Here is a 42,387-nt window from a genome sequence, read left to right as displayed (position 1 = left end):
TAACTCAAATCAATTATTTTCTTTGACTTTAATGAGTTATAAATTTCAACATTACCTTTAGAATTACTTGTGTTTAATATTTTTCTTGAAGACAATATTCTTTTTAACTGTTTTGAAGTTCCTAAACTTCCATCAATTACTGGAATTTCACTTCCTATAACCTTTATGATTTCTTCTTTTATTAAAGGATAATGAGTACATCCTAAAACAATAGAACTTATTTTCATATTTTCTATATTTTTTAATTTATTTACAAGATAATTATGAATTTCTTCTCCCGTTATTTTTCCTTCATCAATAATTTCTGCTAACCCTGCACAAGGAAGCGGTTCAATATTAGCTATTTCCTTATACTTTGATTGAAGTTTAGCAAATTTATTTTCTGCTAATGTCATAGGCGTTGCCATAATGACTATACTCCCTTCTCTATTTAGCTCTACTGCTGGTTTAAGCGCTGGTTCTATTCCAATTATAGGTATATGAGCATATTGCATTCTCAATTCCTCTATAGCTGCACTAGTTGCAGTATTGCATGCTATGACTATAGCTTTTACATTTTTGCTCAATAAAAAATTTACTGCATTAAAGGTTAATTTTTTAACCTCACTAACATTTTTTATTCCATAAGGAGCATTTATTGAATCTCCAAAATATATGTAATTCTCATTAGGTAATACTTTTATTGTTTCTTTTAATACGCTTAGTCCTCCTATACCTGAATCAAAAAATCCAATACTACTTTCGCTATCGAAATTCAATATTGTCACCACCCTATAATAAGCCTGTGTAGTAAGTTGTATATAATTTATTATATTTTAAAATATATCACAATAATAAAAACTAATAAAGAATAACAATATGAATATTCTATATAAAAACTTAAAGTATACCTTTTAAAATAAAATTTATTTAAAAAAGCTCCAAATGCTTTGCCAATGGAGTTTTAACCATAATTCTTAATTCAAGAAAAAGATTTTTGTTATGGAAATTAAAATAATGTATAAGCTATATTTTCATTGTAAAACACTACATGACATAGCCAACACATATAGTAGCTGTTGGAGCTATGGTGCAAGATGGAAAGGGAAATGTTTTACTGGTTAAATCAAACCACAGAAAATCATGGGAGTTTCTAGGTGGTCAAGTGGAATTAGGGGAAAATCTTGAAGAAGCAGTAATAAGAGAAATTAAAGAAGAGAGCGGAGTAGATGTTACAGTGAGATCTTTAGCAGCATTATATTCAAGCCTTCAGCAAACCATTTGGTATAATGGCGTTACCAAAGTTCCACCTAAATTGAACCTTGATTTTATTTGTGACTATATAGATGGTGAATTAACAACATCAGATGAGACAAGTGAAGTAATTTGGTGCCCTCGTGAAAAGGCTTTAGATATGATAACTCATCCCATATTTAAAATGAGGCTGGAAAATTTACTTAACTTTTCAGGTGAAATATGCTATAGTGCATATTCATCAAAACCATATCAACAACACTATAATAGATGTTTCTAAAATTCTTGAAGCACAGATGTAGATAAACTACTTTAAAATTAATGTATAGCTGAATATAGCTACACCTTTGAGCATTTCAATTCATAACTTAAAATAATTCAAAATTCACAATTAAGATTAAAATTAGCTTTAATCAAACTAATTTCTTTAATAGATTTTTTACTAGTAATGCAATTGCTAGTTTTCCACCTCTGGGGAACAGTTTAATCAATGGAGAATTGAGAATGGACAATGCACAATTATGGTTGAAATTAATTTTATAAATTAATTTCTTTAAATAGATTTTTAATAAAAGTGACTTAAAAGATAAATCAATCTAAAACTTCTTCTATAAAGAAGAAGTATCAATAATTCTCCATCCTCAATAGTCAATTCTCAATTGGTAAGGTTGAGCTTTAACATAGAATGTATTTAACACCTCTGTGATGCAGTAATTTTATCAACGTAACGTCTAAATTTCCTGCTTTTTAATTATCTTAATATCAAATTTTATATAAAGTTTTACCAATCTCAAAGGAAATAAAACATCTCATAACTCATTGAAAACTCAATGGTTATGAGGAGTTTTTTATCAATTTTTTTAAAAACATAAAATGGTTGGGAAAATTTTTAATAAATCCTTTATTTTCAATAAGTTGGAGGGTATAATGAAAATAGAGAATGCCTTAAACACAGTAGTTGAACCTTAACATAAGATGTATTTAAATTAACATTGATAATTTTCATATCTTCCATATTGTTCGTTGAACCTTAACATAAGATGTATTTAAATCAATATTCCTAATTCTCTTTTGCCAATACGTGCTAGTTGAACCTTAACATAAGATGTATTTAAATGTGAATACAAATAACTTTTCTATTAGTTCATCCATGTTGAACCTTAACATAAGATGTATTTAAATTTAGTTATATCTTTCATGAGCCTTATATATAGTTCTGTTGAACCTTAACATAAGATGTATTTAAATTCAAAACTAATACCTTTTATATCAAAATTATTTTGTTGAACCTTAACATAAGATGTATTTAAATGGAAGAATAGGTAAAAAGCTTTATCCTGATGCAGGTTGAACCTTAACATAAGATGTATTTAAATAATTGAGTATGTCCTATTATTACTGCATCATAATCACGTTGAACCTTAATATAAGATGTATTTAAATTTAAGCAAGTGCCATTTCGCGCCTGTCTTTTTACCGCGTTGAACCTTAACATAAGATGTATTTAAATTTTGTATATATTTTAGATTCTACAGGCTTCTGTAAGTTGAACCTTAACATAAGATGTATTTAAATTAACTTCATTAATAACTATTCCTTTATTATTGCATGGGTTGAACCTTAACATGAGATGCATTTAAATATTTTTGAAGAAAAAGATAGAATCCACGAAAAATATTTTAGAAAAGAATTACAATTATCTATATAAAAAGGAAAACAGGATGAGGTTGGATTTACAAAACACAATATGAATATTTCAAAAGAAGCATTTAATAATGCAAATAAATCTTTAGCAGAATCTAAAGAAGCGTTATTAATAATTCAAAATATATCATCTATATCACAAGAGTCAGCAGTACCAACAGAAGAATTATCGACATCTATGGAGATAATTTCTAATAATACAGATAAACTGGCAGAAGTAATAGAAGTTTTAAATGAACTAGTTAATAGATTTAATGTATAGATTATATAAAAAATGTCTACAGAATTCATATGTAGACATTTTTTATTCTATTTTAATATAATTAATGAGATAAGAATAAAGAAGTTTGATATAATATATTTTTTAGAATATTTATGAAGGAGTTATTAAATGAAATATTATTTAGCACCAATGGAAGGAATTACAGGGTACATATATAGAAATTCTTATGAGAAATTTTTTCATAATATTGATAAGTATTTTACACCTTTTATTATTCCAAATAAAAGTATAAGTCTTAAAACTAAAGAACTAAGGGATATTTTACCGGAAAATAATAAAGGAATGAACATAGTTCCACAAATACTTACTAATGATTCAGAAGGTTTTATTATTACTGCTAGAAAGTTACAACAATTAGGTTATAATGAGATTAATTTGAATTTAGGCTGCCCTTCTGGAACTGTTGTTTCAAAAAATAGGGGGTCAGGGTTTTTAGCTAAAAGAGAAGAGCTTGATATATTTTTAGATGAAATATTTAAAATAAATGATATGAAAATTTCCATAAAAACTAGAATAGGAAAGAACAGCCCAGAAGAATTTTATGAGTTAATAAAAATTTATAATAAATATCCTATAGAAGAGTTGATTATACATCCTAGAACACAAAAAGATTTTTATGGAAATAAACCTAATTTGGAGGTATTTAAGGATGCTCTATCTTTAAGTATTAATCCTATATGTTATAATAGTGATATTTTTACTAATAGTGATTATAATAGATTAATAAAAGCTTTTCCAGAAATAAAAACCGTAATGATAGGAAGGGGAATACTAGCCAATCCAGGATTAGTTGGTGAGATAAAAAATAATACTAATATAGATAAAGAAGTATTAAAAGAATTTCATGATGAAATTTTAAATAAATATATAGAATTATATAATGAAGAGAGAAATACACTATTTAGAATGAAAGAACTCTGGGGATATATGATTTACATATTTTCAGATAATAAAAAATATGCTAAGAAAATAAAGAAGGCACAAAGGGTAGACCATTATAATGAAGCTGTTTTAAGTTTATTTAGAGAGCAGGAAATTATAAAAGGGACTGGACTATTTAGTAACTAATATTAAAATTTAAGAGAGCACAACTTAAGGTTTTGATACCGAAGTTATGACCTAGTATATTATAATATCTCATTGGCATTTTGCTATATATTATGTAATATTAGCACAACATATCTTAGGAGGTTTATATGTAAATGAAAAATATATTAACACAAGAAAATATGGATAAATTAAAAGAAGAATTAGAATATAGAATGACTAAAAAAAGAGCTGAAATAGCAAAGGAAAAATTAGAAGCAGCTGCACATGGTGATAGGTCAGAAAATGCAGAATACAAAGAAGCTTGTGCAAACTATAGAGAAAATGATAATAGAATTCAATATTTGTTAACTATGATTTCAACTGCAAGTGTAATAGATGACCAAAATCAAGACAAGTCAGTATTAGGAGTTAATAGTAAAGCTAAAATTAAATTTATAGAAGACGAATTTGAAACAAATATATCACTAGTAACTACTATGGATGCAGACCCAGAAAAGATGCTTATAAGCGTAGAATCAGATTTAGGAAAAGCATTAATGGGCAAAAAAGTTGGAGATGTAGCTGAAATTGATGCTCCAGGTGAAAAATATACAGTAGAAGTATTAGAAATTATATAATTATTTTTTAACTTATCAGTTTTATATTCTTTCTGATTTAGATAATAGACAATAATAACTAATAATGTAAAATAGAGGGACTGTTCTTAGATTTAAATAAAATTAAGAACAGTCCCTCTATTTTAGAATAATATATAAAGTAGAAGTATTTTTTAGAGGAGACAGTTATGTTTTATTGTCCTTATTATTTTTTTAGAAAAAATGTGGATAACAATAAAGTGTATATAATAGATAGAAAAAAAGGTGATGTAAATGGAGATAAAATAGAAGATACTATACTTTTGATAGGAAATAAACCTTCAGGTACAGACAGTCCTTTTGTAAGTAACATAAGGCTTGTAATAAAGGATGGAAAAACAGGTAAAGAAATTGCGGTACCTATTAAAGAAAATTCAGGTTATAATCCAACTATATTTTTGGGAGACTTTACAGGAGATAAAATTAAGGATATATTAGTAAGCATAGACTCTGGAGGAAGTGGGGGATTTGCATTCTACTATATTTACTCTTTTGCAAATAATCAATTAAAATTAATTTTTGATTTTGAGAAATTTGGAGAGCAGTATACTTATGAGGTTAATTACAAAGATAATTATAGGGTTGAAGTTATAAGTAAAAATTTGAAAATAAAATATATAATTGATATTACTTATAAAGGTGAGGAATACTTAAATGAAATATATGATTTAAATGGAAAACTTAAAGAACCTATTTCAGGATTTGTTATTCCCTTGAGTAATTTGTATCCTATTGATTTTGAAAGAGATGGAACTTATGAACTATATACATTTCAGAGAATAGCAGGCAGGTATAATGCAGATGGGTTAGGATATGTTCAAACTGCCCTTAATTGGGAAAAAGATAAATTCATTACATTATTCCAGAATGTTGGCATTCAAGGAAAATATATAGGAGGATAATCCAGTGATGTAAACAAATTGCAATTTTAATTTGTTTTTTATTTATGGTAGTAAGAAAAATTTAGTAATATAAAAAAAGAACCTATATAAATTGATGATAATTAGGGAATTCAAGCTTTGTGAAAAATCATGGAAAACATAAAAGAATAAGGTTATAAAATAATTGCATTGGGATAAGCTAATGCAATTATTTTTTTACATATAAATAAGAAAAAATTATTAAAATAAAAAACGAGATTATATTATAACAATATAACTAATATTGCAGGAAATATAATGAGTTGAACCTTAACATAGGATGTATTTAAATGCAGTTCTTCTCTTATGTTTAGCTTCCTCTAGTTTTCCACTTCTGTGGAAAATATTTCACCTGAGGTGTAGCAAATTTATCAACCTAACTTCTAAATTTTCTATTTATCTTAATAGCGAATTTCGTATAAAGTTTTACCAACCTTAAAGAAAATAAAGTTCCTCATAATCCATTGAAAATTCAATGTTTATGAGGAATTTTTCTATTATTTTTTAAAAACACAAAACGGTTGGTAAAATTTTAAGAAAAGTCTTTAATCTCAATGGATTAAGGGGTATAATGAAAATAGAGAATGGCTTAATTTCAATGGTTGAACCATAACATAGGATGTATTTAAATCACTCTTCCGTTGCTCTATTAATCACTCTACATGTTGTTGAACCATAACATAAGATATATTTAAATGGAAAAAACCATAATAGATAGGTGTTGTAAAAAAACGTTGAACCATAACATAGGATGTATTTAAATGTTAGTTATTTCAGAATAGGGGTGAGAATTTGAGTGGTTAAACCTTAACATTGGATGTATTTAAATAATTTAGTTCTAAAGGTTTTTTCTGCATCCTTATTTGTTAAACCTTAACATTTGATGTATTTAAATCCTTTATAGTATCTTTCTCCATCTAGCATTAATTGTCGTTAAACCTTAACATTTGATGTATTTAAATGTGATTATAAAATCACTTATGAATTGCTTTATATGGGTTGAACCTTAACATATGATGTATTTAAATATGAAGTTATTTAAAATGCGAGTTGCTTCCTGCTCGTTGAACCATAACATAAGATGTATTTAAATTATAAAATATAGAGGTGATTAATATGGGGAGAGTAAGTTGAACCTTAACATAGGATATATTTAAATTTAACAACGCGGTTTAGTTTTTTTACTCTTTTAACTGTTGAACCTTAACATAGGATGTATTTAAATTCAATTTTATCCGTATCTATTATTGTTAAAGTAGCTATTGAACCATAACATAGTATGTATTTTAATATAGAATTCGTGCATGGTTTAGTGATGCGGCAAGTATTGAACCATAACATAGTATGTATTTAAATGCCATTTGTGACTCAACAGATTGTATCTTGTCACTATTGAACCTTAACATAGGATGTATTTAAATGCTAAAGCCACAATTGCAGCAGTAATGCTGTAAGCATTGAACCTTAACATGAGATCTACTTATTTCAGTGGCAAGTTACAGAGTGTCAAGTGATAAATTAGTTGAAAGTGCTATTAAATGTTAAAATTACATTATGCCTTAAGATTAATTTTACCAACCTCAAACAAAATAAAGCTCCTCATAACCTATTGGAAATTCAAGGTTTATGAGGAGTTTCTCTATTATTTTTTTAAAAATACAAAACGGTTGGTAAAATTTTAAGAAAAGCCTTTATTTTCAAGGATTTAAAGAGTATAATGAAAATGGAAAATGGCTTAAACACAGAGATTGAACCTTAACATAATATGTATTTAAATTACTTTTTAACTGCTTTATCTAAAGCTTCTATACATTGAACCTTAACATAATATGTATTTAAATTGGTTCAAAGATAGTTTTAGACCAAGGCGACGATTCATTGAACCTTAACATAAGATGTATTTAAATAAATAAACTAATTCTCCGTCGGTTTTCTCAAATAAGAGTTGAACCTTAACATAGGATGTGTCTAATGCTTTTTTAGAAAAATTTTTACTTGGGTTTAATGATTTTATAAATTTAAATATGAATTAGTTGCTTTTAAAACAAATTGATTTAAAATTTCTCTTATCTTATAAGAGAGAAATATCAATAATTGTCCATTGTCAATAGTCAGTTCTCAATTGATGAAGTTGAACCTTAACATAGGATGTATGTAAATCCTAATTTTTTTTACCATATTTATTATATGCTATTAGTTGAACTATAACATAAGATGTATTTAAATCTATATAAAGTTCTTGTTTTTAATATAGTGTCTAAGTTGAACCTTAACATAAGATGTATTTAAATATACTAAGAATTGGATTATAGTTTTTATTTGTATTAGTTGAACCTTAACATGAGATGTATTTAAATTTTACTCCCATCTCGTTCATCTTAGAACTAATATCGTTGAACCTTAACATGAGATGTATTTAAATAGAGAGATAAGGTATACCATAGAGCTGTTAAACAAATGTTGAACCTTAACATAGGATGTATTTAAATCAAGATAAACTTTTCAAACAATGCAGGGCTGCTGCGTTGAACCTTAACATGAGATGGATTTAAATGTAGATTTATACCCCATTATTTTTCCTATTTCTCGTTGAACCATAACATAAGATGTATTTAAATAAATTTTTAGCCTTATGGCCTATAATGTTTTTTAAAGTTGAACCTTAACATAATATGTATTTAAATCTTGAACCATGCTTAGGCATTGATATATTAATTAGTTGAACCTCAACGCAAGATATATTTAAATATGTGTCCAGTTTTTCAAATCATATTCCCTTGTTTTGTTGAGCATTAACATAGAATAATTTGTTGAAGAATACTGTTTCCTATTTTATGTAAACAACCAAACCGATGATTAGCGGTGATTAATACTGTTTGCTTATAGAATTATTATTTTAAAATTAAATTTATATGCTTAAACATATATTTAGAACAGCTAAATACCTATTTTGTATTATTAACCTTTCTATTATCATTAGTATATACTACTAAATTTAGTAATGGTAACAGCTAAAGTTCCAGTGAATGTAATTATCAATAAGCATTGTAGCTAATCATACTCTGTAGAATAGAAATTAATTGCATTATGTGATATACTAATGCTGGATATTATTTATAATAAAATTGTATAAAAAGTTGGTGAGAGTATGAATGTTTTAGAAGAGTTAGAAATTCCTAATATAGATACGTTGATAGGAATAGCTTTATTTGGTAGCTTCAACACAGAATATTGGCATAAAGGACGAAGTGATATTGATATTTTAGTTTTATTAGAATATAGAAAAACTATAAGCTTTGAGTTTGAGGTTGAGGATATTTTAGAATCTGTATTTAGAAAGTATTTTTCTTATGATAATATTCATATCACTTTTTTATATATGAAGGAATTTGATTCAACATTAGCAACGGAATTTATCAAAAGTGAGAACAAATTAATTATAGATAGTTTAAAGTATATGGATTTTAGACTATACGTTAATAAGTATAGAAGAAATAATCAATGGCTAGAGAATTTAGTGGAGCAAGACAAAGAAATTCTAAGGAGAAAAAGAAATGAGTCCATATTATAAATATAAAAAAAAACGATTAGAATTAAAATTTAAAATAGCTCAAGATACCTTAGCTTTAATGCAAGGTGCAATTATGGAGTATACTAATACTAAATCTGTATATATTAGAAGAGCAATATTAGGATATTTTCAAGATTTTACAGAGTATATCATAGATATGTGTGAAACTTATCTTGTTATGATTGATAATTATATTGATGGAGTATCAGGAACAGAGCTAATTAAGAGAGCCAGGATTCATGGTTTTTTAGATGATACCCTATGTGAATTTTTGATTACTATAGTTAGATTAAGAAATAGATATACTCATGATTACTACAAAAGAGAAGGTGTAGAAGAGGATATACTAACCTGTTGCTTTTCAGAAATTATGTATCTTCAGATATTTTTAGAAATAACAGAAAATGAAATACATTTAGTAAAAACAAATAAAAAGAATAGATAATATTTTGTATTTAATAAAGCAGCTAGGAATTGAATTTGTAGGTTTAACTTCTAGCTGCTTTATTTGTATATTTAGTTTTACTTAGAGCTATTTACTATGATAGATAGAAAAAATGTGGGAAAAATGAAATATAACTATTCATTTTTATTTTATGATGTTGATGAAAAAAGAGTGGGAAGAATATTTAGAATATGTAAAAAAATATTTGTCTCATTTTCAAAAGTCAGTTTTCAGGGGAGAAATATTAGGAGTTCTCAAAATGACACAGGGGAAGATCCTATAATATAATTTTACCAACCTCAAAAGAATTAAAACTCCTCATAACCTATTGAAAATTCAAGGTTTATGAGGAGTTTTTCTATTATTTTTTAAAAAACACAAAATGGTTGGTAAAATTTTAAGAAAAGCCTTTATTTTTAGTGGGTTAAAGGATATAATGGAAATGTAGAATGGCTTAAGCACAGTGGTTGAACCTTAACATGAGATGTATTTAAATTCATCTTGTTTTAACTTGATATATCTAAACCCTCTTAGTTGAACCTTAACATTGGATGTATTTAAATAACTTTTCCATTTTCCAAAACTCCTTTCGATTATACGTTGAACCTTAACATAAGATGTATTTAAATTAGCAAAGTATTGAGTAAAATCATCAAGTTGTTTATTGAACCTTAACATGGGATGTATTTAAATCCTTTACTAAAGTTTTGTATTAATGTAGCTGGTAATTGAACTTTAACATAAGATGTATTTAAATAACTCTTTGCAAATTTCACACTCTGCGCCATTTCTCGTTGAACCATAACATAGGATGTATTTAGATTCTTCTCTTAAAGTTTTTATGATTGGATCTTATTTTGTTGACCCTTAACATGAGAGGTATTTAAATTTTTATTTAATGTTGTTTTTATATAAAATATACCTAAAAGATAAAAAATTATCATTAGATATAATCATAAGCAATATTAATTATCTTAATATAATATAAAATATGAGAATGAAGATAAAAAATAAGGATTAAATTTGCAAATTATGCGAATTTAATCCTTATTAATTTATATATTGACAATTATTTTACATATAAAGAAGGTGTTTACAAAATCACATAGAATGTATATATCTATATACTTAGTAAATAATTTGAAATATAAGATTTAACTGTGGAGGGAGAGGGAAGTTTGAAGAAATATGAAAGTCTAATTTATGGTTTTAAACAATATATAAAAAATGTAAATAGTGAAAAATACAGCAAAATAATTTTTGAAGAAGTAGAAGATGAATTATTAAAGCGGGCATATGATATAGCAATAGGCAATATTCACTGCAAACAAGGAAATAAGTCAGTTATATATAGTTTAAAGAATATTTTTAAAGATAAGGATAGTTATATACCATTACAGGAGTTATCATTTGATGAAAAATTATTAGTGAGAACAAAGGATGTCACCATAGATAAGGAATTATGGAATGAATACATTGATAAAACTATAGAAGAAGTAAATAAAAAAAAATTAGATTATGAGAGTTTATATTATCTGCTAATGAAAAGGTTATCTACCTTGCCTGCTATAAATAAACCTAATTGTAATGTTTCATTGTTTGATGTTTGTAAAGTGACCTCTGCTATTTATTATTGTTTAAAAATAAATGAAAAAGAACTTTTACTTATAAAAGGTGATTTTTCAGGTATACAAAATTTTATATTTAGAACTAAGAAAGAAGATGCATTAAAAACTCTCAAAGGAAGATCTTTTTATTTAACATTATTACAGGATTTATGCTCAAAATATATAGTTAGAGAATTAAATTTAAATATATCAAATGTGCTTTATAGTGGAGGAGGAAACTTCTATATATTAGCTAGTAAAGCTGATATAGAAAGGTTAGATAAAATTAAAAAGGACTTAAGCAATATTATTTTAAAAGCACATAAAGGTGAACTATATATGTCACTAGCTTATGTAGGCTTTAAGGTTGAAGATTTTGAGTTCTTTTCAGAAATATGGAAAAGCGTAGGAGAAGAATCAGGAAAGGCTAAAACAAGAAAATGGAGCGAAATAGGGCTTAAAGAGAACTTTGTAGATATATTTGGACCAATTGATAGTGGAGGAACATTAGATAATACCTGCAGTGTATGCGGAAGTATTTATAAAAACTTAGATAGTGAGAATAGATGTAGCTTGTGTACATCCTATATACAGTTAGTTGAGGACGCAAGTAATAAGAAAATTTATGTGGAAAAAAACATAAAAGATCATGATATAAAAACAGAAAGTTATAGAAATGTAAAAGAAATATTTAAAGCCTTAGGATATGAAATATTCTTTTTAGATAAAATGGAAAATTTAAATAGAGAGATACAAACTAGTTATGCTATAAATAATTTCCAATATGAAGAAGCTGAAGGATATACATTTAAAAGTATAAGGTTTATTAAAAAATCCCTTGACGATATTTCTAAAAGCCAATGGAATCTAGGGGATAACAAAATTGGAGTTTTAAAGCTAGATGTAGATAATTTAGGAAGTTTATTTATACAAGCTAAAAGTATTGGACAAGTTATGACATTAAGCAGAAGCTTGAGTATGTTTTTTGAGGGATTTGTGCAAGAAGCAATAGTTAATGAGTATATTCCAAAGGCATATAAAGAAGGTTTAAAGACAAAGAACTGGAAGGAAAAAATAACAATAATATATGCTGGAGGCGATGATACCTTTATTGTAGGGCGATATGATGAAGTTTTTGAGTTTGCATATATTTTAAGAAAATTGTTTGAAGTATATACACAGGATAAAGGAAAGACATTTTCTGCTGGAGTAGGAATGTTTGACTCTAACTTCCCAATTTTACAAACAGCTAATATTACAGAAGGGTTTCTAGAAAAGGGAAAATCTAGTGTTGGAAAAGATAAAATCTGTTTTATGGGGGAAGTATTTAGTTGGAATGAGTACTTTGAGATAATGAAATTAAAAAATAAGATAGAAAGTTTATACAACTTAACTGAGAATAATGCTTTGTTTGAAAAAATAGATAAAAGTACAAAAGGATTTAAGTCGGTATTTAAAAGAGATGGTAAAGGTATTAATTATTTAAAGATATACAGATTATCTTATTATTTAAGAGAATTAAATAAAGGTGATGCTAAAGAGAAAGTTGAGGATCTAATAAATCAATATGAAGAATTATGCTTAAATAGCATTAAGAAATCGACACCAGAAGTAGGTGCAATGATAATACCATATGCAAATAAGTGGGCTAGGTGTAATTGCAGAAAATTATAAAGGGAGGAATTTTGTATGGGTGATTTTGGACACGATAGGCAAAAAAAATTTAATAATAAATCTAATAAAGGTAATTATGGAAAGTCAAATAAAGGGTTTAGAAATGGAGAAGACATTAGACCTTTAGAGAATTACTTTAAATCAAATATATTAAAAATATCTTCACTAAATGAGGGGTATGATCAATTCATATTAAATGCGAAAAAATATGCAGAATTTTTAAAAGATAATAAAATGAGTACATCACAAATTAGAAAAATTTATTCTGAGATTATGAGTGCAGATACAGTTATGGAACTCAAGAGATTAAGACCCAAACTTGCTTATGTACATGGGAAGAATATAAAAAATATTGCCATAACAAGCTTACTAGCAATAATTGATGAAGGGTTAGAAAAGTTAAGTTTAGAAAATAAAGATATGGAAAAAGAATCTATAAAAGAATTTATGGAAACCATTGTTGCCTACAGAAAATACTATGGTGATAATAATTAAGGAGGGACTTTTATGAGCGAAATATTAGGAAGATTAATAATAGATGGAGAATTAGTAATTAAAACAGGGATTCATATAGGAGGGGGAAATAGTAGTTTAGAAATTGGGGGCATTGATAGTAGTGTAATTAAAAATCATAAGGGAGAGCCTTATATACCAGGGTCTTCAATAAAGGGAAAGATGAGAAGTTTAACTGAATTAGCTTATGGCAAAAGTAGTGGAGAACCATGTAAATGTGGCGTATGCCATGTTTGTAAGATATTTGGTATATCTGCAGGGAAAAATGATGATAAAAAAGAAACACTTCCAACTAGGATTATAGTGAGAGATGCTTTTCTAAGTGAAGATATATTAAAGTCTATGAAAAATAAAACTGGAGATTTTAAGGACTTAGAATTTGCTTACACAGAATCAAAGTGGGAAAATACCATTAATAGATTAAGTTCATTTGCAAATCCTAGAGTACTAGAAAGAGTGCCAGAAGGGGCAATTTTTAATTTTGAGATGATATATACTATTTACAATGAAGAAGACATTGAAAATATTAAGTATTTAGTAGAAGGATTAGAATTTTTACAGGATGATTATTTAGGTGGAAATGGAACTAGAGGATATGGACAAGTTTCCTTTAAGAATATTAAGATGTATAAAAAATTAATTAAAAATTATAAAAAGGAATTAATTAAGGAAGCAAGCAGTTTAGAGGAGATATCTAAAGATTATATTGAGAAATTCAAAAAAGACTTTCAGTTATAGCAGGTGGTGGCGATGAAGAAGGTTATATTGAAATTTAAAGATAAGTGCAAGATTCATATTGGAGAAGAGCTTTATGATTACATTCCATCAGATAAGTTATATTCTATGCTTATTAACTCTTTATCTTTTATCTATTCTAAAGAAGAGATGAAAAAGATAGTTGATGCTATAAATGAAAAAGTTAAAATATCTTCAGCTTTTTTAGGACTTAATATAAGCAGAGGAGATATAAACGAAAAGATAGAGTTTTTACCAAAGCCCTTCTTATTAATAAGAAAGAAAGAAAATACTTTAGAAGATGAAGAAAAAAACATCTTAAACAGAAAGAAATACAAAGGAATTTCTTATGTATCGAAAAATACCATGAGTAAGTTAAGTAGAAACTATGATAAGAGCCTTGATTATATTGATTATAGCTTTGATAAGGGCATGCTTATTGGTAGAAAATATTATTTTGAAAAGGAAGAACTTTTACTTCCTATAGATAAAGTTTTAGAAGGTTATTCACCAATAGAAGAGGAAACTATACAAAGAAATGCTATTGACAGATTGTCTAAATCATCAGTGAATACTTATTATAATTCCTACAAAATTATAAATTATAAAGAGGAAAAGGATATTAAAGTAATTCCTTATTTCTATTTTTATATACAAGATGAGGAAGATATATTAAAGCAAGAAATGGTAAAAACTTTAGAGTTGGTATCTTTAGGCGGAAAAAGATCATTAGGAGCGGGAGTGGTAGAAGAAGTCTATATTGAGGAAGAAAATCTTTTAGTTAACGAAGGTGACCTTTTTATAAATTTATCTATGATTTTTCCAAAAGTAGAGGAAGTAGATAAAATAGGTAAATACATATTAGAAAATAGAAATGGTTTTATTTTTTCAAAATTCTCCACTAATATTAAAAAACCAACTATTAGAATGATTAAAGAAGGTAGTGTATTTACTGGAATTGTAGAAGGTGATATATTCACCTACAAAAACAGTGAATTTAGTCATCTAGTTTATGTATATGGAAAAGCCTTTTTATATCCAATTGGAGGTGAGAGTTATATTGATAGGTAAAATAATTCCATTAGAAATTAAAACTCTCTCTCCTACTGTTATTACTGCAGAAGATAGTAAAAAATTAAGTCCTTATATAGATTTTATATTAGAAAAAGGTGAAGTAGTAATACTAGATAAAGATAAAATTACAGATATACTTATAGAGAAAGAAGCAGAATTTAATCTTTATATAGATATTTTAAAAAACAAAAGTTCAAATAGTAGGGACAAGTTCCAGATTAAGGACCTATTGAAACGTAATCATATAAATCTTGAAGAGGTAACAGAAAAGAGAATAAAATGCTATTCTAATAAATCAGTGGAAATAAGCCAGTGCATGAAAACTAGAGGTTTTGCATTTATACCAGGATCCTCATTAAAGGGGGGTATAAGAACATCTATACTTTATCATAAAAGTAATAAAACAATTGATGAAAGGTATATTAATAGAAATACAGGTTTTAAGAAAACCTATGTTGGAGAAGATTTTTTTAGAGAAAACACTAGAAGAGTTAATGAAGACATATTTAAAAATTTAATAGTTAGAGATACATTAATAAATAAAAATGTAAGCACAGCTATTTATGAAATTCAAAACTTTAATCTATATGAGTCTATAAAAGTAAATGAATCATGTTTAAGTTTGCAAGTATTAGTTGAAGCCATAGATAAAAACGAATTGCTAGAAACAGAAATCATATTAAAGAATGGTTTTAATAAAAAGGCATTATTTATGCAGATTAATAATTTTTATGAAAAAGTCATTAACAGAGAACTTAAAGAGATAAATAAATTTAAGGGAGAAGAAGTTAAAGGTTTAATAAACCAATATAATTTATTATTAGATAAGATAAGAGAATTTAATGATAATAATAAGGGTTTTCTTATGAGGGTAGGAAAACTTAAGGGATTGTTCAGTAATACAATAAATGTAGATTTAAATGATGATTTACTTTATATGATATCTAATAATAAAAAGAAAAGGAAAAAAAGTGAATTTCCAACATCAAAATGGATTGTGTCAAAAGATGGGATGTTGACAGAAAGTCTAGGTTGGATAGAGGTAAAGGAGAGATAGCATGGAAAATACTTTAATAATGAACTTAGGAACCAATGATATTAAAGTTATCGAAGGGAAAAGTGATAAGTTAAAAAGTATATTTTCAAATAATGAAGAGATCATAGAGATATTAAATAATCCATTCAGTATTGGAAAGAACTATAGAAGATTCACAGAGTTGTTGTTAGAAAAAATAGATGATGCACTTGAGTATGTAGAGTTTCCAATAATTAAGGCTACAATAAATAAATTAAGAGCTGAATTTGGAGATAAAAAAATAGATAAAGTAATATTATTTTCTACAAATCAAACTGATACTAAAAATAAAGCAACGGATACTATTTTTCTTGGGAAGATAATTAAAAAAATGTGGAGTAATAATAAAGATTTCAAAATTAAAATTGGTACAAATAAATTTAAGCAAATAGGTGAATTAAAATTATTTGAAATAAATGAGAATCCATCTGACTATGATATCATGCATAAATACTATCTTAGAAAGATTTTAGAGTTAAATGAAAAGAATGATTTAAAAGAATTATATATTAATGTTACTGGCGGTACTCAAGCTATGAATACAGCATTGTTAATGAATTCTATAAATTATTTTCAAGGGAATATTCATTCATATTATACAAAATACGGGGAAGAAATAGCTGAAAAACTTGATATATCATACAATTTAAGGAAAGAAAATTTTAAAAATGACATAAAATTATTGATTAAAGGTCAAAATTATGATGCAGCAGAGATAATATTAAAAGAATTTAAAAAGAATTTTCCTAAATTGAATGATGAAATTGAAATAATAATTAGTACATTAAAATCAGGTAGAAGTAGAATTCAATTTGCTTTTGAAGATGCCATATATTATATACTACCATTAAAAGATAGTAGTAATAATAGGGAATTTGCTAAAAAAATATATGATAATATTGAAATTTTGAAAAATAAAGATAATATATATTGTAAATGAAGTTAAAAATAATGCTATATTTCAATATGAAAAGGGTGCATATACAGATTTTTAAGGTAGAGTATATAGATTACAGGAAGAAATGCATAAATTAATATTAGATAATAAAAAGATTATAACTATAAATAATAAAGGTGAAGCTTATATTAATAAAACACTTCAATTAATTATGATTTTGAAAAATTAAAAAATATAAAAATACAAGGCAGAAAATTGGAGATATGAAGACAGAATTCTTTCAGTAGAAGCTATGGAAAAAATAATAGAGATACTATTAGAAGATGATGAGATTAGTACTAGTATATTGAGTGAATGCAAATTATTAAAAGATTTAAAAATTCTTAGAAATAAAGTATATTAGCTCATGGATACGAAGGAATATCAGAAGAAAAAATCTATGAAAATTTCAAAGGAAAAGATATAAAATTATTTTTAGAAGATCTTATCGATAATGTTATAAAAATGCTAGATAAAGAGAGTTTATGATGATTTTTATAAAAATGATGGAATTTTTAATAATAAGTTACTAGAGTTAGTAGAAATTTACTAATATGAACTACTATGAGTTAAAAATAAAAGTATTACTGAATGCTGATGTACATTTTAATGATACCCCTTATAGAATAGGGGTATTTATAAATAATAGTATGCTTAACAATTCGTTGTTAAAAAAAGTCCATAAGGAGAAAATATATAAATATGTATATGATACTTTTTATCCTAGAGAAGAAGATGGAATTTATAAAAAGGATAAGAAATATGAATTTAGACTTAGAAGTTTAAATCTTCAATTATTAAATAGGCTTGCCATGGCATTATATAATCATAGTTATTATGATATTCAAGCTATAGATATAGATCTAAATGTACATGAAGTAAATAAGATTAAGGAATTGTATACAGTAAAACCTTTAATAATCACTATAGATAATAAGCCTTGGCTTAAAAATAATTTTACAATAGAAACTTTGAAAAAGAGGCTTAATGACAACCTAGATAAAAAGCTCAAACAATTTGAAAAAGATTTAGAGAAGAGAGAAGATGATTGTTCATTTATTAGAGAAATAGAAGTACTTAATAGAGTACCGATGAAATATTCCTATAAGGGAATAAAACTTTTAGGAAATAAAGTTAAGATAATAGTAAATGAAGATGAACACAGCCAAAAGAAAGCACTAATGGCTATTGGTCTAGGTTTGGGGGAAAAAGGTAGCAGCTTAGGTGCGGGTTTTTGCATATATAATTAGATTTAAAGTATTTTACCAAGTAGCTAACTTAAGTAAATTCAGCTAAGATATTAATAATTGAGGATTTTAAGACTATTGCTATAATAGTTTTGCTATTAATGGAGTTATTTGGTAAAACACTTATAGAAGCTATAGATATCAATGAGTTTAGATATATGCATACACTTAAACTCATTGATTTTTCAATGGTTAAACCTTAACATGAGATGTATTTAAATTAATCAGGTGTTATTATTTTTTCATTTGCAGTAGTATATTGAACCTTAACATAGGATGTGCTTATTTCAGTGACAAGTTACAGCATGTCAAGTGATAAATTAGCCAAAAGTGCTATTAAATTTACATTATGTCTGAAGATTAATTTTCCCAACCTCATATGAAATAAAACACCTCACAGCTCATTGAAAATTCAATGTTTGTGAGGTGTTTTTATTAATTTTTTCAAAAATACAAAACGGTTGGTAAAATTTTAAGAAAAGCCCTTATTCTCAAGAGCTTAAGGGGTATAATGAAAATAGAGAATGACTTAAATACAGAGATTAAACCATAACATAGGATGCATTTAATACTTTTTTAGCAAAATTTTTACTTGAACTTGATGGTTTTATCAATTTAAATATGAATTAGTTACTTTTAAAACAAATTGATTTAAAATTTCTCTTATAAGAGGGAAATATCAATAATTGTCAATAGTCAATTCTCAATTGATGAAGTTGAACCTTAACATAAGATGTATTTAAATATCTATCTCCAAACAAAACTTATCCCTCCGAACCATGTTGGACCATAACATAAGATGTATTTAAATTCTAATGATGATCCGTACATTGGAAAGTGAGGATTTGTTGAACCATAACATATGATGTATTTAAATCTAAAAGAAGATTTATTAGAATAATATATGTAAGATTTGAAGAAAGTTTGTAAATATGAAAAAACTATGATAGTATATAGGCATATAAGGGATTCCTTATATATTTTTTTGCAATTTTTAAGTTGTATTGCTATTCTTATAAAGTTGTAAAAAGGAAACTAAAAATAATTCTTATTTAATGATTAAGCTGTAAAAGATTAATACATATAATAAATATAAAATTTCTCTTCTATGATTTAAATAAAGGAAGCTTTATATCATATCAATTTGGTTAAGTAAGTGAGCATATCAAATTAGAAAATTGGTATAACTACGTAAATAAATTAGATTTAAAAATTCTAATATTTTTTCAAGTTAAGATTCTCTAAGGCTTAAATATGATATTATTACGAGTTTATGAGGGTCCTATCTATCCAAAAGAAAAATTCCTAAAATATTATAGAGAAATTTCGTAATTTTAGTAGATAAGTAGTTTTTGTGAGCTAATCATAAAATAGAATTTATAATAACAAATGGGAGAAATGAAATTATGCTAGGTTTACCAAATTGTCCAAAATGTAATTCAGAGTACACTTATGAAGATAGAGGTCTTTTTGTTTGCCCAGAATGTGCACATGAGTGGACTTTAGAGACAGAAAAGGAAAATACTGAAGATAAAAAAGTTATCAAAGATGCTAATGGAAATGTATTAAATGATGGTGATTCTGTAACAGTAATCAAAGATCTTAAAGTAAAAGGAAGCTCATCAGTTATAAAAATAGGTACAAAGGTAAAAAACATACGTTTAGTTGATGGAGATCACGATATTGACTGTAAAATTGATGGCTTTGGAGCTATGAAATTAAAATTTGAATTTGTTAAAAAGATATAAATTAAATTTTACATAAGTTCTGGTATAGACACTGTAAAAAATGAAGAAAGAGCAGATAGATTTATTTTTATATAAATCTATCTGCTGTTTTTTATTGGGTTCTGTTTTAAGGTTATATTAATAAATTTACATTATGGAGGATATCATAGCATGGTTAACATTAGCAACAATTCAGAATATGTCCTAAACTATATAAAATTTTCCCAACCACATCTAAAATAAAACTTCTCCTAATCAATTGAAAAATCAAGGTTTAGGAGGAGTTTTTTATTAAATTTATCAAAAATTCAAAGTGGTTGGGAAAATTTTTAATAAATTCTTTATTTTCAATAGCTTAAAGGGTATACTAGAAGTAGAGAATGGCTTAATTGCAGTGATTGAACCTTATACAATTGAAAATTGAGAATGGATAATTGACAATTAAGGTTAAAATTAGTTTTAATCAAACTAATTTTTTTAAAAACAAATGGATTTTAAATTTCTCTTATAAAAAGAGAAATGTCAACAATTCTCCATTGTCAATAGTCAATTCTCAATTGATGAAGTTGAACCTTAACATGAGATGTATTTAAATTAAATGACCAATCCATTGCAAGTTTCTTTATTACATGTTGAACCTTAACATGAGATGTACTTATTTCAATGACAAGTTACAGAGTGTCAAGTGACAAATTGGTCGAAAGTGCTATTAAATATTAAATTTACATTATGTATGAAGATTAATTTTACCAACCTCAAATAAAATAAAACTCCTCATAATCTATTGAAATATCAAGGTTTATGAGGAGTTTTTCTATTGTTTTTCTAAAAATATAAAATGGTTGGTAAAATTTTAAGAAAAGCCTTTATTTTCAAGGGCTTAAAGAGTATAATAAAGATGGAGAATGGCTTAAGCACAGTGGTTGAACCTTAACATAGGATGTATTTAAATTTTGTTGGATCTTATCTTCAATATATGATAATCGTTGTTGAACCTTAACATAGGATGTATTTAAATTTTTGAACAAATGCTTGTTGTTGCTTCAGTATCTCAGTTGAACCTTAACATAAGATGTATTTAAATGTTATTTCAGCCAAATCTTTTTTTAGATAACCTTTTGTTGAACCTTAACATAGGATGTATTTAAATCTATAAACCATTTGTTTCTGCGTTAATACTCATTATTGTCGAACCTTAATATGAGATGTACTTATTTCAATGACAAGCTACAGAGTGACAAGTGATAAATTAGTTGAAAGCGCTATTAAATCGTTTAACTTCATTTTTGAACTTACAAGTTTAACTATAAAATATAAATGACATAGCTATAATAAATTTCAATATTATATGTTTAAAAAATCATATAGTTATAAAAAAAATAAAATAACTTTCAACCTATCTAAGTAAAAAATTACTTAGATAGGCTATTTTTTATTTAGAATATTTTTATGAGATTTAATGAACTGTGGAGAAAAATGGAGTAATAGAGGGATAAGGTTAGATAAAGAATGAATTGTTTATTCATTCTTAGTGGAAGACACTTTATCATAGGAAAACCTACGTAGAAGTGGCTGTAAGGATTTGTAAAGAATATATAGGTGGGCTAGAATTAAAGTATGTATATACATTATTTTAATAACTAGTATAGAAAAAGGAGTTGATTTTATGAATAGGGCTATTTTAAGTGTTGATTGGGACTATTTTGTAAAAATTATACCTCAGTGGTGTGGCTCCTATATTGAAAACCAAAGAGGACTTCTTTCTGCTTGGTATAGAAGATATATAGAAGAAGGTATAAAGGGAGTTAATTTAGAAGAGGAAATAAAGGTAAGTAAAGATGCTTTGAATTTTTGGGATGAGATAAGAAATAAGTTTAATTTTTCAGAGGATATAAGGGTTTTTGTTTCTGACTCTCATAAGTATTCTTATGACATATCAAAATATTATGATTGTGATGAAGTTTTTTTATTTGATGCTCACAGTGATTTGGGGTATGGTGGTTTAGCTTCTTTACGTTTTGAACTTAACTGTGCTAATTGGCTAGGAATATTATTTAAAAATAATATTATTAAAAAAGCTAATATATTTTATAGTCCCTACACCTTAGAAAAACCAGAAGATTTCGAGGAATTAAATAATAATTATGAGATAGATTACTTAGATTTTCCTAAATTTAATGAGAAAAATAACATTGATGCAATTCATATATGTCGTTCAGGAGGATGGACACCACCATGGCTAGATAATGACTTTTATAAATTTATTAAAGCATTAAATTTACCCTATAAAGAACTAGAAAGTTTAAAGAGAATTTGGAGGCCTAAAGAATTAACATTTTCAGAAGAAATTAATTATTTAATAAGTTAACATAAGAATCCACCAGTAAAAATGGTGGATTTTTTCATAAAATAAAATTAGATTTCCATGAAAGGGAGAGTATTGTAATTTTTAAGTGTCTACTATACAAGTATATAGATTAAGCTATTCAATAAGAGATACGCACTTTATATAAAAATTAATATAGATTGCTTGTTGACTAAAATTTTTATAAGATGTTAAAATTAGTCCATAGATTATGATGGAATATAAAATATTGTATTAATACAAAAGATTAAATGTATAAGTAGTTACATTCTTACATAAGTTAAATTTATGGATTTTATGAAGCATAAACTAATTTTAGAAGGGATGCTTAGTTTTAATGAAAGAACCTATAACAATTGAAGTATTAAAGGAAAAGTTAGATTTTTTTAAAACTATATATGATAGTATAAGAATTATTGATCCTGTAAAGAAAAATGTAATGGATTATAAAGAAAGTAGTATTAAAGAAACTAACGAAATTTGCTATAAATATTGGAGTAGTCAGAAGATTTGTGATAATTGTATTGCAATGAGAGCTTATATAGAAAATGATACCTTTATGAAACTAGAAAATACAGCTGAAAAGCTTTTTATGGTTACAGCTATACCCACAGAAATTCAGCAGCATAAAATTGTTTTAGAGTTATTTAAAGATGTTACAAACACTATGATGGTAGGTAGTGGAGAATATGAAAGTGGACGTAGCTTAAAAAACTCTTTAGTTGATATGAATAATATGGTTGTTAAAGATGACTTAACTAATATATTTAACAGAAGATATATCAGCGAAAGATTACCTGCTGATATTATAAAAAGTGTTATTGAGGGAAAACCTTTGTCAGTATTAATAGCAGATATTGATAAGTTTAAAGAAATTAACGATACTTTTGGACATATTGTTGGTGATTTTGTAATAAAAGAAATTGCTAACATTTTATTAGGTTGTATTAGAGGCGATATAGACTGGATTGCAAGATACGGTGGAGATGAATTTTTAATATGCCTTAATAATACAAGTAATAATTCTGCCTATAGTATTGCAGAAAGAATGAGAGTGAAAATTGAGGAAAAGATAATTCAAATTGAAGATAAGAAAATAGAAATCTTTGCTTCCTTTGGTATATTCACTATGTTTAAAGAGCAATTGACTAGTGAAGAAATAATTGCTTTAGCAGACCGAAATCTATATGAAGCTAAAAAAAGAGGCAGAAATAATGTGGTTAAATAAAATTTAATCATATTTTAAAGTAGATATTTAAAATATAGATATCCTAGGTGATAGGCTAAAATATATCTTAAAAAATAAATTTTCTATAAAAATAGTATAAACCCTTAAAATTAAGAATGGTGGATTTTTATTATGTAAATTAAAGATATTTCTTAGATAGATAAGAAATATCTTTAATTTTATATAGAAAAGATAATATATCATGTTTACAGTTAAAAATGATAAAATAAATGCATGATTGGAAAAGATAATTAAAGTTATTAAGATTTTAATTTAATGTGGAGGAAATATGAATTTATTTGTTATAGGTGATGTTCATGGATGTTATTTAGAGCTTAAAAAACTTATTGAAGAACATTGGAATAGTAAGGATGAGTTATTTATTCAAGTTGGAGATTTAATTGATAGGGGAAGTTTTTCACCTAAAACTGTGGAATATTGTAGAGAATTAAAAGAATAGTTTCCTAGTAATGTGGTATTTTTAGAAGGAAATCATGAATTTGAAATTATATATCATTTCTTAAATGAACCTAATGAAAATTGGTTAAGGCAGTGTGGATATGAAACTTTAGAGCAATATAAAAGTGAAAATAAAAATCCAATTGAAGATGTAAATTGGTTTTTAACTTTACCTTTATATTGGGAAAATGAGAATATATTTATAAGTCATGCAGGCCTATCTGAAATTACTTTAAATTGCTTTGATGAAACAGACCCCCATGGGGTTCTATGGAACAGAGGGAAAATAAAAAATATAAATAAATTACAAATAATTGGACATACTCCCTGTGAAAATAGGGAACCTATTTATAATGAGGAAGAGAATTCTTTGAATATTGATACAGGAGCTGGGTATAAAGAGGGAGTTTTAACCTGCGTTAAATTAAATGAAAAAGGAGAAATATTAAAAATTATAAAGATTAATACTTAATATTATTTGGAGAATTATATTTTTATTTTAATGCATTTAAATAGCTTTATTTAATGAATAAAAGGATTTTAGAAGAAACTATGGAACTTATCTATAACAGGAATTTTAATATTAAATAATAAAAGGAGAATGATTATGTATTTTGAAAAAGCAGGAAGAGAGAATACTATAAAAACAATTGAACTTGCAGTTAAAACTGCAAAGGAAAGAGGAATTAAAAATATAGTTGTGGCTTCTAGTGCAGGAGATACTGCTTTACTATTAAAAGATAGTGGATTAAATGTAGTAGTTGTTACTCATGTTAATGGTTTTAGAGAAGCTGGTATTCAAGAAATAAGTGAGGAAAGAATGGAAGAATTAAAGAGCTGTGGATTTAAGGTATATACAAGTACTCACGTATTGTCTGGTGCTGAAAGAGCTCTTTCAACAAAATTTGGAGGAATTTCTCCTGTAGAGGTTATGGCTTATAGTTTACGTATGTTTGGACAAGGTGTTAAAGTGGCAGTAGAAGTAGCTACAATGGCACTAGATGGAGGGACTATACCATATGGAGAAGATATAATTTCTATAGGTGGCTCAGGGAAAGGTGCAGATACGGCAATAATATTAACTCCAGCACATGGTTCAGCTATACTAGATACAAAAATTAAAGAAATAATTTGTAAGCCATATAATTTTTAATAAATTCCTTTATTTAATAAAATTTACAAAGTGTAATAAATGTTACAGAAATATTTGCCTAAAAGTAATAGAATTATGTTAAAATAAGAATTTTACTTTGGGGGTACTTTTATGGCTAATATTAATAATTTAACTAGACAACATATTGAAATCTTAGAGATGATTTATAATATAAAGAAGCTTATAAATAAAGATTTAGAAGTGGAATGCAGTGAAATTGCAAAAAATATAAATTTACTATCAGGAAAGCTAAGAATTCACTTAGAGAGTGAAGATAAATTCCTATATCCAAACTTATTAAAAAATGAAAATGAAAAAATTAAAAATATAGCTAAGTGTTACATTGATGAGATGGGAGATATACTTAGTATATTTAATAATTATAAAAATCAATTTAATACTAGGAGTAAGATAATTAATAATAAAGATAAATTTATTATTAATACAAAAGAGGTTTTTGATAAAATAGAAAAAAGAATGGAAAGAGAAGATAGAGAGCTATATAAATTACTCTAAGATGTATTAAATAAATAAGTTGAATATACAGAAACAAGATGTTAATATTAAACTATAAAGAAAATATTTGCACAGGGGAGCTAGTAAAACTGGCTGAGAGTAAAAGTGTGTACTTTTAGACCCTTAACCTGAACTGGATAATACCAGCGTAGGAAGTGTGTTTGGGATATTTAAATTTATCCTATATTTATGCTGTAAACATAAGCACAAATCCAAAACTGGATTTGTGCTTTTTTAATTTTAAAATATTCAGTAAATTTGAGAATTATCTTAAATTGCATCATTAGCTATGCACAATAAATTTAAAAGGGGGAATCTTTATGAAAACTAAAAAAATAGTATTATCTGCTATGTTTATTGCTATAGGCGTATTAGGGTCATCTATTTATATTCCTATGGGCGTTGCAAAGTGTTTTCCTGTACAACATGCTATAAATGTTGTATCTGCAATAGCGTTGGGACCTGTAAATGGAGCAGCTATAGCCTTTTGTATATCACTACTTAGAAATATTTTTGGCACAGGGACCTTACTTGCTTTTTCTGGCAGTATGGTAGGGGCAACTTTAGCAGGTTATTTTTATAAAAAAACAAAGAAAAATTTCATGGCAGTAATAGGAGAAGTAATAGGAACAGGAATACTAGGATCATTGATGTCCTTTCCTATAGCTAAATTAATTATGGGAAAATCAGTAGGTGCCTTTGCTTTTATAATACCTTTTGGTGTAAGTACAGTAGTAGGAAGTGTAATTGCTTATCTTTTAATTATGGTATTTGAGAAAACTAAAGTTATGAAAACTATTTAATCTTATATAAGGTTAAATATCTATAATTGTAGGGTAAGTTTAGAGTTTAAGGATATCAATTGATAATTAAAGATAATTCTCATAAAGTTTTATAATTGTTAATTTTAAATAATTGTTTAGAATAAGGGGGAACAAAATTTGAGTGAGTATAAACATATAGAAGATGTACTTGAAAAGGGAGGTACTATTTTGGGGCTTATAAAAGATAAAAAGCCATTAATACATCAAATAACTAACTATGTAAGTTGTAATGATTGCGCAAATATAACTTTGGCCTTAGGAGCTTCTCCAATAATGAGTGAAGATGCAGAAGAAGTAGAAGAAATAGTATCTCAGTCTTCAGCACTTCTTATAAATATAGGTATGTTAACAAAAGATACACTAAAATCTATGATATTGGCAGGGAAAAAGGCTAATAGTTTAAATATACCTGTAGTATTAGATCCTGTAGGAATAGCTGCATCCAACTTTAGAAAGAGTTCTATTGAAAAACTATTAAAGGAAATCAACTTTTCTGTAATTAAAGGAAATCTTTCAGAAATCAAAGCCTTATGTGGACTTAAAACCAATTCTAAAGGGGTAGATAGTGAGGAAAATGAAGAGGGTATTGATTATATAAAAGAAGGAAAAGCTTTAGCTGAAGCTTTAAGCTATAAATTAAATTCAGTAATATGCATAACTGGAAAGATAGATATTATATGCTATAAAGATATATGTTATATAGTAGAAAATGGACATAGCATTATGAGTAAGGTCACTGCCATGGGATGTATGATGGGAGCTGTAATTGCAACATTAGTTTCCGTAACTAAAGAGCATTTAATATCAACCCTAATAGCAGTAACATTACTAGGAATTTGTGGTGAATTAGCTGAAAGAGAGATAAAAAAAGGAATCGAAGGCAGCGGAACTTTTAAAATAAAATTTTTAGACCAAGTATATAATTTTTCAGAGGAGAAATTATATACAAACCAAAAAGTTTATAAAGTGTAATTAATATATTTTATTAAAAAGATGCTTTAATTTATAGACTTTTTGATTTTGAACAGCTGCTTATAATAATTAGATAAATATTATAAAAAGGAAATTAAAATTAAATTTAACATATAATTCTGTCTTACAAGTTGTATTTGTATTCAATAATATATATTATAAAGATAGATATTATTTAGTTTATACAGTAGTGTAAACTAGTAAAATTAGAAATTATTTTTATAATGGAGGATTTACTATGAACTTAAAAGAGACAGCATTAAAGTTTCATAAAGATTTTCAAGGGAAAATTGCACTTCACTGTAAGGTACCGGTAAATAATAAAGAAGATATGACACTAGCGTATACACCAGGAGTAGCAGAGCCTTGTATGGAAATAAGCAAAGATTATGATAAGGTTTATGATTATACATCAAAAGGAAATTGGGTAGCTGTAGTAACTAATGGTACTGCGGTATTAGGTCTTGGAGATATAGGGGCAGCAGCAGGACTACCAGTTATGGAAGGAAAATCAGTATTATTTAAAGCTTTTGCAGGAGTAGATGCTTTTCCTATATGTCTTGACACAAAGGATAGCAAAAAGATAATAGAAACTGTTAAATTAATGGAAAGCTCATTTGGAGGCGTTAACCTAGAAGACATAAAAGCTCCAGAATGCTTTGAAATAGAAGAAGAGCTTAAAAAAATATGCAATATTCCAATATTCCATGATGATCAACATGGTACAGCAGTAGTTTCATTAGCTTGCTTATTTAATGCAGTAAAATTAGCTAATAAGAAAATGGAAGATATAAAAGTAGTTATTAATGGTGCAGGTGCAGCAGGAATAGCCATAGCAAAATTACTTATAAGATTGAATGTAAAAGATGTAATACTTTGCGATACTCAAGGAGCTATATACGAAGGCCGCACGGTAAAAATGAATAAATATAAAGAAGAGATGGCTAAAATATCTAATAAGGATAAAGAACAAGGAACTTTAGAAGAAGTTTTAAAAGGTAAAGATGTATTCTTAGGAGTATCTGTAGCTAACTGTGTTACTAGTGAAATGGTTAAATCTATGAACAAAGATGCTATAGTTATGGCAATGGCGAATCCTAATCCAGAAATATTACCTAACATTGCAAAAGAAGCAGGAGCTAAGGTTGTTTGTACTGGTAGATCAGACTTTCCAAACCAAGTTAATAATGTACTAGCTTTTCCAGGAATATTTAGAGGAGCTTTAGATGTTAGAGCTTCAGAAATAAATGACGAAATGAAAATAGCTGCAGCTAGAGCCATAGCTGAAATTATTACTGATGAAGAGTTAAATGAAGATTATGTTATTCCAGAACCATTTGATTTGAGAATAGCACCTAAGGTAGCTGAATATGTGGCAAGAGCAGCTATAAAAACTAAAGTAAATAGAATAGATGTAAAACCAGAAGAAATTTATGAAAAAACTAAGAGAATAATAGAAAAATAAGAAAAGGGCTTCTATGAAGCCTTTTTCTTACAATATATATACATAGTATATAAGTAATCTAAGTAAATTTATTTTACATTTAATATGAAACAAAACAGTAAACTCTAGAATATAAATTTTATAGAATTATGGAAAATTAGTATTCAATCAAAACTTCCTTTAATAAATCTGGACAGTTTGTAATAATTCCATCTACTTTCATATCTATAAGTTTCCTCATATAGTTAACATCATCTACTGTATAAATATTAATTTCTAAGTTATTTTTATGAGCTTTTTCAATTAACTCTTTCCTTAAACTTTTATATGGTAGGTGGAGAGCGTTAGGCTTAATTGGATATAAATATTCATCTACATCTTTAATTTTTTTCTCAAATAATAATCCAGTGGGAATATTACTATTAAGTTTTTTACATTTATTCATTGAATCATGATTAAAACTAGATAAAATTATCTTATTCTCTATACTTTCTTTCATTATATGGAAAAGCAGTTTTTCTTCTATATTCCTATAGAATATTATAGAGTTTTTAATTTCAAAATTAATTTTAATATCTTTATTTTTGTACATTCTATAAGCTCTTCTACAGAAGGAATTTTACATTTAGAAAATGCTCTATCCTTAAAACTCCCAGCATCAAGCTTTCTAAGCTCATTATAGGTATAATTTTTTACAAGACCTATACCATTAGTAGTTCTATCTAAATACTCATCATGTATAAGTACAAGTACACCATCTTTTGTCATTTGAACATCTGTTTCTATTCCAGTGCAGCCCATTTCTATAGCCTTTTCAAAGGCAACCATTGTATTTTCAGGATAATACATACTAGCTCCTCTATGAGCAAAATTAATAATCATAATATCGACCTCTTAATAAATTATATTTTTTATAAAGGATATTTATTTTACGCAATTTAAACATATTTAAATTTAAATATATTAACATAATTAGTTATAAAAATACTTATTTTAATATTTCTTTAAAATAGAGACAATATATTAAATATATTATACTTTTATGGGATATAATATAGTATATGTATATTGACATTTTTAGAACAAAGTAATAAAATCAGAATTGTTAAAAGTAAATAAATTTTACACAATGGCGTGTGAATATAAAAAAGAGTAATGGTGCTCCTTAAGATTTTCTTAAGGAGCCTTTTTTGTTATATATGTGCTAGGAGTCTTAAAAAATAACTACTCATGGATGAATTTAGTTATTTTATTTCCGAATCCTATATCATATATGAATAATCTGGTTAACAACTAATTGATAATTAACAAAAGATAGTTTTATAGATAAGAAAAACTTTAAAATTTCCTTAATAGTTAAAGTGAATTTTAAAGTTTATTTGAAGATATAGAAAACGATATATATTTAAATAAATAAAAATTCTAATGTTAATTATCAATTCAAAAATAAAAAGTAGGAAGTGATAAAATGAGCAATTTTAATATGGGTCCTAAGGTTCATTTTGGAGTTGGCGAATTAAAGGAACTAAGGAATATCAATTGTAAGAGAGCTTTTATAGTAACAGACCCTTTTATGGTTACTTCAGGATTTATTAACAAGGTTACTGAACATTTAGAAGCAGCTTCAATTGCATATGAAATTTTCTCTGAAATAGTCCCAGATCCACCGCTTGAGGTAGTATCAAAGGGAATAAAAGCTATGGATAAATTTGATCCAGATGCTTTAATTGCTATGGGGGGAGGTTCTGCTATTGATGCTTCTAAAGCAATAAGCTACTTTAGAGCATTAGTTAAGAAAGGAATAAGCCCTGAAATAGAGGTTAAAAAACCACTATTCATAGCTATACCTACTACAAGTGGAACAGGATCTGAAGTTACTGCATTTTCAGTAATTACAGACAAAAAGTTTAATGTGAAATATCCTTTAGTAGATGAGGATATGGTACCAGATATGGCAATATTAGATGCTGAACTAGTAAAATCTGTTCCTCCAGCAATAACAGCAGATACAGGTATAGATGTTTTAACTCACGCTATTGAGGCTTATGTATCAACAAAAAATTCAGATTTTACTGATGCCTTAGCAGAAAAAGCAATAAAATTAGTATTTAAATATTTACCAAAAGCTTATAAAGATGGATCAGATTTAGAAGCAAGAGAAAAGATGCATAATGCTTCTTGCATAGCAGGAATAGCATTTACTAACTCTTCGCTAGGAGTTAATCATAGTATGGCACATATACTTGGTGGTAGATTCCATATACCACATGGTAAAGCTAATGCATTAGTATTACCTTATGTAATAGAGTATAATGCAGATATTAAATCTATAGGTAGAAATGAATACACAAAAGCAGCAGAAAGATATGCTGAAATAGCAAGATTCTTAGGTCTTACAAGCTCTAATAGTGTACGTGAAGGGGTTAAGGCATTAATCAATGGGGTAAAAAATCTAATTAGATCTTTAGGAATACCTAACAAAATTAAAGATTTAAACATTTCAAGCAGCGAATTTGATAAAAACTTAACTGATATGGCTGAGATAGCTTTAAAAGATGGATGTACTCCTACTAACCCAAGAGAACCTAAGGTTGAAGAGCTTAAAGAACTATTTAAAAAAGTATATAATGGAATGTAAGATATATCAATATTAATAAGTTTATTATATTTTTTACAAATTAATTGACAATTAATTTAACAACATATATAATTAAAACATAAAGATTTTGAGTTAAAGTTGTTCAATGGCGTGCAACAAATTAATTAGAGCAATGAAGCTTCTTAAAAGTACTAATGGTGTATTTTTAGGGAGCTTTTTATGCTTTTGAGATTGGAGTGAGATCTTTGGAAGAAAAACAAAGGGTCATACAAGAATATGTACCAGGAAAACAGATTACACTAGCTCACCTAATCGCTCATCCTAATAAAACGGTTTATAAAAAATTAGGACTTAGTGATGAATATAACGAAGCAATTGGAATTTTAACAATAACTCCAAGCGAAGCAGCTATAATTGCAGCAGATGTAGCTACTAAATCCGCAGGAGTTGAAATCGGTTTTGTTGATAGATTCAGTGGCTCATTAGTAATAACAGGAGATGTTTCTAGCGTAGAAGCTTCACTGAATGAAGTTTGTGATATGCTAAGTAGTGTACTTTCATTCTCCATAGCAAAAATCACAAAATCTTAGGAGGTAAGTTTTGTGAAAAAAATAATGTTTATTGGTACAACAGGGTCTGGAAAGACTACTTTAACCCAAGCGTTAAACAACGAAAAGATAGAATATAAGAAAACTCAGGCTGTAGATTTTAATAATTATATTATTGATACACCTGGAGAATATATAGATAGTAGAGTTTATTATAATGCACTGATTGTAACCTCATCAGATGCAGATGTAATAGCCTTGATACAAGATTGTAGCAGAGAACTAAGTGTTTTCCCTCCGGCTTTTGGCAATATCTTTTCTAAACATGTCATAGGAATTTGTACGAAAACTGATTTATGCAAAAGTAAAGAAGATTTAAATCGTGCAGAAGAGTTTTTAAAACAAGCAGGAGCAGAAAGAATATTCATGGTAAGCTCAATAAATAATGATGGATTAGAAAAATTAAAAAAATATTTGGAATGGAAATAGGATTTTTGTGTTAAAATAAGATTTATACAAAACTTATTAAAAATTCCAAAAGAGGTGTAGAATATGACTAAAAGAATTGTAATAGCCGATGATGAACCTATTACAAGAATGGATATTAGGGAAATGTTAGAAGAGGCAGGTTACAGTGTTGTAGCTGAAGCTTCAGATGGTTTTGACGCCATCGAAATGTGTAGAAAACATTTACCGGATCTAATAATTATGGACATAAAAATGCCTTTATTAGATGGATTAAATGCATCTAAGATAATCAATCAAGAAGGCTTAGCCAGTGGAATAGTGCTTTTAAGTGCTTATAGTGACAAAACATTTATTGAAAAGGCAAAAGAGGTAGGGGTAATAGGTTACTTAGTTAAACCTTTAGATAACAAATCTTTAATTCCTAATATAGAGGTTTGTTTAGCAAAATCAAGAGAATTTAAAAAGATTAAAGATGATATAAAAAGCGTTGAGAAAAAACTACAAGCTAGAAAAATTATAGAAAAAGCCAAAGGCATATTAATGAAGCAAAATGGCATAACAGAAGATGAAGCTTATAGTAATATAAGAAATTTAAGTATGAAAAAGAGAGTAACTATGGAAGAGATTTCGCAGATAATTGTAATGAGTGAAGAATAATTAGTAAGTAGGAATGAATATGAGTGAAATAAGAAGATTATGTTTAAAATATACTTGCTTAAGTGAAAGTGACATATTAATTATAGAAAATATAGCTACCACTCTTCAGCTAATTGCTGATTCGGCAAATGCAGACGTCTTCATAGATTGTCCAACTAAACATAATGGAGAAGCAATAGTTGTAGCGGAGGCAAAACCAAGTACTAAAAGCTCATTATATAAAGAAAAGGTAGTTGGGAAATTTGCAGTAAGAGAAAATGAACCGGCATCACTTAGAACCTTAGAAATAGGAATGCCATCAAGAGATTTAAAGGCAATAACTCAAGAATACATAAAAGTTAAGCAAAGTGTAGAACCTATTAGAAATAAAGAAAATAAGACTATCGGTGTTTTAATTGTTGAAAAGGATGTAACAGAGACTTTAAATAGTAATAGAAAGATAGAAATATTAGCAAGAACTAACGAAGAACTTACATCTCAAATAACTAATAGGAGTTACAAAGAGAGTGATATAACATATCACATAAATGATGCTATACTTATTTTTGATGAAAATGGAGTACTAAGATTTAAGAATCCTGTAGCAGAGCAACTTTATAAAAAACTAGGGTATAAAGAAGAATTAATAGGCATGGATTTTTCTAATTTATCTTTGTATAATTGTTCTTTTGAAGAAATTATGAATAGTGACTGTATAGATGTTAAAGACATAGATATAGGGGATGTTTCACTTCAAGTCAAATATATTGTACAAAGTAGTAAGGTATTAAATTTAGTAATGCTTATTAGTGATGTTACAGATATGAGGCAAAAAGAAAAAGAACTCATATTAAAATCTGTAGTAATAAAAGAAATTCATCATAGAGTTAAAAATAACCTTCAAACCATTGCTAGTCTTTTAAGACTTCAATCAAGAAGAATTAAAGGAGAAGAGTTTACCAATGCTATAAATGAAAGTATAAACAGAATATTGAGTATAGCAGCAACTCATGAAATATTAGCAAAGCAAGGTATTGATGAAGTAAATATAAAAGAAGTTATAAATAAAATAAAAGCAAGCATAATAAGTTTTGAAAAGAGAGATAATGTAGATTTACAAGTAAGCTTAGAAGGTGATGATTTTTCAATTAACTCTGACAAATCTACATCTATAGCCTTAGTTGTAAACGAGTTACTTCAAAATTCATTAAAACATGCTTTTAAGGATAGAGCTACTGGAAAGATAACAATAAAAATTCAAAAAGGTAATATTTATTCAACTATTTCTGTCATAGATGATGGGGTAGGGTTTGATGTTAACTCTGTGAAAGAAAGTAGCTTAGGACTTATGATAGTAAGAAGTTTAGTTAATGATAAACTAAATGGTAATTTAAATATATATTCAAATTCTCAAGGAACTAAAGCTGTTTTTGATTTTAAAAATTAAATATTAAGCACAATGTAGTGTTTATGTAGTGGCAATGAAGCCCAGAGTATTTATTATTAAATAGTTATACTATAACTATTTAATAATAAAAATTCTGGGCTTTAATATTTAGCAAATAATTTACAGTTAATAGATATAAAATTTTATATTTTTTAATTGTAAGCTAAAAAAGTGAGGTGAGAAGAAGTGAGAGAAGAAATTTTAAGCGTTGGTATAGATATTGGAACATCTACTACTCAGCTTGTATTTAGTAATATAACCATTGAAAATACAGCAAGTAACTTTTCTGTACCAAGAATTAAAATTGTTGATAAAAACATTATTTATAGAAGTGAAATTTATTTTACTCCACTTATTACTCAAACAAAGATAGATAAAGATAAGGTAAGAGAAATAATAGAAGGCGAATATAAAAATGCCGGAGTTAAGCCAAGTGATGTAGAAACTGGTGCTGTCATAATTACTGGAGAAACTGCTAGAAAAGAAAACGCAAACGAAGTTCTTCAGAGTTTAAGTGGATTTGCTGGTGATTTTGTAGTAGCTACAGCTGGACCAGATTTAGAATCAATTATCGCTGGAAGAGGAGCAGGTGCAGATAAGATATCCGATGAAGAAAATGCTTATGTTGTAAATATCGATATAGGTGGAGGGACATCTAATCTAGCTTTATTTAAGAATGGTGAATTAGTTGATACTGGATGTTTAGATATAGGTGGAAGACTTATAAAAATAGATAAGGATACTAAAAAAATCTATTATATATATCCAAAAATTAAAAAGTTAGCACAATCTATTGGTGTGAACATAGAAGTTGGAGATATTGCAGAAATTGATAAAATTAGAAAAATTGCAAGAGCAATGGCTGAAATTTTAGAAGAAGCAGTTTGCATTAAACAAAGATCATCAATGTATGATGAGATTCAAACTAACAAAGGATTAAAAGATGGCTACAACATTGAGTATATAACCTTCTCAGGAGGGGTAGCTGATTATATATATAATGAAGATTATTCAGATCCTTTCAGATTTGGAGATATGGGAGTTGTTCTAGGTGAGGAAATAAAAAATTCTAATCTAGCTAAGAGGCTTAAGGTTAAGACTGCTATTGAGACCATAAGGGCTACTGTTGTAGGTGCTGGTTCTCATACTACTGATATCAGTGGAAGTACTATAACCTATACTTCTGATGTTTTCCCAATCAAAAACCTACCAATTTTAAAATTATCTAAAGAAGATGAAGATGGTGGTTTTGAATCTATTGAAAGGGCAATAAATCAAAAACTTAAATGGTTTAATTTAGAGAATGAAAGTCAAAGGGTAGCGGTAGCGCTTAAAGGAATCAAAAATCCTTCTTTTGATGAAGTTCAAAAATTATCAAAATCGCTTATCAATGGAATGACTGAGCTTTTAGAAAAGGATTATCCGATATTTGTAATTGTCGAAAATGATATAGCTAAGGTGTTAGGTCAAACTATGTACATTCAACTAGGAAAAAAGAAAAATGTTGTTTGTATAGATAGCATCAAGGTTGAAAATGGAGACTATATAGATATTGGCAAACCATTAATAAATGGTAAGGTTGTTCCAGTAGTAATAAAAACATTAGTATTCAATTCATAATTTTTATAGAGGGGTGAAGAAAGTGATACTAAAAACAAAATTATTTGGTAAAGTGTATCAGTTCAAAGACGTTAAAGAAGTTTTAGCAAAAGCTAATGAAGAAAAGTCAGGTGATAAATTAGCTGGAGTAGCTGCTGAAACTGCTCAAGAAAGAGTAGCGGCAAAAGTTGTACTTAGCAATTTAACAGTATCAGATGTAAGAAATAATCCAGTAGTTCCATATGAAATGGATGAAATTACAAGAATTATCCAAGATTCTATTAATGAAAAAATATATGGTGAAATTAAAAATTGGACTATTGCAGAATTAAGAGAATGGATCTTAAATGAAAAAACAACAGGAGCTGACATCAGAAGAATAAGCAGAGGATTAACAAGTGAAGTTATCGCTGCAGTTGCAAAATTAATGTCTAACTTAGACTTAGTTTATGGTGCAAATAAGATTAAAGTTACTGCTCATTGTAATACAACAATTGGTGAAGCAGGAACGTTATCAGCAAGACTACAGCCTAACCATCCAACAGATGATCCAGATGGTATATTAGCTTCTGTATTAGAAGGTTTAACTTATGGTATAGGTGATGCCCTAATAGGATTAAACCCAGTTGATGATACTGTAGGAAGTGTAGTTAAGGTATTAAAAAGATTTGAAGAAACAAAACAAAAATATCAAATACCAACTCAAAACTGCGTACTTGCACACGTAACTACTCAAATGGATGCAATAAAACAAGGTGCACCAACAGACCTAATATTCCAAAGTATAGCAGGTTCTCAAAAGGGTAATGAAGCCTTCGGAATAAATGCAGCTTTAATACAAGAAGCAAGAGATTTAGCATTAAGAGAAGGAACAGCAGCAGGTCCAAACGTAATGTACTTTGAAACTGGTCAAGGATCAGAGTTATCAGCAGATGCTAACTTTGGAGCAGACCAAGTAACAATGGAAGCGAGATGCTATGGATTTGCTAGAAAGTATGAACCATTCCTAGTTAATACAGTTGTTGGATTTATAGGACCAGAGTATCTATATGACAGTAAACAAGTTATAAGAGCAGGTCTTGAAGACCATTTCATGGGTAAATTATCAGGTATTCCAATGGGATGTGACGCTTGTTACACAAACCACATGAAAGCAGATCAAAACGATATAGAAAACTTATCAATATTACTATCTACTGCAGGATGCACATACTTTATGGGAATTCCGCATGGTGATGACGTAATGCTTAACTATCAAACTACAGGATACCATGAAACAGCAGCTTTAAGAGAATTACTAGGTAAGAGACCAATAGCTGAGTTTGAAGCATGGCTTGAAAAATGGAACTTTATAGAAAATGGTAAGTTAACAGGGAACGCAGGAGACGCTTCTGTATTTCTTAAGAAGTAGAAGGGGGTAACCAAATGTTTTCAGAAAATGATTTAAAAAAATTAGTAGAGCAAGTTTTAGTTGAAATGGCAACAAAGCAAGGAGGAAACATTGTCAGTGCACCTAACAAAACTGAAGAAAGTAGTAGTGTTAATGCAAACGGAATGATTCCAGATATAACAGAAGTAGATTTAAAAACTAGACTTTTAGTTGATAACCCAGTTGATGCTGAAGGTTATTTAAAAATGAAACAACATACTCCTGCAAGACTAGGTATAGGAAGAACAGGAGCAAGATATAAAACTGAGACAATGTTAAGATTTAGAGCAGACCATGCATCAGCTCAAGACTCAGTTTTTACAGATGTTAATGAAGACTTATTAAAAGAGATGAATTTACCAATAATAAATACAATGTGTTCATCAAAAGATGAATATATAACAAGACCAGACTTAGGAAGAGCTATTTCAAAAGAAGAGTTATCAAAATTAAGTTCTTTTAAGAGAAACCCACAAGTTCAAATATATGTATCAGATGGCTTAAGTTCAAAAGCTGTAGAAGCAAATGTAAAAGATATATTACCAGCTCTAACACAAGGATTAGAAAGCTATGGTATATCAGTAGGAACTCCATTCTTTGTTAAATTAGGAAGAGTTGGAGCAATGGATGTTATTTCTGAAGAAATCGGAGCAGATGTAACTTGTTTACTTATTGGTGAGAGACCAGGTCTTGTAACTGCTGAAAGTATGAGTGCATATATAGCATACAAAGGAACAGTTGGAATGCCAGAATCAAGAAGAACAGTTGTATCTAATATACACAAAGGTGGTACTCCATCAGTTGAAGCTGGTGCATATATAGCAGATATCATCAAATTAATGTTAGAGAAAAAGGCAAGTGGATTAGATCTTAAATTATAATTCAGGAGGAATGTTATTATGAAAAATGATCAACTTCGTGCATCAGTATTAAGCGTTAAGCTAATAGCTAACGTTAATCCTGAAATGGCAAAAGAATTTGAGTTAAAGCCTGAACATAAAAGTATAGGAATAATTACTGCAGATAGTGATGATGTTACATACACTGCTTTAGATGAAGCAACAAAAGCTGCTGACGTTGAAGTTGTTTATGCAAGATCATTCTACGGTGGAGCTGCAAATGCAAATACTAAGCTTGCAGGTGAAGTAATAGGAATATTAGCAGGACCAAGTCCAGCGGAAGTAAGAAGCGGATTAAATGCTGCAGTAGACTTTATTGAAAGTGGAGTTGCAACATTCTATAGTGCTAATGAAGATGATAGCATTGTATACTATGCGCAACCTATATCAAGAACAGGTTCATATCTTTCTAAAACAGCAGGAATTAAAGAAGGTGAAGCATTAGCTTATTTAATAGCTCCACCATTAGAATCAATGTACGCATTAGATGCAGCTATGAAAGCAGCAGCAGTTGAATTAAAAGCATTCTTTGGACCACCATCTGAAACAAACTTTGGTGGAGGGTTGTTAACTGGAAGCCAATCTGCTGTAAAAGCAGCTTGTGATGCATTTGCCGAAGCAGTTAAGTTTGTAGCAGATAATCCTACAGATTACTAGAATTAGGTTGTTGTTATGAAAGAATCAACATTAGGCCTTTTAGAAACATATGGATTTGTAGGGGCTGTTGAAGGATTAGATGTAGCTTTAAAATCTGCAAATGTTAAACTTGTAAGCTGTGAATTTGTTACAGGTGGTATTGTTACTATACTTATTACTGGAGATGTAGCTTCTGTAAAAGCTTCAATAGAAGCTGCTTGCTCAGCTGTAGATAGATTAGGTAGCTTAAGAAATGCTCATGTTATAGCAAGGGCAGAAGATAATGTATGGAACATACTAGATAGTAAAAAGAAAGATAGTTCTAAAAAGACAGAGGAAATATCAGTAAGCGATAAAATCTTACCTACTAAAGTGGAGAATGAAAATACTGATAATGATGTAAAAGATACAGTAGATAACATAGAAGAAGAGAAATTAGATACTGTAGATGAGATTCAAGAATCAGAGGATGATTCAATTGCAATAGAGGATAAAAAAGACATAAAACTTAGCTTTGAGAATCGTGAAGAGCTAGAAGTATTAAAAGTTCCTGAACTTAGAACTATTGCAAGAGAATTAAAAGAAAGAAAAAAGCTTTCACTTACAAAAAAACAAATCAAATTTAGTAAGAAAGATCAGCTTATTGAAGCCATACTGAAGGAACAGTAGGAGGAAATAAAAATGGAAATGGTAGATAAAGACTTAATATCAATACAAGAAACTAGAAATCTTATCATTAACGCTAAAAAAGCTCAAGAAATATATAAAACTTTTTCTCAAGAAAAGGTTAATTCAATAGTAAAGGCTATAGCAGAAGCTGGAGAGCGTGAAGCTGTTAAATTAGCTAAAATGGCTTGGGAAGAAACTGGATTTGGAAAATGGCAAGATAAAGTTGTTAAGAATGTATTTGCCAGTAAATTAGTTTATGAAAATATGAAAGACTTAAAAACTATTGGAATTATAAATGAAGATAAGGTAAACAAAGTTTTTGATGTAGCTGTGCCAGTAGGAGTTATTGCTGGATTAATTCCATCAACAAACCCAACATCTTCAACAATATACAAAGTGTTAATTGCATTAAAATCAGGAAATGCTATAGTAATTTCACCACATCCAAATGCAAAAAACTGTATTATTGAAACTGCAAAAATATTAAATGAAGCAGCAATAAAGGCAGGAGCTCCAGAAGGATTAATTGGATGTATAACAGTTCCATCACTTCAAGGTACAAATGAATTGATGAGTCATAAAGATACATCATTAATACTTGCTACTGGTGGAGAGGCTATGGTTAAAGCAGCTTATAGCTCAGGAACACCAGCTATAGGAGTTGGACCAGGAAACGGACCAGCATTCATAGATAAGTCAGCAAATGTTTCTTTAGCAGTTAAGAGAATTATTGATAGTAAAACTTTCGATAATGGAGTAATTTGTGCTTCAGAGCAATCAATAGTAGTAGAGGAATCTATGAAAGAGATTGTTAAGGCTGAGCTTATAAAACAAGGAATGTACTTCTTAAATGAAGAAGAATCTGCTAAGCTTGGAAACTTCATATTAAGAGCTAATGGAACAATGAATCCACAAATTGTTGGTAAAAGTGTAGAAACATTAGCTGAAATGGCTAAATTAGACGTTCCTCATGGAACAAAAGTATTAATATCAGAACAAACTACAGTGGGCAAAAGTAATCCTTATTCAAGAGAAAAACTTACTCCAATATTAGCATTTTACACAGTAAAAAATGTTGAAGAAGGAATAAAACTTTGCACAGAAATATTAATGAATGAAGGTAAAGGTCATACTTTAGTATTACACTGTGAAAATGAAGAAATTATAAAAGAATTTGGATTAAGAATTCCAGTTTCTCGTCTATTAGTTAATACACCAGGTGCTTTAGGTGGAATTGGAGGATCAACAAATCTTACTCCAGCACTTACATTAGGTTGTGGTGCTATAGGTGGAAGTTCAACTTCTGATAACATAGGACCAATGAACTTAATAAATATAAAAAGAGTAGCTTGTGGTGTTAGAGAGCTAGAAGAACTTAGAGGAAATGAAGCTCAATGTGAAAACGCACCAACTACAATTTCTAAAGATCAATTAGATTTAATTGTGAATAAAATCATTGAAAGATTAGCACAAATAAAGTAAGCAATAAAATATTAACATAAATTTAGTTAAAATTTTAAAAAATAATTTTTATGCAATTTAAGGAGGAATTTTAAAATGGCAAATATGAACGCATTAGGAATGATTGAAACTAAAGGATTAGTGGGAGCTATAGAAGCAGCAGATGCAATGGTTAAAGCTGCAAACGTAACTTTAATAGGAAAAGAGCAAATTGGTGCTGGATTAGTTACTGTTATGGTAAGAGGAGATGTTGGAGCTGTTAAAGCTGCTACAGACGCAGGAGCTGCTGCTGCTGAAAGAGTTGGAGAATTAATATCAGTTCATGTAATTCCAAGACCACATGGTGAAGTTGAAGTTATACTTCCAAAATACGAACAACAATAGTTTAAATTTAGATAATCCTAAAAATTATTAATATAGCTAGGTATCTTTAAATAAATAACTAATTAGCATTTTGATGCAGTTTATGTCATACACATTGCAATAATCTATAGATAGCAATACTATCTATGAAATTTGCTCTTTACTTGGCACAAAATACATTAGAGTCTTTGATAAATTATCTTATTTCAGATACCAAACCAAAGTCTAAAGATTTCTACAAT

At 27.8% G+C, this 42,387-nt stretch carries 37 protein-coding genes, 2 pseudogenes, 1 CRISPR repeat array and 1 riboswitch; of the genes and pseudogenes, 36 read left to right on the top strand and 3 right to left on the bottom strand.

Features of this window, described 5'->3' with window-relative positions; genetic code table 11:
* On the bottom strand, window positions 1–758 hold a 758-nt coding region (gene murI, locus ACY1IQ_RS14940), incomplete at its 3' end, for a glutamate racemase (protein ID WP_461614704.1).
* 290 nt (window positions 759–1,048) lie between these two features.
* On the opposite strand from murI, the gene ACY1IQ_RS14935 reads away from it, so the two are divergent.
* From ACY1IQ_RS14935 to ACY1IQ_RS14820, 24 genes and pseudogenes are all read left to right on the top strand, one after another.
* Window positions 1,049–1,513, top strand: coding sequence for an NUDIX hydrolase (locus ACY1IQ_RS14935; RefSeq protein ID WP_461614706.1), 465 nt, complete (start codon window positions 1,049–1,051; stop codon window positions 1,511–1,513).
* A gap of 677 nt (window positions 1,514–2,190) precedes the next feature.
* Window positions 2,191–2,875: direct repeats of the CRISPR family, unit length 30 nt; unit sequence GTTGAACCTTAACATAAGATGTATTTAAAT.
* A 105-nt stretch (window positions 2,876–2,980) separates the two neighbouring features.
* Window positions 2,981–3,199: a hypothetical protein gene (locus ACY1IQ_RS14930; protein WP_461614703.1), complete on the top strand. Its 219-nt coding sequence runs from the start codon at window positions 2,981–2,983 to the stop codon at window positions 3,197–3,199.
* 129 nt (window positions 3,200–3,328) lie between these two features.
* Window positions 3,329–4,288 carry a tRNA dihydrouridine synthase gene (locus tag ACY1IQ_RS14925; protein ID WP_461614702.1) on the top strand — a complete coding sequence of 320 codons (960 nt, stop codon included), beginning with the start codon at window positions 3,329–3,331 and terminating at the stop codon, window positions 4,286–4,288.
* Window positions 4,289–4,422: 134 nt separating this feature from the next.
* The gene (locus tag ACY1IQ_RS14920) at window positions 4,423–4,887 is read left to right on the top strand and encodes a GreA/GreB family elongation factor (protein ID WP_461614701.1); all 465 of its coding nucleotides are present in this window, start codon (window positions 4,423–4,425) and stop codon (window positions 4,885–4,887) included.
* A gap of 167 nt (window positions 4,888–5,054) precedes the next feature.
* Window positions 5,055–5,807, top strand: coding sequence for a VCBS repeat-containing protein (locus ACY1IQ_RS14915; RefSeq protein ID WP_461614700.1), 753 nt, complete (start codon window positions 5,055–5,057; stop codon window positions 5,805–5,807).
* Window positions 5,808–8,973: 3,166 nt separating this feature from the next.
* Entirely contained in the window at window positions 8,974–9,396 is a 423-nt protein-coding gene (locus ACY1IQ_RS14910; RefSeq protein WP_461614699.1) for a nucleotidyltransferase domain-containing protein, read from the top strand.
* Window positions 9,380–9,841, top strand: a complete 462-nt coding sequence (locus tag ACY1IQ_RS14905; RefSeq protein ID WP_461614698.1) for a hypothetical protein — start codon at window positions 9,380–9,382, stop codon at window positions 9,839–9,841. Before ACY1IQ_RS14910 ends, ACY1IQ_RS14905 begins: the two co-directional genes overlap by 17 nt.
* 96 nt (window positions 9,842–9,937) lie before the next feature.
* Window positions 9,938–10,085, top strand: a pseudogene (locus ACY1IQ_RS14900) (CRISPR-associated endonuclease Cas2); the annotation flags it as partial.
* 934 nt (window positions 10,086–11,019) lie between these two features.
* Window positions 11,020–13,122 carry a type III-A CRISPR-associated protein Cas10/Csm1 gene (gene cas10, locus ACY1IQ_RS14895; protein ID WP_461614697.1) on the top strand — a complete coding sequence of 701 codons (2,103 nt, stop codon included), beginning with the start codon at window positions 11,020–11,022 and terminating at the stop codon, window positions 13,120–13,122.
* 15 nt (window positions 13,123–13,137) lie between these two features.
* Window positions 13,138–13,617 carry a type III-A CRISPR-associated protein Csm2 gene (gene csm2, locus ACY1IQ_RS14890; protein WP_461614696.1) on the top strand — a complete coding sequence of 160 codons (480 nt, stop codon included), beginning with the start codon at window positions 13,138–13,140 and terminating at the stop codon, window positions 13,615–13,617.
* A 12-nt stretch (window positions 13,618–13,629) separates the two neighbouring features.
* Window positions 13,630–14,373, top strand: coding sequence for a type III-A CRISPR-associated RAMP protein Csm3 (gene csm3 / locus ACY1IQ_RS14885; protein WP_461614695.1), 744 nt, complete (start codon window positions 13,630–13,632; stop codon window positions 14,371–14,373).
* 12 nt (window positions 14,374–14,385) lie between these two features.
* Window positions 14,386–15,441, top strand: a complete 1,056-nt coding sequence (csm4, locus tag ACY1IQ_RS14880) for a type III-A CRISPR-associated RAMP protein Csm4 (RefSeq protein ID WP_461614694.1) — start codon at window positions 14,386–14,388, stop codon at window positions 15,439–15,441.
* Window positions 15,431–16,501, top strand: a complete 1,071-nt coding sequence (csm5, locus tag ACY1IQ_RS14875; protein ID WP_461614693.1) for a type III-A CRISPR-associated RAMP protein Csm5 — start codon at window positions 15,431–15,433, stop codon at window positions 16,499–16,501. Before csm4 ends, csm5 begins: the two co-directional genes overlap by 11 nt.
* 1 nt (window position 16,502) lies before the next feature.
* Window positions 16,503–17,459, top strand: a complete 957-nt coding sequence (locus ACY1IQ_RS14870) for a hypothetical protein (RefSeq protein ID WP_461614692.1) — start codon at window positions 16,503–16,505, stop codon at window positions 17,457–17,459.
* Window positions 17,460–18,010: 551 nt separating this feature from the next.
* Window positions 18,011–18,706, top strand: coding sequence for a CRISPR-associated endoribonuclease Cas6 (locus ACY1IQ_RS14865; protein WP_461614691.1), 696 nt, complete (start codon window positions 18,011–18,013; stop codon window positions 18,704–18,706).
* A gap of 1,403 nt (window positions 18,707–20,109) precedes the next feature.
* A complete protein-coding gene (locus tag ACY1IQ_RS14860) occupies window positions 20,110–20,451 on the top strand; it encodes a zinc ribbon domain-containing protein YjdM (protein ID WP_461614690.1) in 342 nt (113 codons plus the stop codon).
* 1,645 nt (window positions 20,452–22,096) lie between these two features.
* On the top strand, window positions 22,097–22,798 hold the full coding sequence (locus tag ACY1IQ_RS14855) for an arginase (RefSeq protein WP_461614689.1): 702 nt from the start codon (window positions 22,097–22,099) through the stop codon (window positions 22,796–22,798).
* A 334-nt stretch (window positions 22,799–23,132) separates the two neighbouring features.
* The gene (locus ACY1IQ_RS14850) at window positions 23,133–24,023 is read left to right on the top strand and encodes a GGDEF domain-containing protein (RefSeq protein WP_461614688.1); all 891 of its coding nucleotides are present in this window, start codon (window positions 23,133–23,135) and stop codon (window positions 24,021–24,023) included.
* Between the two features lie 289 nt (window positions 24,024–24,312).
* Window positions 24,313–24,954 (top strand): annotated as a pseudogene (locus tag ACY1IQ_RS14845) (metallophosphoesterase family protein).
* 135 nt (window positions 24,955–25,089) lie between these two features.
* Window positions 25,090–25,635 carry a pyruvate kinase alpha/beta domain-containing protein gene (locus ACY1IQ_RS14840; protein WP_461614687.1) on the top strand — a complete coding sequence of 182 codons (546 nt, stop codon included), beginning with the start codon at window positions 25,090–25,092 and terminating at the stop codon, window positions 25,633–25,635.
* Window positions 25,636–25,746: 111 nt separating this feature from the next.
* Complete coding sequence (locus tag ACY1IQ_RS14835) at window positions 25,747–26,151, top strand: hemerythrin domain-containing protein (RefSeq protein ID WP_461614686.1); 405 nt, start codon at window positions 25,747–25,749, stop codon at window positions 26,149–26,151.
* Between the two features lie 63 nt (window positions 26,152–26,214).
* A riboswitch (TPP riboswitch) is annotated at window positions 26,215–26,323 on the top strand.
* A gap of 148 nt (window positions 26,324–26,471) precedes the next feature.
* Window positions 26,472–26,954, top strand: coding sequence for an energy coupling factor transporter S component ThiW (thiW, locus tag ACY1IQ_RS14830; RefSeq protein ID WP_461614685.1), 483 nt, complete (start codon window positions 26,472–26,474; stop codon window positions 26,952–26,954).
* Window positions 26,955–27,092: 138 nt separating this feature from the next.
* Window positions 27,093–27,947 (top strand): hydroxyethylthiazole kinase, encoded by an 855-nt coding sequence (gene thiM / locus ACY1IQ_RS14825; protein WP_461614684.1) that lies wholly within the window; start codon window positions 27,093–27,095, stop codon window positions 27,945–27,947.
* A 238-nt stretch (window positions 27,948–28,185) separates the two neighbouring features.
* Window positions 28,186–29,412, top strand: coding sequence for an NAD(P)-dependent malic enzyme (locus tag ACY1IQ_RS14820; protein ID WP_461614683.1), 1,227 nt, complete (start codon window positions 28,186–28,188; stop codon window positions 29,410–29,412).
* 136 nt (window positions 29,413–29,548) lie between these two features.
* On the opposite strand, the gene ACY1IQ_RS14815 is transcribed toward ACY1IQ_RS14820, so the two are convergent.
* A complete protein-coding gene (locus ACY1IQ_RS14815; RefSeq protein ID WP_461614682.1) occupies window positions 29,549–29,983 on the bottom strand; it encodes a glycerophosphodiester phosphodiesterase in 435 nt (144 codons plus the stop codon).
* Window positions 29,932–30,273, bottom strand: a complete 342-nt coding sequence (locus tag ACY1IQ_RS14810; protein WP_461614681.1) for a glycerophosphodiester phosphodiesterase family protein — start codon at window positions 30,271–30,273, stop codon at window positions 29,932–29,934. Before ACY1IQ_RS14810 ends, ACY1IQ_RS14815 begins: the two co-directional genes overlap by 52 nt.
* Before the next feature lie 586 nt (window positions 30,274–30,859).
* On the opposite strand from ACY1IQ_RS14810, the gene ACY1IQ_RS14805 reads away from it, so the two are divergent.
* The 12 genes from ACY1IQ_RS14805 (at window position 30,860) to eutM (ending at window position 42,166) form a co-directional block, all read left to right on the top strand.
* The gene (locus ACY1IQ_RS14805; protein ID WP_461614680.1) at window positions 30,860–32,029 is read left to right on the top strand and encodes a 1-propanol dehydrogenase PduQ; all 1,170 of its coding nucleotides are present in this window, start codon (window positions 30,860–30,862) and stop codon (window positions 32,027–32,029) included.
* A gap of 197 nt (window positions 32,030–32,226) precedes the next feature.
* On the top strand, window positions 32,227–32,580 hold the full coding sequence (gene eutS / locus ACY1IQ_RS14800) for an ethanolamine utilization microcompartment protein EutS (RefSeq protein ID WP_461614679.1): 354 nt from the start codon (window positions 32,227–32,229) through the stop codon (window positions 32,578–32,580).
* Between the two features lie 12 nt (window positions 32,581–32,592).
* Window positions 32,593–33,027, top strand: a complete 435-nt coding sequence (locus tag ACY1IQ_RS14795) for a EutP/PduV family microcompartment system protein (protein ID WP_461614678.1) — start codon at window positions 32,593–32,595, stop codon at window positions 33,025–33,027.
* Window positions 33,028–33,090: 63 nt separating this feature from the next.
* Window positions 33,091–33,663 (top strand): ANTAR domain-containing response regulator, encoded by a 573-nt coding sequence (locus ACY1IQ_RS14790; protein WP_461614677.1) that lies wholly within the window; start codon window positions 33,091–33,093, stop codon window positions 33,661–33,663.
* A gap of 19 nt (window positions 33,664–33,682) precedes the next feature.
* Window positions 33,683–35,089 (top strand): histidine kinase N-terminal domain-containing protein, encoded by a 1,407-nt coding sequence (locus ACY1IQ_RS14785; protein WP_461614676.1) that lies wholly within the window; start codon window positions 33,683–33,685, stop codon window positions 35,087–35,089.
* A 186-nt stretch (window positions 35,090–35,275) separates the two neighbouring features.
* Complete coding sequence (gene eutA / locus ACY1IQ_RS14780) at window positions 35,276–36,709, top strand: ethanolamine ammonia-lyase reactivating factor EutA (RefSeq protein WP_461614675.1); 1,434 nt, start codon at window positions 35,276–35,278, stop codon at window positions 36,707–36,709.
* Between the two features lie 22 nt (window positions 36,710–36,731).
* Window positions 36,732–38,099, top strand: a complete 1,368-nt coding sequence (locus ACY1IQ_RS14775; protein WP_461614674.1) for an ethanolamine ammonia-lyase subunit EutB — start codon at window positions 36,732–36,734, stop codon at window positions 38,097–38,099.
* 14 nt (window positions 38,100–38,113) lie between these two features.
* The gene (gene eutC, locus ACY1IQ_RS14770; RefSeq protein WP_461614673.1) at window positions 38,114–38,998 is read left to right on the top strand and encodes an ethanolamine ammonia-lyase subunit EutC; all 885 of its coding nucleotides are present in this window, start codon (window positions 38,114–38,116) and stop codon (window positions 38,996–38,998) included.
* An 18-nt stretch (window positions 38,999–39,016) separates the two neighbouring features.
* Window positions 39,017–39,673, top strand: a complete 657-nt coding sequence (eutL, locus tag ACY1IQ_RS14765) for an ethanolamine utilization microcompartment protein EutL (protein ID WP_461614672.1) — start codon at window positions 39,017–39,019, stop codon at window positions 39,671–39,673.
* 15 nt (window positions 39,674–39,688) lie between these two features.
* On the top strand, window positions 39,689–40,321 hold the full coding sequence (locus ACY1IQ_RS14760; protein ID WP_461614671.1) for a BMC domain-containing protein: 633 nt from the start codon (window positions 39,689–39,691) through the stop codon (window positions 40,319–40,321).
* Between the two features lie 12 nt (window positions 40,322–40,333).
* Complete coding sequence (locus ACY1IQ_RS14755) at window positions 40,334–41,803, top strand: acetaldehyde dehydrogenase (acetylating) (RefSeq protein WP_461614670.1); 1,470 nt, start codon at window positions 40,334–40,336, stop codon at window positions 41,801–41,803.
* A gap of 75 nt (window positions 41,804–41,878) precedes the next feature.
* The gene (gene eutM, locus ACY1IQ_RS14750; protein ID WP_039632247.1) at window positions 41,879–42,166 is read left to right on the top strand and encodes an ethanolamine utilization microcompartment protein EutM; all 288 of its coding nucleotides are present in this window, start codon (window positions 41,879–41,881) and stop codon (window positions 42,164–42,166) included.
* Window positions 42,167–42,387 lie beyond the last annotated feature (221 nt).

Source organism: Clostridium sp. Marseille-QA1073 (assembly GCF_054863625.1).
The sequence above is the reverse complement of the archived record's forward strand: the minus strand, read 5'-3'. Positions and strand labels throughout refer to the sequence as shown.

Coding starts and splice junctions, on each gene's coding strand:
- ACY1IQ_RS14870 (WP_461614692.1), top strand. CDS start 16,503: ATGGAAAATACTTTAATAATGAACTTAGGAACCAATGATATTAAAGTT.
- csm4 (WP_461614694.1), top strand. CDS start 14,386: ATGAAGAAGGTTATATTGAAATTTAAAGATAAGTGCAAGATTCATATT.
- csm3 (WP_461614695.1), top strand. CDS start 13,630: ATGAGCGAAATATTAGGAAGATTAATAATAGATGGAGAATTAGTAATT.
- eutM (WP_039632247.1), top strand. CDS start 41,879: ATGGCAAATATGAACGCATTAGGAATGATTGAAACTAAAGGATTAGTG.
- ACY1IQ_RS14850 (WP_461614688.1), top strand. CDS start 23,133: ATGAAAGAACCTATAACAATTGAAGTATTAAAGGAAAAGTTAGATTTT.
- ACY1IQ_RS14790 (WP_461614677.1), top strand. CDS start 33,091: ATGACTAAAAGAATTGTAATAGCCGATGATGAACCTATTACAAGAATG.
- ACY1IQ_RS14905 (WP_461614698.1), top strand. CDS start 9,380: ATGAGTCCATATTATAAATATAAAAAAAAACGATTAGAATTAAAATTT.
- ACY1IQ_RS14920 (WP_461614701.1), top strand. CDS start 4,423: ATGAAAAATATATTAACACAAGAAAATATGGATAAATTAAAAGAAGAA.
- ACY1IQ_RS14865 (WP_461614691.1), top strand. CDS start 18,011: ATGAACTACTATGAGTTAAAAATAAAAGTATTACTGAATGCTGATGTA.
- ACY1IQ_RS14835 (WP_461614686.1), top strand. CDS start 25,747: ATGGCTAATATTAATAATTTAACTAGACAACATATTGAAATCTTAGAG.
- ACY1IQ_RS14915 (WP_461614700.1), top strand. CDS start 5,055: ATGTTTTATTGTCCTTATTATTTTTTTAGAAAAAATGTGGATAACAAT.
- ACY1IQ_RS14840 (WP_461614687.1), top strand. CDS start 25,090: ATGTATTTTGAAAAAGCAGGAAGAGAGAATACTATAAAAACAATTGAA.
- eutL (WP_461614672.1), top strand. CDS start 39,017: ATGAAAAATGATCAACTTCGTGCATCAGTATTAAGCGTTAAGCTAATA.
- ACY1IQ_RS14860 (WP_461614690.1), top strand. CDS start 20,110: ATGCTAGGTTTACCAAATTGTCCAAAATGTAATTCAGAGTACACTTAT.
- ACY1IQ_RS14785 (WP_461614676.1), top strand. CDS start 33,683: ATGAGTGAAATAAGAAGATTATGTTTAAAATATACTTGCTTAAGTGAA.
- ACY1IQ_RS14910 (WP_461614699.1), top strand. CDS start 8,974: ATGAATGTTTTAGAAGAGTTAGAAATTCCTAATATAGATACGTTGATA.
- thiW (WP_461614685.1), top strand. CDS start 26,472: ATGAAAACTAAAAAAATAGTATTATCTGCTATGTTTATTGCTATAGGC.
- ACY1IQ_RS14810 (WP_461614681.1), bottom strand. CDS start 30,273: ATGATTATTAATTTTGCTCATAGAGGAGCTAGTATGTATTATCCTGAA.
- ACY1IQ_RS14930 (WP_461614703.1), top strand. CDS start 2,981: ATGAATATTTCAAAAGAAGCATTTAATAATGCAAATAAATCTTTAGCA.
- ACY1IQ_RS14820 (WP_461614683.1), top strand. CDS start 28,186: ATGAACTTAAAAGAGACAGCATTAAAGTTTCATAAAGATTTTCAAGGG.
- ACY1IQ_RS14755 (WP_461614670.1), top strand. CDS start 40,334: ATGGAAATGGTAGATAAAGACTTAATATCAATACAAGAAACTAGAAAT.
- ACY1IQ_RS14760 (WP_461614671.1), top strand. CDS start 39,689: ATGAAAGAATCAACATTAGGCCTTTTAGAAACATATGGATTTGTAGGG.
- ACY1IQ_RS14805 (WP_461614680.1), top strand. CDS start 30,860: ATGAGCAATTTTAATATGGGTCCTAAGGTTCATTTTGGAGTTGGCGAA.
- ACY1IQ_RS14925 (WP_461614702.1), top strand. CDS start 3,329: ATGAAATATTATTTAGCACCAATGGAAGGAATTACAGGGTACATATAT.
- eutC (WP_461614673.1), top strand. CDS start 38,114: ATGTTTTCAGAAAATGATTTAAAAAAATTAGTAGAGCAAGTTTTAGTT.
- csm2 (WP_461614696.1), top strand. CDS start 13,138: ATGGGTGATTTTGGACACGATAGGCAAAAAAAATTTAATAATAAATCT.
- ACY1IQ_RS14855 (WP_461614689.1), top strand. CDS start 22,097: ATGAATAGGGCTATTTTAAGTGTTGATTGGGACTATTTTGTAAAAATT.
- ACY1IQ_RS14815 (WP_461614682.1), bottom strand. CDS start 29,983: ATGTACAAAAATAAAGATATTAAAATTAATTTTGAAATTAAAAACTCT.